54 protein-coding genes (2 of these 54 running past the window's edge) are annotated in these 57,671 nt (G+C 47.4%); 33 read left to right on the top strand and 21 right to left on the bottom strand.

Features of this window, described 5'->3' with window-relative positions:
- A protein-coding gene (locus MKY97_RS28080) for a copper amine oxidase N-terminal domain-containing protein (RefSeq protein WP_342553415.1) crosses the window boundary here: on the top strand, positions 1 to 280 show its 3' portion. Its footprint begins 1,241 nt before the window's first position; only the last 280 of its 1,521 coding nucleotides appear in the window; its start codon lies beyond the left edge, outside the window; it ends in the stop codon at positions 278 to 280.
- A 257-nt stretch (positions 281 to 537) separates the two neighbouring features.
- Entirely contained in the window at positions 538 to 1,989 is a 1,452-nt protein-coding gene (locus MKY97_RS28075; protein WP_342553414.1) for a GNAT family N-acetyltransferase, read from the top strand.
- A gap of 362 nt (positions 1,990 to 2,351) precedes the next feature.
- Here MKY97_RS28075 and MKY97_RS28070 read toward each other — a convergent pair whose 3' ends face one another.
- The 3 genes from MKY97_RS28070 to MKY97_RS28060 form a co-directional block, all read right to left on the bottom strand.
- Entirely contained in the window at positions 2,352 to 2,810 is a 459-nt protein-coding gene (locus tag MKY97_RS28070) for a GNAT family N-acetyltransferase (RefSeq protein WP_342553413.1), read from the bottom strand.
- Positions 2,807 to 3,727 (bottom strand): D-alanine--D-alanine ligase, encoded by a 921-nt coding sequence (locus MKY97_RS28065; RefSeq protein WP_342553412.1) that lies wholly within the window; start codon positions 3,725 to 3,727, stop codon positions 2,807 to 2,809. Before MKY97_RS28065 ends, MKY97_RS28070 begins: the two co-directional genes overlap by 4 nt.
- A 230-nt stretch (positions 3,728 to 3,957) precedes the next feature.
- Positions 3,958 to 5,409 carry a PLP-dependent aminotransferase family protein gene (locus MKY97_RS28060; RefSeq protein ID WP_342553411.1) on the bottom strand — a complete coding sequence of 484 codons (1,452 nt, stop codon included), beginning with the start codon at positions 5,407 to 5,409 and terminating at the stop codon, positions 3,958 to 3,960.
- Between the two features lie 688 nt (positions 5,410 to 6,097).
- On the opposite strand from MKY97_RS28060, the gene MKY97_RS28055 reads away from it, so the two are divergent.
- Positions 6,098 to 6,454: a nucleotide excision repair endonuclease gene (locus tag MKY97_RS28055; protein ID WP_342556480.1), complete on the top strand. Its 357-nt coding sequence runs from the start codon at positions 6,098 to 6,100 to the stop codon at positions 6,452 to 6,454.
- Positions 6,455 to 6,774: 320 nt separating this feature from the next.
- Positions 6,775 to 7,521 (top strand): Bax inhibitor-1/YccA family protein, encoded by a 747-nt coding sequence (locus tag MKY97_RS28050; RefSeq protein WP_342556479.1) that lies wholly within the window; start codon positions 6,775 to 6,777, stop codon positions 7,519 to 7,521.
- A 167-nt stretch (positions 7,522 to 7,688) separates the two neighbouring features.
- Here MKY97_RS28050 and MKY97_RS28045 read toward each other — a convergent pair whose 3' ends face one another.
- Together MKY97_RS28045 and MKY97_RS28040 are read right to left on the bottom strand one after the other, a co-directional pair.
- Positions 7,689 to 8,243 (bottom strand): NAD(P)H-dependent oxidoreductase, encoded by a 555-nt coding sequence (locus MKY97_RS28045; protein WP_342553410.1) that lies wholly within the window; start codon positions 8,241 to 8,243, stop codon positions 7,689 to 7,691.
- Positions 8,244 to 8,436: 193 nt separating this feature from the next.
- Entirely contained in the window at positions 8,437 to 8,823 is a 387-nt protein-coding gene (locus MKY97_RS28040) for a helix-turn-helix domain-containing protein (RefSeq protein WP_342553409.1), read from the bottom strand.
- Between the two features lie 113 nt (positions 8,824 to 8,936).
- Here MKY97_RS28040 and MKY97_RS28035 point away from each other — a divergent pair, with 113 nt between their 5' ends.
- Complete coding sequence (locus MKY97_RS28035) at positions 8,937 to 10,118, top strand: MFS transporter (RefSeq protein WP_342553408.1); 1,182 nt, start codon at positions 8,937 to 8,939, stop codon at positions 10,116 to 10,118.
- 145 nt (positions 10,119 to 10,263) lie between these two features.
- On the opposite strand, the gene MKY97_RS28030 is transcribed toward MKY97_RS28035, so the two are convergent.
- Together MKY97_RS28030 and MKY97_RS28025 are read right to left on the bottom strand one after the other, a co-directional pair.
- Positions 10,264 to 11,079 carry a 4'-phosphopantetheinyl transferase superfamily protein gene (locus MKY97_RS28030; RefSeq protein ID WP_342553407.1) on the bottom strand — a complete coding sequence of 272 codons (816 nt, stop codon included), beginning with the start codon at positions 11,077 to 11,079 and terminating at the stop codon, positions 10,264 to 10,266.
- 79 nt (positions 11,080 to 11,158) lie between these two features.
- Positions 11,159 to 12,031 (bottom strand): arylamine N-acetyltransferase, encoded by an 873-nt coding sequence (locus MKY97_RS28025; protein WP_342553406.1) that lies wholly within the window; start codon positions 12,029 to 12,031, stop codon positions 11,159 to 11,161.
- A gap of 291 nt (positions 12,032 to 12,322) precedes the next feature.
- On the opposite strand from MKY97_RS28025, the gene greA reads away from it, so the two are divergent.
- The 3 genes from greA (at position 12,323) to rlmN (ending at position 15,721) form a co-directional block, all read left to right on the top strand.
- Positions 12,323 to 12,799: a transcription elongation factor GreA gene (gene greA, locus MKY97_RS28020; RefSeq protein ID WP_342553405.1), complete on the top strand. Its 477-nt coding sequence runs from the start codon at positions 12,323 to 12,325 to the stop codon at positions 12,797 to 12,799.
- A 291-nt stretch (positions 12,800 to 13,090) separates the two neighbouring features.
- On the top strand, positions 13,091 to 14,446 hold the full coding sequence (locus MKY97_RS28015; protein ID WP_342553404.1) for a sodium-dependent transporter: 1,356 nt from the start codon (positions 13,091 to 13,093) through the stop codon (positions 14,444 to 14,446).
- A gap of 153 nt (positions 14,447 to 14,599) precedes the next feature.
- Positions 14,600 to 15,721, top strand: coding sequence for a 23S rRNA (adenine(2503)-C(2))-methyltransferase RlmN (gene rlmN, locus MKY97_RS28010; RefSeq protein ID WP_342553403.1), 1,122 nt, complete (start codon positions 14,600 to 14,602; stop codon positions 15,719 to 15,721).
- A 279-nt stretch (positions 15,722 to 16,000) separates the two neighbouring features.
- Here rlmN and MKY97_RS28005 read toward each other — a convergent pair whose 3' ends face one another.
- Positions 16,001 to 16,441, bottom strand: coding sequence for a GNAT family N-acetyltransferase (locus MKY97_RS28005; RefSeq protein ID WP_342553402.1), 441 nt, complete (start codon positions 16,439 to 16,441; stop codon positions 16,001 to 16,003).
- A 167-nt stretch (positions 16,442 to 16,608) separates the two neighbouring features.
- On the opposite strand from MKY97_RS28005, the gene MKY97_RS28000 reads away from it, so the two are divergent.
- The 5 genes from MKY97_RS28000 to MKY97_RS27980 all read left to right on the top strand — a co-directional run bounded on the left by MKY97_RS28000 (position 16,609) and on the right by MKY97_RS27980 (position 21,614).
- Entirely contained in the window at positions 16,609 to 17,049 is a 441-nt protein-coding gene (locus MKY97_RS28000) for a MarR family transcriptional regulator (protein WP_342556478.1), read from the top strand.
- An 82-nt stretch (positions 17,050 to 17,131) separates the two neighbouring features.
- The gene (locus tag MKY97_RS27995; RefSeq protein WP_342553401.1) at positions 17,132 to 18,244 is read left to right on the top strand and encodes a glycosyl hydrolase; all 1,113 of its coding nucleotides are present in this window, start codon (positions 17,132 to 17,134) and stop codon (positions 18,242 to 18,244) included.
- Positions 18,245 to 18,391: 147 nt separating this feature from the next.
- Complete coding sequence (locus MKY97_RS27990; protein WP_342553400.1) at positions 18,392 to 19,267, top strand: diguanylate cyclase; 876 nt, start codon at positions 18,392 to 18,394, stop codon at positions 19,265 to 19,267.
- A 154-nt stretch (positions 19,268 to 19,421) separates the two neighbouring features.
- Entirely contained in the window at positions 19,422 to 20,717 is a 1,296-nt protein-coding gene (locus MKY97_RS27985) for a glycosyltransferase (protein WP_342553399.1), read from the top strand.
- A gap of 162 nt (positions 20,718 to 20,879) precedes the next feature.
- The gene (locus tag MKY97_RS27980; protein WP_342556477.1) at positions 20,880 to 21,614 is read left to right on the top strand and encodes a class I SAM-dependent methyltransferase; all 735 of its coding nucleotides are present in this window, start codon (positions 20,880 to 20,882) and stop codon (positions 21,612 to 21,614) included.
- Between the two features lie 154 nt (positions 21,615 to 21,768).
- Here the strand turns inward: MKY97_RS27980 and MKY97_RS27975 are convergent, their stop codons facing one another.
- The gene (locus MKY97_RS27975; RefSeq protein ID WP_342553398.1) at positions 21,769 to 22,554 is read right to left on the bottom strand and encodes an ABC transporter ATP-binding protein; all 786 of its coding nucleotides are present in this window, start codon (positions 22,552 to 22,554) and stop codon (positions 21,769 to 21,771) included.
- A 430-nt stretch (positions 22,555 to 22,984) separates the two neighbouring features.
- Here MKY97_RS27975 and MKY97_RS27970 point away from each other — a divergent pair, with 430 nt between their 5' ends.
- The 7 genes from MKY97_RS27970 (at position 22,985) to MKY97_RS27940 (ending at position 31,848) form a co-directional block, all read left to right on the top strand.
- Positions 22,985 to 23,890, top strand: a complete 906-nt coding sequence (locus MKY97_RS27970) for an ABC transporter permease subunit (protein WP_342556476.1) — start codon at positions 22,985 to 22,987, stop codon at positions 23,888 to 23,890.
- A gap of 36 nt (positions 23,891 to 23,926) precedes the next feature.
- Positions 23,927 to 24,808, top strand: coding sequence for a carbohydrate ABC transporter permease (locus MKY97_RS27965; protein WP_342553397.1), 882 nt, complete (start codon positions 23,927 to 23,929; stop codon positions 24,806 to 24,808).
- 99 nt (positions 24,809 to 24,907) lie between these two features.
- Positions 24,908 to 26,503 (top strand): extracellular solute-binding protein, encoded by a 1,596-nt coding sequence (locus MKY97_RS27960; RefSeq protein ID WP_342553396.1) that lies wholly within the window; start codon positions 24,908 to 24,910, stop codon positions 26,501 to 26,503.
- Positions 26,504 to 26,540: 37 nt separating this feature from the next.
- Entirely contained in the window at positions 26,541 to 27,509 is a 969-nt protein-coding gene (locus MKY97_RS27955) for a LacI family DNA-binding transcriptional regulator (RefSeq protein ID WP_342553395.1), read from the top strand.
- 104 nt (positions 27,510 to 27,613) lie between these two features.
- Positions 27,614 to 28,726 (top strand): glycoside hydrolase family 88 protein, encoded by a 1,113-nt coding sequence (locus MKY97_RS27950; protein ID WP_342553394.1) that lies wholly within the window; start codon positions 27,614 to 27,616, stop codon positions 28,724 to 28,726.
- Positions 28,723 to 29,826 (top strand): pectinesterase family protein, encoded by a 1,104-nt coding sequence (locus MKY97_RS27945; RefSeq protein WP_342553393.1) that lies wholly within the window; start codon positions 28,723 to 28,725, stop codon positions 29,824 to 29,826. The genes MKY97_RS27950 and MKY97_RS27945 overlap by 4 nt, the downstream gene beginning before the upstream one ends.
- A gap of 687 nt (positions 29,827 to 30,513) precedes the next feature.
- Positions 30,514 to 31,848, top strand: coding sequence for a helix-turn-helix transcriptional regulator (locus MKY97_RS27940; RefSeq protein WP_342553392.1), 1,335 nt, complete (start codon positions 30,514 to 30,516; stop codon positions 31,846 to 31,848).
- A 248-nt stretch (positions 31,849 to 32,096) separates the two neighbouring features.
- On the opposite strand, the gene MKY97_RS27935 is transcribed toward MKY97_RS27940, so the two are convergent.
- Both MKY97_RS27935 and MKY97_RS27930 read right to left on the bottom strand, forming a co-directional pair.
- On the bottom strand, positions 32,097 to 32,945 hold the full coding sequence (locus tag MKY97_RS27935) for an aldo/keto reductase (protein ID WP_342553391.1): 849 nt from the start codon (positions 32,943 to 32,945) through the stop codon (positions 32,097 to 32,099).
- A 198-nt stretch (positions 32,946 to 33,143) separates the two neighbouring features.
- Positions 33,144 to 34,373 carry an MFS transporter gene (locus MKY97_RS27930; RefSeq protein ID WP_342553390.1) on the bottom strand — a complete coding sequence of 410 codons (1,230 nt, stop codon included), beginning with the start codon at positions 34,371 to 34,373 and terminating at the stop codon, positions 33,144 to 33,146.
- A gap of 168 nt (positions 34,374 to 34,541) precedes the next feature.
- Here MKY97_RS27930 and MKY97_RS27925 point away from each other — a divergent pair, with 168 nt between their 5' ends.
- The 3 genes from MKY97_RS27925 to MKY97_RS27915 all read left to right on the top strand — a co-directional run bounded on the left by MKY97_RS27925 (position 34,542) and on the right by MKY97_RS27915 (position 36,222).
- On the top strand, positions 34,542 to 34,940 hold the full coding sequence (locus MKY97_RS27925) for a winged helix-turn-helix transcriptional regulator (RefSeq protein ID WP_342553389.1): 399 nt from the start codon (positions 34,542 to 34,544) through the stop codon (positions 34,938 to 34,940).
- On the top strand, positions 34,937 to 35,614 hold the full coding sequence (locus tag MKY97_RS27920; protein ID WP_342553388.1) for a TIGR00266 family protein: 678 nt from the start codon (positions 34,937 to 34,939) through the stop codon (positions 35,612 to 35,614). Before MKY97_RS27925 ends, MKY97_RS27920 begins: the two co-directional genes overlap by 4 nt.
- Before the next feature lie 146 nt (positions 35,615 to 35,760).
- Positions 35,761 to 36,222, top strand: a complete 462-nt coding sequence (locus tag MKY97_RS27915; protein ID WP_342553387.1) for a MarR family transcriptional regulator — start codon at positions 35,761 to 35,763, stop codon at positions 36,220 to 36,222.
- Positions 36,223 to 36,357: 135 nt separating this feature from the next.
- Here the strand turns inward: MKY97_RS27915 and MKY97_RS27910 are convergent, their stop codons facing one another.
- Positions 36,358 to 37,332: an aldo/keto reductase gene (locus MKY97_RS27910; RefSeq protein WP_342553386.1), complete on the bottom strand. Its 975-nt coding sequence runs from the start codon at positions 37,330 to 37,332 to the stop codon at positions 36,358 to 36,360.
- Positions 37,333 to 37,443: 111 nt separating this feature from the next.
- Between MKY97_RS27910 and MKY97_RS27905 the strand changes: the two genes are divergently transcribed.
- Positions 37,444 to 38,490, top strand: a complete 1,047-nt coding sequence (locus MKY97_RS27905; protein WP_342553385.1) for an LCP family protein — start codon at positions 37,444 to 37,446, stop codon at positions 38,488 to 38,490.
- 147 nt (positions 38,491 to 38,637) lie between these two features.
- Here MKY97_RS27905 and MKY97_RS27900 read toward each other — a convergent pair whose 3' ends face one another.
- Positions 38,638 to 39,219 carry an AAA family ATPase gene (locus MKY97_RS27900; RefSeq protein WP_342553384.1) on the bottom strand — a complete coding sequence of 194 codons (582 nt, stop codon included), beginning with the start codon at positions 39,217 to 39,219 and terminating at the stop codon, positions 38,638 to 38,640.
- A 308-nt stretch (positions 39,220 to 39,527) separates the two neighbouring features.
- On the opposite strand from MKY97_RS27900, the gene MKY97_RS27895 reads away from it, so the two are divergent.
- The 4 genes from MKY97_RS27895 (at position 39,528) to MKY97_RS27880 (ending at position 45,513) form a co-directional block, all read left to right on the top strand.
- Positions 39,528 to 40,325 (top strand): IclR family transcriptional regulator, encoded by a 798-nt coding sequence (locus MKY97_RS27895; RefSeq protein ID WP_342553383.1) that lies wholly within the window; start codon positions 39,528 to 39,530, stop codon positions 40,323 to 40,325.
- Between the two features lie 66 nt (positions 40,326 to 40,391).
- Positions 40,392 to 41,036, top strand: a complete 645-nt coding sequence (locus tag MKY97_RS27890) for a bifunctional 2-keto-4-hydroxyglutarate aldolase/2-keto-3-deoxy-6-phosphogluconate aldolase (protein WP_342553382.1) — start codon at positions 40,392 to 40,394, stop codon at positions 41,034 to 41,036.
- Positions 41,037 to 41,312: 276 nt separating this feature from the next.
- Complete coding sequence (locus tag MKY97_RS27885) at positions 41,313 to 42,626, top strand: MFS transporter (RefSeq protein WP_342553381.1); 1,314 nt, start codon at positions 41,313 to 41,315, stop codon at positions 42,624 to 42,626.
- A 280-nt stretch (positions 42,627 to 42,906) separates the two neighbouring features.
- Complete coding sequence (locus MKY97_RS27880) at positions 42,907 to 45,513, top strand: DUF2339 domain-containing protein (protein WP_342553380.1); 2,607 nt, start codon at positions 42,907 to 42,909, stop codon at positions 45,511 to 45,513.
- Between the two features lie 107 nt (positions 45,514 to 45,620).
- On the opposite strand, the gene MKY97_RS27875 is transcribed toward MKY97_RS27880, so the two are convergent.
- The gene (locus MKY97_RS27875) at positions 45,621 to 45,968 is read right to left on the bottom strand and encodes a hypothetical protein (protein WP_342553379.1); all 348 of its coding nucleotides are present in this window, start codon (positions 45,966 to 45,968) and stop codon (positions 45,621 to 45,623) included.
- 256 nt (positions 45,969 to 46,224) lie between these two features.
- Positions 46,225 to 46,650 (bottom strand): hypothetical protein, encoded by a 426-nt coding sequence (locus MKY97_RS27870; RefSeq protein ID WP_342553378.1) that lies wholly within the window; start codon positions 46,648 to 46,650, stop codon positions 46,225 to 46,227.
- A gap of 512 nt (positions 46,651 to 47,162) precedes the next feature.
- Here MKY97_RS27870 and MKY97_RS27865 point away from each other — a divergent pair.
- Together MKY97_RS27865 and MKY97_RS27860 are read left to right on the top strand one after the other, a co-directional pair.
- Positions 47,163 to 47,840: an FHA domain-containing protein gene (locus tag MKY97_RS27865; RefSeq protein ID WP_342553377.1), complete on the top strand. Its 678-nt coding sequence runs from the start codon at positions 47,163 to 47,165 to the stop codon at positions 47,838 to 47,840.
- A gap of 106 nt (positions 47,841 to 47,946) precedes the next feature.
- Positions 47,947 to 48,525 carry a class I SAM-dependent methyltransferase gene (locus tag MKY97_RS27860; RefSeq protein ID WP_342553376.1) on the top strand — a complete coding sequence of 193 codons (579 nt, stop codon included), beginning with the start codon at positions 47,947 to 47,949 and terminating at the stop codon, positions 48,523 to 48,525.
- A gap of 166 nt (positions 48,526 to 48,691) precedes the next feature.
- Here MKY97_RS27860 and MKY97_RS27855 read toward each other — a convergent pair whose 3' ends face one another.
- From MKY97_RS27855 to MKY97_RS27835, 5 genes are all read right to left on the bottom strand, one after another.
- Positions 48,692 to 49,252 (bottom strand): YdcF family protein, encoded by a 561-nt coding sequence (locus MKY97_RS27855; protein ID WP_342553375.1) that lies wholly within the window; start codon positions 49,250 to 49,252, stop codon positions 48,692 to 48,694.
- Positions 49,253 to 49,401: 149 nt separating this feature from the next.
- Positions 49,402 to 49,602 (bottom strand): hypothetical protein, encoded by a 201-nt coding sequence (locus MKY97_RS27850; RefSeq protein WP_342553374.1) that lies wholly within the window; start codon positions 49,600 to 49,602, stop codon positions 49,402 to 49,404.
- Positions 49,603 to 49,875: 273 nt separating this feature from the next.
- Positions 49,876 to 52,188: a carbohydrate-binding domain-containing protein gene (locus MKY97_RS27845; RefSeq protein WP_342553373.1), complete on the bottom strand. Its 2,313-nt coding sequence runs from the start codon at positions 52,186 to 52,188 to the stop codon at positions 49,876 to 49,878.
- A 66-nt stretch (positions 52,189 to 52,254) separates the two neighbouring features.
- Complete coding sequence (locus MKY97_RS27840) at positions 52,255 to 52,935, bottom strand: DUF4956 domain-containing protein (protein WP_342553372.1); 681 nt, start codon at positions 52,933 to 52,935, stop codon at positions 52,255 to 52,257.
- The gene (locus MKY97_RS27835) at positions 52,928 to 53,761 is read right to left on the bottom strand and encodes a polyphosphate polymerase domain-containing protein (RefSeq protein WP_342553371.1); all 834 of its coding nucleotides are present in this window, start codon (positions 53,759 to 53,761) and stop codon (positions 52,928 to 52,930) included. Before MKY97_RS27835 ends, MKY97_RS27840 begins: the two co-directional genes overlap by 8 nt.
- A 311-nt stretch (positions 53,762 to 54,072) precedes the next feature.
- On the opposite strand from MKY97_RS27835, the gene MKY97_RS27830 reads away from it, so the two are divergent.
- From MKY97_RS27830 to MKY97_RS27820, 3 genes are all read left to right on the top strand, one after another.
- Positions 54,073 to 54,750 (top strand): response regulator transcription factor, encoded by a 678-nt coding sequence (locus MKY97_RS27830; protein WP_342553370.1) that lies wholly within the window; start codon positions 54,073 to 54,075, stop codon positions 54,748 to 54,750.
- On the top strand, positions 54,750 to 56,222 hold the full coding sequence (locus tag MKY97_RS27825) for a HAMP domain-containing sensor histidine kinase (RefSeq protein WP_342553369.1): 1,473 nt from the start codon (positions 54,750 to 54,752) through the stop codon (positions 56,220 to 56,222). Before MKY97_RS27830 ends, MKY97_RS27825 begins: the two co-directional genes overlap by 1 nt.
- Before the next feature lie 151 nt (positions 56,223 to 56,373).
- Positions 56,374 to 56,670 (top strand): hypothetical protein, encoded by a 297-nt coding sequence (locus MKY97_RS27820; RefSeq protein WP_342553368.1) that lies wholly within the window; start codon positions 56,374 to 56,376, stop codon positions 56,668 to 56,670.
- A gap of 499 nt (positions 56,671 to 57,169) precedes the next feature.
- On the opposite strand, the gene MKY97_RS27815 is transcribed toward MKY97_RS27820, so the two are convergent.
- Positions 57,170 to 57,671 carry the 3' portion of an SDR family oxidoreductase gene (locus tag MKY97_RS27815; RefSeq protein ID WP_342553367.1) on the bottom strand. It continues 266 nt past the right edge of the window, so the window shows 502 of its 768 coding nt (coding positions 267-768); its start codon lies off the right edge, out of view; it ends in the stop codon at positions 57,170 to 57,172.

Genomic DNA, 57,671 nt, shown 5'->3' with positions numbered 1-57,671 from the left:
GCCGCTTCGGTATCTGTCCGAGCAGCTGGATGCGGAAGTGAAGTGGAGCAAAGGTTCCAACGAGATTGTTGTAATTGACGATATTACCGGAGATGAGATTGCGCTGACTGTAGGTTCTCCGAAAGCAGTAGTCGCGGGGAAAGAAGTAACCATGGTGGAATCAGCCTTCGTCGGAAAAAACGGCAAAACCTACGTACCGCTGCGCTTCATGGCTGAATCGCTTGGAGCCGAAGTGGAAAAAGAGCCGGATACAGGCTGGATCTTTATTGATCGTCCGTAATATGTAATTTATAGCATGAAGATGATGCGTTAATGGGAAGGGGTTTTCAGAGAATGCCAGATTTCTCGTAATGATGTAGAAAAGAACACGGCGTAAAAAATTCCGTTAGACCAACACGGGATACGTCTGTCCTTTTTGACCTATTACGAGGAGCTTCGGCGTTTCTTCTGAAAGGATGAAACGATACGGGAGCACCTCTATTGGAGGTGCTCCTTTTTGTCGTGTCATCACACAATAAATCCCTAAGAGGTGTTCATATGAATCATCAGTTTAGACTTCATGCCAATGCAGTTATGCTGCGCCCCTTTACGCTTCAGGATCAGGAAGATCTGGCGGCCTTGACCCGCCAACCTGAAATTACCGACTTGTTACCGGACTGGAAGATGACAGAAGAGCAGTTAAGTGACTTTTTGCAGTTTGTCGTGAGTAGTTATGAGCAGTTTGACCCGCAGGATGTGCGGATTATGCTTGCGGTTATCCATCAGGAGAGCCGGCAGCTGATCGGTTGGTGCGGTGTATTTCCAAACGATATGCTTGATCCGTCGGACCGTGAGGTGGCTTATGCCATCTCACGTAATTATCGGAATAAAGGTTATACCACAGAGGCAGTGAGGACATTAACCGCGTATCTATTCGAGCATACGTCGCTAACTCGGATCGTAGGCATTGTGAAGACGTATAATCCTGCTTCTCGTCGAGTACTTGAGCATACAGGCTTCCAGTATGCGAATCGGAGACGGTTGTCTGATGGAGAGGTCTATGATTATTTTGAACTTTACAGCACCAATTCCGGTGGGAAAACCACTGAGCGGATTACATCCAAACCATTATCGATAAACCTGCGTAGAGCGGAACACGAAGATGCCGTTGTGCTGACAGAAATCTGCACTCGTGCTTTTGATCATGTGATCCGCGTCTGGACCAAAGGAAAGGATGACCTCGATAGTAATTTAAGCCCTCCGGGCTATAACTCCGTCCGTTTGCATGAATATGTCATTCGTGAGTGGGACTATTATGTGGTAGAAGCGGATGGCTGTGCCATTGGCGGGGTAAGCGTGAATGTGCTTGGGCAGGAAATCGCAAGGCTGGACAAAATCTATATCGACCCTGTCTGCCAGGGACGCGGAGCAGGCTCACAAGTGATCAGACAGATTGAGGCTGCGTACCCACATATTCTGCACTGGAGGCTGGAGACCTCGGGTCGGCAGACGAGTAATCATCATTTTTACGAAAAGCTCGGTTATGTTCGTACGTATGCCTCTGACGAGGAGTACAGTTATGAGAAGAAGACCGATGCCGGGAGCGGGCAGCATAACCCAGGGATAGAACATGAACATGTTCAAGCCAACTTGGACTCGATGTGGTACAGTTCCAGCACAATGAAGAACAGCCGCATTACCGATTGTAATCTGAGCGGAAGTAAATTAACGAACCTGAACATGACAGAAATGCTGCTGGCGGATTTACGTTTAACCAATACCAAGTTCGAATTCTGCGCGCTGGACGGGGTTCAATTTCAGGATACACATCTGGGAGCAGGCAAGATACCGATGCAGTGGAAACATTGTGATCTGGGGGGCAGTCGTTTTGTAGATTGTGATCTGTCCGGTGTTGAGCTGGAAGGCTGTCAGGTGGCAGGAATGAAAATCAACGGGGTTCCCATTGAGAAATACATGGAGGCCTATGAGATGTCGAAACCAAACGGCTGATTTCAGAAGAGGTTAATGGAGCGCAATTCCTGCGGATTGAAGGGCATGAGCGGGTATTGAGAGCAAGCAGAGCCTGATTGGAAATTATGAGACGGATCTGTTCAACAAAGTCATCGAAATCATCTGAAACTTGTATTCTATGTCCTGAAACATGTGCTGCCTGTGATGAAGAAGCAGTGCATGGCTTTTAACGTTAACACCTTCTTCGTCAGTGTTATTTGCAATATAACGCAAACATGCCCTCTCAAGCTGAACAAGAGCTTGGGAGGGCATGTTTTGTTGTTTTTTTCATTCGAAAGAGCCCTGAATTCATTTCTTTAATTTCTGCTTTACTCCGTTTTTCCGGCTTAATATCCCGACATTCAGTTGTGCTGCAGCAGCATTATTTTTTTGCTAAAACCGGTACTGCCGGGGGTATAGCCCATTTCCCGATAAAATTCATGCGCTGCTTCACGATTGGCACGGTTGCCGCTGTTCAGCGATATGGAGTCCACCTGATGTGCAGCTGCCCACTGCTCAGCAGCCAGAAGCAGCTGACGACCAATACCGGAGCCGCGGTGATGCTCGTGAACAACCAATGCCATAATGCGGCAGTGTCTTCCGTTCTTTTCGTACATATAAGACGTCTGCATCCCAATCAGTCCCACCACGCGCCGGCGTATCTCGGCCACCAATGTGGTAAAGTTGGCATCCGCAGCAATGTGCGTATATCTCTCCTGCATTTCTGCAAAGGTTGTAGGATATCCAAGTTGGTCCATGAGGATCACCATATCCTGCAGATCCTGATCCGTGCTGTGCCGGATATTCACATCCAGACTCATACGCGGGACACCTCCCCTGCGCGTTCCTTCAGGGACAGATCGATGATCGTATCGAGCAGTTCGGCAAAAGAAATACCGGCTGCAGCTGCACTTTTGGGCAGCAGGCTGTTCCGGGTCAGCCCCGGCAGCGTGTTGACCTCAAGCACGTATGGTACGCCTTCACGTATCAGCATATCTACCCGGGCATATACGCTGCATTTGAGCACGCGGTAACAAGTTAGCGCAGCTGCTTCAACACGCTGGTGCAGCTCAGAAGGCAGCTGCACCACCTGTTCATCTGCACCGTCATCATTATATTTGGCGGTATAGTCAAAAAAGGCAGCATTCGCACGAATGGAGATCACTGGCAGCATTTTGCCATCCACTATGGCACATGTAATTTCTTCACCCTCAATGTACTGCTCGATCATTACACTGTCATCCCAGGCTAGAGCGGCCTCCACCGCTGCAGACAGGTTAGACGGTTCATGTACAATCTGAGTTCCAATGCTGGAACCACCGGAATTTGGCTTCACTACAACAGGGTACGTCAAGTGTTGGACCGCTGCCGATGACAAATCCTGCATACGGCTGACTTGAAGCCAATCACCAGTGAGTACTCCCGCCTGCCGCATAAGCTGTTTGGACATGTCTTTATCCATGCACACGCTGCTTGCGAGTACGCCGCATCCGGTGTAGGGAATACCGAGGGATTCAAGTGTACCCTGCACGGTACCATCTTCTCCATATTTACCATGGAGAGCGAGCAGGGCAGCATCGATTCCAGCAGATTTCTCGATCAGATCCCTTTTGGAATTCAGCTCAATTGGTACAACCTCATATTTACTTCTGTCCAGATTCGCAATCATCTCCTGTCCGGTGAGCAGGGAAATATCCCGCTCTGAAGATGTACCGCCCATAATAACTCCGATTTTCATGTGAAAATCCTCCCTGTTTCTGTATAAGTAGAACCAAAGGTTTTACACTATCCACTCCGACGAGAGAATAACCTTCCAATCGCTGTTATCCCCAGATTTTTTGGGTTCCCCTTCCCAAATGGGGAAATTTGGTATTAAAGGCGACCGCTTCGCTTTTTCAGGTTTTTTCTGTCCTCTCCGTTGATGTGTAAAAAATAGTTCATCTTATATCGTACTTTTATTAAATTACCTTACATCATAGTGGCAGCAGTCTCCCCGATAATGTGAATTCCTTTGCGGATATTCTCGTCACTGACTCTGGAGAAACCGAGACGCATCGTGTGAAGGCCCTGACCTGGTTCCAGATAAAAGGTATCCCCAGGGGTAAAGGTGACTCCTTTTACCTTGCAGGCGGTAAGCAGCTCTCTCGTTCGTACCTCTGGCGGAAACTGTACGAACAGATGCAGGCCGCCTGCACCGGATATTTGACACCTCGGCAGATGCTGCTTCAGGCAGTGGACAACGAGCTCGTATTTTCGTTTGTACTCTGTACGGGCCCGTTTCAGATATTTTTCAAAATTACCGTTGCTCAAATATTGATAGAGCAGTGACTGATCCAGTGTAGACGTATGAATGCTGCGGGCCCGCTTCATGCTCTCCAGGTAATCAATCAACACTGCATCCGCAATGATCCATCCTACTCGCAGGCCAGGGAATAGTACCTTGGAGAAACTCCCCAGATAGATCAGGCTGTTGCCGCTGCCCATGCTGGCGATCAAGGGTGAGACATGGGAACCGGAGTAACGAAGCTCTTCGTTGAAGCCGTCCTCGATGATTGGAACCTGATACTCATTCATTAAACGAATAATTTCAGTCCGTTTAGCAGGAGAAGTCACGATTCCGGTAGGATTGTGGTAAGAGGGCACAAGATAGGCCAGATCATACGCACTGCCTGCCAGTTCATGCTCCAGCTGCTTCAAGTCGAGGCCGTCGGATTCCATGGAAATACCGGTGAGCTGGAACTGATGCAGTTTAAGGTTTTTGATCGCTGTATGATGCGTAGGATTCTCACAGAGGGCTCTGCCGCTTTTTTTGCGCAGTGCGCCGAGCACCAGGTCGAAGCCCTCTGTAAATCCGTTTGTAATAAGGATATCCTTACCTGCAAGGTCTACTCCTTTATTCTCCATGTAGCGCAGTAAATAGTTCATAAGCGGTTTGTATCCTTGTGCGTAGCCGTAATTGAGCAGAACCTCTCCTTCAAGCGACATCCGATCCAGGAACGCCCGCTTCACATTCTGCAGATCAAACAGCTTCTCATCCGGCGCAATGCTGGTAAATGAAATCTCCCCGCGCTCTGCTCCCGAGCCGTGTTTCATGAGATCGTACTGCTCTGCCTGAACCGCATACTCGCTGACTTCTGCTCTCCAGTCTAACTGCCAGTGTGCTTCGGCTTTCGGGGTTTGGATGAGTGTGCTGACGTAATTACCCTTACCTTTGAGCGCATAGATCAGCCCTTCGTCTTCGAGCTCCGCATAAGCGAGCAGAATCGTGCTTCGGCTTACTTTCATCAGCGTGCCAAGCTCACGGGTTGAAGGCAGCTTCTGATTAGGCTGCAGGCCGCCTTTCAACATTAATCGCTTTAAATAATCTTTGACTTGCATATATACAGGGCGGTCCTCCGTCAATTGCAGATCGGAATACATCCCATCACTCCCTCTACTGGTATCTTGCCATATTATAAACCCGGCAGAAAGAACCACGATACCTCTGTTTCGCCGCCAGGGTGGACTGTGTTGTGTGTGCAAACGGGAAAAAGCCCTGGCTCATATGCCGGGCTGAAGGTGAAATCTCTTCATTTCTAAAGTATAATGCGATTCTGTCTAACTACAGCTGTATGCTCTGACTAGTCTCTACAAATTCTCTGTCTGTATCCTTCTAAGTGGAGCTTCTTGCTATCTTTTATGATATTTAGATCATTTCTAATTGCTGGATGGTAAACTTGATGCTGTGATAAATTAAATCTGTTAATGGCTACTTTTTGCCACTAAATGCTTGCTGCAATAAGGTATGGTCGTTTAGCTGGTAAATCTATAAAGCTAAATTGAACTAACTGTACTCTTCTCGTGTGCACGTCACCGAATTCAGTATGAAAAAGATTAAAACCTTAAGGCCCTTTTAGACGAACGTGGATAAAAAGACATGTGTCTTAGTGCCCAATTTCTTCCTCATACCCTTATAGTACCACTTTGAATCAGGGAAGTTAACCTTTTTTTTGAAATATTTGTCGCAATAGCGAATATTCCGTGAATTATACTTCATTTAGATTGAAATGGTGTCGGATTATAATCTGTGTTAGGATATAAATCTATAGATCATGAGGAAGTGAAAATGATGATTCAGATTACTGTTCCAACACCGGATGTGACCATTACCAAGCAGGAGAATCCACAGTTAAGCCACATCTACGGATTTACAGATTTTCATCTGATTACGCGTGAGCTGGGCGGGATTTTTATGTTTTATAATGCCGCAGGCGAGTTGTTATTTGTCGGGAAAGCACGAAAACTAAGACCGCGAATCAAGAAGCATTTTGAAGACACCGTATCCCCTATGAAGAACCATCGTGAAGAAGTCACGACGATTGAAGTATGTCTGGTCGAAGATCCGATGGAGCGTGAAATTTACGAAACGTATATTATCAATACGATGCGGGCGAAGTATAATGTAGACAAGGTGCTGTATAAGTAATTAAGGCAGGTAAGCAGTAAAATAGCGAGATACTAGTAAGTAGGGAATGGATGAAGCAGGTGCGTAAGTGTATACGGTAGATACTTGTTTATGCGCTGTTATGCGCATATTTTTAGATGGAGTACATGGCATGCTTCATACATTGCAGTGATATGAAAAGAATTAAGAATGGTTAGGACATATGTCCTAACAGCATATACTGGCGGGCGGGGTGTGATCTGTGGATCACATCCAGTTTCGTTTCCAAAATTGTACAGCAAGAGCAGTAATCCATATGAGGTTTCACAGATTTACCAAATACATAAGAAGAGGTGATTGTGTTGATCGGTCGTAGCGGTAACCCTACACTTAAAGACAGCACGTTTGAAAACAAAGGGTATGGAGAAGAGCGATACCAGAATTACATGACCATTAATGGTACGGTGAACAAAGCATTCATCACGCTGGTTATTCTGCTGGGCAGTGCATTTGCAGCATGGATGATGTTCTTTAGAGGACAAGAAGTTATGCCGCTTGCCTATGGTGGATTAATTGTAGGATTCATTTTAGCACTGATCATTTCGTTTAAGCCGGTAGTATCTCCTTACCTCGTACCGGTCTATGCTGTTGCAGAAGGTTTGTTTCTAGGTGCACTCTCGGCAAATTATGAGTCACTGTATAACGGGATTACGCTGCAGGCTGCACTGCTGACAATGGCTGTGTTTGTGGCTCTGTTAACGGCTTATAAAACGAAATTAATCAAAGCAACAGAGAACTTCAAGCTGGGTGTGGTGGCAGCAACCGGCGGTATTATGATTATGTATCTGCTTAGCTTTGTGCTTGGACTGTTCGGTATTACGATTCCGTATCTGCATGAGAATAGTTTGATCGGTATCGGTATTTCTGTTGTCATTGTTATCATTGCTGCTCTGAATCTGGTACTGGATTTTGACTTCATCGAAGGCGGTGCAGAACAAGGTGCGCCCAAATACATGGAATGGTACGGTGCATTTGGGCTGATGGTAACACTGGTATGGCTGTACCTTGAGATTCTTCGCCTGCTCAGCAAACTGCGGAGCCGCGACTAGAAGCACAAACACAGCAGTGAGCCGAGCTATAAGATTGTATCTGTTTTGATTGTGTTGGTACTTAAAGGGCTGCGTCAGGTCGATACAATAGACCTGCGCAGCCCTCTTTGAGTTGTTCGGCTTGCTGGGTGGTTATTACTGTGGAGGAAGCCGGACTAAAAAGGACATCAAGAGCCGAATTGTTGAACTTCGGTTTGCTCCGCAGGAGCGTTTATATATAGGAGATACTGTGATCGGCTATGCTCCAACTGCTCATCGGTTACATGGGATACATCATGAAGTGAATATGGAGGCAGGTAGTCTGCGCCAACATAACGTGCCAGTGCCTCCAGAGGCCGTAACAGCTCTTCAATTGTGAAGCGGTTGGTTCCGGCTGACTGATATGATTCAGCTGTACCAAAAGTCGATACGGCTGCGCCTATCTGTTTTCCGTGCATCTTGCCTCCGTCAGGACCATAGGCAAATCCAGGTTGAAGCACGGTATCAAACCACTGCTTCAGAAGTGGCGGGCTGCTGTACCAATACATTGGGAATTGGAAGATGATGCGTTCATGCTGCTCCAGCAGCAGCTGTTCATGTCTTTCATGGATCGTTCCTGTGGGATACTGACGGTATAAGTCGTGCACGGTAATATGATCATGATGCTGTAATTCTTGTACCCAAGCCTGATTAATCCGTGATGAGGCCAGATCGGGATGAGCGACAATAATCAACGTTTTCATAGTTATCTCTCCATTCTGCGGAAGGTGTTGTTCGCCCTTACATCATAGTCAATTGACTTTATAAAAGTAAGTACGCACTTTTTAGTTCAATACTTACAAAGTAGAAAGTAAGCTGAAAAAGGCAGCCCCGCATGTTCATCATGCACAAGGCTGCCTTTTTGGATGTACGCTTGCGGGGGAGACTAGGGATGGTCTAGCTATCCACCGGTAAGGGAACGGAGATTGGAGCGGGGGACTCCTGAGGGAGCTCTGTTGCGAACTGACTGCCCCACTGCTGTAATAGACGGATGGCTGGCGTTAATTGTTCACCCAGCTCCGTTAAAGCATATTCTACTTTGGGCGGCACGACAGGATAGACCTTGCGGTTAATAATTCCTGCCTGTTCAAGCTCACGAAGTTGTTCAGCAAGCATCTTGTGGTTAATCCCGTCAATGAGCTTCTTCAATTCCCCGTATCGCTTTGTGCCACCCATTAATTTGCATATAATTGTTGTTTTCCATTTTCCAGAGAAGAGAGAGACTGAAAGCTCGATTGGACACTGGTACTGCTTGCCATTGAATTCATATTGAACAGCAGACATTCTCTAACGACACTTCCCTTCCGGTAAGTTTTGCACGAAAAAGTGTGTACTTATCTTTTGTAAGTATATTTTGTATGATTAGCGTTGTAAATAGGGATTATGGAGGTGGAAAGATGCGCAGATCGTTATTGGTTTATTTGGTTTCTCTGGCAGCGTTTTTTGGTCCATTCACACAAACCCTCTACTCGCCGTTGCTGCCAGAATTAGCGAAGAAGCTTCAAACCTCTCAAGACGCGGTTAACTTATCAATTGCTATCTATCCGATATTTTTTGCTTGTATGCAGCTCGTTTACGGTCCGTTACTGGATCGATATGGAAGGCGTAAAATGTTGTTGATCGGATTTATGTTCTATGTATGTGCCACGATTGGCGCAGCGCTGTCTGATACGGTCACGCAATTAATTATATTTCGGGCGCTGCAGGCTATGGGAGTTGCCGTTGGTTCGGTAGCAGCTATTACCATCATCGGAGATTTGTTTGAAGGGCAAAAACGGGGACGATCTATGGGGATCTATCAAATGTTGGTTGCACTTGGACCCGGTCTGGGGCCAGTCGTAGGTGGCATTGTAGGACAACATTACGGCGTGGATCATTTATTTTGGCTTCTGTTTGCAGTGAGTTTATTGTTTTGGCTCATTTTATTTTTGGGTTTGCCAGAGACGTGGACGCCCCATGTTAATGGGGGACAATTTCGGCTTCAGCAGATGACCGCGGTACTAACTCACCGCATCGGACTGGCGATTGTTGTGCTAGGTTCTGTACAGTACGCAGTCTTCTATACGTTACTTGTGCTGCTTCCGAATATTTTGATCGACGGATATGACTTGACGCCAAGCAGCATCGGGTGGCTGTTTTTGCCTATATCGGTCTGCATCGTCATCGGAAGCATGATTGGCGGACGTCTGCAGGAGTATGTCGAAGCCAAAAGGTTGCTGTTGTTGTTAGCGGTACTTAATATGATGTCCATACTGTTGTTCGTAATGACAGCGTCACTGTCGATTTCCACACTGGCAATAAGTTTGGCCATATTTGGTTTGACTCTTGGATTATCGCTCCCCGTCCAGATCACGATATTGGCTGATGAAATGCCGAATCATCGAGCAAGTGCAACGGGAGTCTATAACTTTTTCCGATATGTCTGGATGACAATTGGGCCAATAGCAGGCACGTTTTTTTATCGCTTTGGATACAAGATTGAATTTTTAGTTTTCGTTCTCATTTTTGTCGCTGTCCTTTTCTTTATGTGTTCTCGGTTCTTTGGGAGAACTAAAGGGTCGCGTTCTTTGGGAGCTTAACGGTTCCCTTTGAAACAGAAGGACGAGTAGTGAATAAGACTACACCGCCCGCGCGTCCAATACGTTATTGCAGCGTTTCTTGGGGGAGGCCCGGTACTTTGCTTCAACCCCTTCTCCCAACCGGGCTAACATAAACATAAACATATCATCTCCCAGCGTTAGCGTCTTCCACCAGCTTGGTATACATCTGATCCAACGTCACAACTTCCGGTCTCATTGGCAGTTCACCATCGGCGGTGCAGGCAGCCAGCATATGCTTTGTATCCAGAGGTTGGCTGTAGAAACGATGGGGCATGACGCTTATGTATTGATCACCTTCTGCATCGCTGCTCAGCTGCTCCCCTTTTTGCTGCAGCTTTCCTGTTAACTCTGCGTGCCCAGTTTGCGTGCAGCGCCAACAGAGATCGTCAACCTGTTGCCCTTGTACCCACTGGCTTGGGAGAATAGCAAAAGAATCCAGCGGCAGCGACAGACCTGTGCCTATAGCTTTAATGTAACTTTCTTTTAGCGTCCACAGGCGATAGAAGGTATTTAACTGTTGATCGACAGGCTGTGCTGCCAGATACGTATTCTCTTGTGGCGAGAAGAAACGCTCTGCGATCTGCAGATCGATCGGACTTATTTTTTCCACATCTACACCAAGTTCATCTGTCCCTCCGGAGATTAGAGCAACCCAGTCCCCAGAGTGAGAGACATTAAATGGCCTGTCAGGGTATTGAGCGAGGCAAGGTTTACCATAGATGCTGCGGGAAAAGGAAAGCTTGTCTGCCCCTATTCCCGTTATTTCGCTTAAAGTTACACGGGTCAGCACTTCACCCAGCACGGACCGATAGGCATCCGCTTGATGTATAAAACGAGAAGCTTGTGCACGCCGCTCCTCAGAGACGGATGACAGAAAAAGATCCCAGTATACTTCGGGTATCACAGAGGGTACTTGCAGTACTTGTATAGTTATCATCATTTATCACCTGATGCTGTATTCGGCACGGATGACAGGCTTTCCTCTATATTTATCCTTATCGCGCGTTTTCCCCAGTGGATCAGGCTGGTTGTGTTTTCTTCCATTCGTCATGCGCAATTTGTATTTGATCCCACATCTCCCTACGTTCTTTTTTTGTATAATTCACCAACGGTTCAAAGAAAAGCTTGGTTAGTATGTCTTTCCACTCATTGTAGGTTTGAATTTCCGTCTTGCTAATGCCTTCGATTCCGTGCGTGCGAAGCATGCATCCCCGCAGCTCATAGCTGTGTCCTCGATCTCTCTGACGGAGCAAAAATGTGTTATGCCAAGGAGAATCGGCAGATTGACTGTAGAATTCATGTTTGGGAATAAACTCATCCAGACTGATGAGCTCCTCGGGATCGAAGTCCACTCCCTTACTGGGTCCGTTAAGTTCGTATTCAAGCCTCCATCCACCGGAAACAACGGAAGAAGGCATTAAAGTATAAGTAAACGGCGCGGGTCCATAGGTTCCGTAAAGGAGAGGGATCGGTTCAAAAGGCATGCCGCCCAGACCGACATCTACAATCCAGCGTTCCACATTCGGTTCCGCATCTGGCAAAGAGACGGACAGACCGAGATGGAACGAGTTCACACGCGGCTGTTCTCCGTGCGGCTGAACACCTGCGCGGTGCCAATGTACTTTATATCCAAGGGAATGAAGTAAAACACTGAATGCGCCGTTCAAATGGAAACAGTAACCGCTGCGTCCTTGTAGAATAAGCTGCACGGATTCTTGCAGATCGATGCCCACAGGTCTACCTGCAAAAATATCGACCGTTTGCCAAGATAAATGGTGGATATGTGCCTGCTGCATTTCCGCAAGGAATTCTAAACTCGGTTTCTTGATCGTATCCAAGCCTATCCGTTTCAGATAAGCGTTTATTTCAGCTGGAGTCAATGTAACATTCATCTCGATCACCTCAAGTTATATGATGGGCTGCAGGTCATTGTCTTGAACGATGCTGCCCTGAATTCATTGTATAAGTGAACATCTGAAATGCACACATGTGTTTGCTCTAATTGTACCGGTACAATTCAATTGACCATAAAGTATAGGGATTACAGGGTATGCACATCATATTCCCAGTGTGGAGTTATTTCGATGTATGGGAGTTTGGTTTCTTTTTCCGGGGTATGTTAACCGTTTGGAGTGGAAATAGGTTAGAATAGAGATAGATAGCAGGATTAGGAGATGGAAAACATGGCTAATGATGAAGTGATTTTGACACAGGAAGGCTTGGAAAAGCTGGAGGAAGAACTGAAGGAACTGAAAACGGTAAAGCGCAAGGAACTGGCGGAACGACTGAAGCTTGCGATCAGTTACGGTGACCTGAAGGAGAACAGCGAGTATCATTCAGCCAAAGATGATCAGGCATTTATGGAGACCCGTATACTGATTCTGGAGAAAATGCTGACGAAAGCAAGAGTCATCAGCTCAGACAATATCGATTCTAACCAGGTAAGCATTGGCTCAACGGTACTGCTGAACGACCTTGAATTTGCTGAAAAGATTGAATATCAGCTGGTCGGTCCTGCAGAAGCGGATGTATCCAACAATAAAATTTCGTACGAGAGCCCACTGGGCAAAGAGCTTATGGGTAAAGAAGTAGGCAGTGTAATCCATGTGAATGCTCCCATGGGTGTCATCAAATATGAACTGCTTGAGATCAAAGTCTAGACAACCTGGAGACAGAGCATAACGCAGCTTCGGGTGAGTGTAAGCAAACGCTTTGACCAGTGCAGCAGAAATCTTTAGATGAAAGAGATGCACCAGAGGCCTTGGAATTGGCTGTCTGCTGTGTCTCTTTTTTGTTTTTAACGGGATGGATGGTTAAGCTCCATAGAATTGTCCCATACTGGAATCAGCCCCCAATATGGTGATTTTTCGACAAATTTTGATTTTTGAATGACCTGACAAGCGGAGTAGTATATAATTACGGGAAAACTTTAAAGTGATGGAGTAGATACAATGAATTTGAGTAAGTCTGAACTTGACCCTAACAACGGCAGCAAAGGGGAGCGCTTCTCGCGTGCCGGTTTCATTCTGGCAGCGATCGGGAGCTCCGTGGGTCTCGGTAACATGTGGAAATTCCCGTATATTACGGGTGAAAATGGAGGAGCGGCATTTTTCCTGCTCTTTATTGTCTGTTTATTGCTGATCGGTCTGCCGGTCCTCCTTGCTGAGCTGGCTATCGGACGCAGCGGACGGGGGAGTGCAGCAACTGCGTTTATCAAAGCAGGCGGGCATAAAGGCTGGCTGGCGGCGGGTCTGCTGCAGGTATTAACACCGTTTATCATTCTGTCCTTTTACGTCATCATCGCGGGTTGGACACTGCAGTATGCCGTAACTTCATTCAGCGGCACGTTGTTTAACAATTCGGATTATGCCGGACAGTTCAATACATTTGTTGGCGGTTATATGCCGATTGTATGGCAGCTGGCTGCCGTCCTGATTACAGGCTGGATTGTAGCAAAAGGTATATCCAACGGGATCGAGAAGTTTAACAAAATTCTGATTCCGGCCATGCTGGTTTTGCTGATTGTCCTGATGATTCGTGCTGTTACACTGCCGGGCTCAGGTGCCGGGGTATCCTTTTTTCTGAATCCGGACTTCTCCCAGCTTACAACGGAGTCGGCACTGGTTGCACTTGGACATGCCTTCTTCTCGTTGTCGCTTGGTATGGGTATTCTCGTGACCTACGGATCGTATGTTGATAAAAGTCAATCTCTCGGTGCAGCAACAGTAGCTGTTGGTGCGGGTGACCTGCTCTATGCCTTTATCGCAGGTCTGATCATCTTCCCGACCACCTTTTCGTTTGGCATTGCACCTGACCAGGGTCCTTCTCTGATCTTCATCGCGCTGCCTGCCGCATTCTCGGCGATGCCGCTTGGATCCCTGTTCGCCGGGTTGTTCTTTGTTTTGCTGGCCATTGCAGCGCTGACTTCAGCGGTATCACTGCTCGAGGTTCCCGTAAAATATTTCATGGAACGTCTCTCCTGGAGTCGTAACCGTGCTGTATGGGTTATTTCTCTGGCTGTATTCATCGTGGGGCTTCCTTCCGTGCTGTCGCTCGGATTGTTCCCCGAATGGAAGATTGGATCGAAGAATGTCTTCGACTGGCTGGACTTCGTGGCGTCCAATATTATGCTGCCTGTAGGCGGATTGTTAGTGACCATTTTCGCGGGATATTTCTGGAAGACAGCGGCTGAAGCATCCGGTCTGACATCTGGCTGGTTCCGCATCTGGCTGTTCATGCTGCGATATATTGCACCGATTCTGGTTCTGCTTGTGCTGCTGCATACATCAGGCATTATTCACTTCTAAGGGCTGCTGCGCAGATTTACCAAGCGTAAAACCTCTTGGAAGAAATGCAAAAGCCCTTGTGTTCCCCTGTTAATTTTGGGACAATACAGAGTAGAGGTTTTTTGGGTAAGACGACCGATGAGCCATATGCTTTTTGCGAAAAGAGGTTTATACATGATTAAATCATCCATATATGGATTAACATTAGAGCAATTACGTGACTGGCTGCCCGAGCATGGGCAGAAGAAATCCCGCGCTTCCCGCATCTGGGAATGGTTATACCAGGAGCGGACACACGATTTTGACGGTATGTCCGATGTCCGTCAGGAGTGCCTGGATGTACTCGCTGAGCATTTCACGATGAACTCACTGAGTGAACATGTGAAGCAGGAATCAGCAGACGGAACGGTGAAATTCCTGCTTCGTTTGCAGGATGGCAATCTGATCGAGACGGTGCTCATGCGGCAAAAGTACGGCTTGACCGTCTGTGTTACAACCCAGGTCGGGTGTAATATCGGCTGCAGTTTCTGCGCGAGTGGTCTGATTAAGAAAAGCCGTGATCTCTCCGCAGGAGAGATTGTGGAGCAAATTATGCACGTACAGCGTCATCTGGATGCAGCGGGACAAGGGGAGCGCGTCACCAACGTCGTTGTGATGGGGATTGGTGAACCGTTTGACAACTTCGAGCAAATGAGCAGCTTTATCGAAGTGGTTAAGGATCGCAAAGGGCTGGCTCTTGCGGCGAAACGTATCACAGTGTCCACAAGCGGTTTACCGGATAAAATTAAGGAATTTGCAGACAGCAGTCTGCAGGTGAACCTTGCGATCTCGCTGCATGCACCGAACAACGAGCTGCGTACCCAGATCATGAAGATCAACCGGGCGTTCCCAATCGAACAATTGATGGATGCGGTGGATTATTATCTGGAGAAAACAAACAAACGTATCATGTTTGAATACATTCTGCTTCGTGATGTGAACGATCAGCGGGAACACGCTGCGGAATTGGCTGCATTGTTATCAACCCGGAAGAGCATGGTGAGTGTTAATTTGATTCCATACAACCCGGTGGATGAGCACAGTCAATATCAGCGAAGTACGGAAGAGTCCATCTTGGGCTTCTACGATACGTTGAAAAAGAATAATATTAACTCCACGGTGCGTATGGAGCATGGTACAGATATTGATGCTGCTTGCGGACAGCTGCGGAGCAAGCAGATGAAAAACAATGCAGAAGCAAAGACAGATGGCAAAGCAGCTGCAAAAGCAGATACAAGCCGTCTGGCTATGGGCTAAAGCTAAGCGGGTACCAAATTACCCTTTTCATGAAACAAGAAGCAGGAAGTGCGTATCGGAGGCGAGGCACTACATATGATGCGGTGCATAAAGCCGATTGCACATGCACAGTGCTTCAACGTGAAGTAACGCTGCCCTTGTTATGTAATGTCTATGTATACAACAAACGCTTTGATCCAATCACTAATGAAGTGTGGATCAAGGCGTTTTTTTGAGACAGCAGGGTAACTTCTTCATTTCTTAAATCGTGAGCTGATTCGTAATGAGAGTATTTGCAGCCTAATTCAGCTTTTTTGTCATCAATAGATGGGGAATGCCATCTTCCAGAAATACATCAGAAGCTGGAGCGTAGCCCAGACGTTCATAGAAGCCGGAGGCCTGAACCTGTGCGTGCAGCTTGGCCTTCTCCAGCCCATCTGCTGCTGCCATCTCCTCCAGCTTGTTAATTAACTTCCGGCCCAGGCCATGTTTGCGGTAGTCCAACATTACGCAGATTCGTTCAAGCTTCGCCACCTGCTCCACAATGCGCAGTCTGGAGGAAGCGGCAGGTACTCCGTCTACATACAGCAGGATGTGGCGTGCTTCTGTTCCTAACGCATCATATGCATCAAATTCATCGGCAGCAGGCACACCCTGTTCTTCGACAAAAATGGCGGTGCGAATGGCAAAGCATGCATCAAGAAGCTCTTGGGTGTTTGCCTCAACAATCGTTATTTCCATAAATATTTCTCCTCTGCATAATCGTAATGGAATAGGGTAATAGAACTGAACGTGATAAACTAAGTGTAGTTATAACATTATTTATGTTGCGAATGCAACAATTTTATAGGGGAGTGGGCTCTGTGAATGAATCAAACGATCCGAGAGAAGTGCTGCGAGAGATTGGCATGATCGCCCGCTGTCTGGATTCCATCAGCAACGTTGAGTTTCAGCAATTCAATTTGTCTCGTGGACAGTATTTATATTTATACCGCATCTGCGAGAATCCCGGTATTATCCCTAACCAGCTGGCCGAACTGCTCAAGGTTGATCGTACAACGGCAGCCAGAGCAATCAGCAAACTGGAATCAGACGGCTTTATTGTAAAACAGTCCGCATTGGGTAATAAAAAGAATAAGGTTCTTTATCCAACCGAGGCAGGGCTTGAAGCTTGGGAATTCATTCGCAGAGAAGGAGTGCATTCAGATCAGGTTACGCTGCACGGCATGTCAGAGGAAGAGATACATACAGCGATCCGTCTGCTGCGGAAGATGAGGCATAATATTGAGGTGGATTGGAAATTTGTTAAAAAGGGCGGACGCCGCTCATACATGGATAACCTTGATTAAGCGCACACTTGGGATGAGACCTTCTGTCTTACACAGAGAGGGTCAGGCCGCTTCGTCGTATATTCCGATCAGGAGGAATGGTGTGAAGTTTATTTTTCATAACAAGCGTTCAGTGTTCGTACTGCTTCTTGCTGCCGCATCTTTGCTGATAGTACTGCTGTGGAGGGAGCGATTCGTCATGGAGAAGGTATCGCCTACGGCCGTTTTTATTGAAGAACATATGACAAATCCGAATGGTACTCTTGCCACCTATCTGCAGGATGCAGCATCCGAAAGGGCAGAAATCGCGGCAGGCCGAGAAGCGTTGTCGGAATCGCTTGGACTGTGGATGCAGTATGCTTTGGCGAGTGATAACGAGCCTTTGTTCGAGCAGGCATTCAAGCAGCTCCAGGCATATTACGTGATCCGGCCGGATTTATATATTGCTTGGAAACTTGATCCTCAGGGAGATGCTCATGTCACGACGAATGCGCTGGGGGACGACCTGCGAATTGTGGGAGCGCTGCTGCAGGCAGCTGACAAGTGGGAGCAGGGCAGAGCAGACAGACTGGCGGCAGCATCGGCGCTTTCTCGTACGTTGACGAAGAGAACCGAGCAGCAGGGGTATATGGTCGATTTTTATGATTTTAAAATAGGTCATGCTGCGGATACACTCAGTTTGGTCTATGTAGACATAGCTGCACTGCAGGCGATGAGAGATCATCAGATGCTGGAGCCGGATGCCTATATGCGCTATGAAAGTGTACTGCATAAAATGCCTGACGATGGATTATTCTATCCGAAGAGCATCAACGTGAGCACCCTGTCTTACGCTTATGATGACAAGGTAAATTTGATTGATCAGCTTATTGTAGCGAATCATGTGATGGAGACGGGAAACAAACCCGACAAGCTTATCGCTTTTCTAAAAAAAGAGTATGACACCCGGGGCAGGCTCCCCGGACAGTATGATCGAAAAGCACGCACACCTGCCGTTAATTACGAATCGGCGTCAGTGTATGGCTTGGCCATCCTGCTCGCTGTTCGCACAGATGATCCGGCTTGGGCCAAACAATTGTACAAACATATGCTTACCTTCCGGGGGCAGGATGCACGGTACCCGGGCGGTTATGTGTTCGATGGAAACACTCATCTGTTCGACAATCTGTTTCCGCTGCTTGGAGAAACAAAATTGTATAATTTTCTCAAAAAGTAAATTTATAATTATATAATCACGGATAATATGGTTATATATTAGTAGATGATATTGCCACTTTTTGTAGAAGTTTCTGAGTTTATCGTTTTAATTAAAAGATATATGGGCACCGAGTGAACTTGATATTCGATGCAGCGAAGGAGGCCTATGAAAAATAAAGCACCTACTCATCGTCTTGCCTGGGGATATGCCGTCTTGATCAGCCTTGCCATTGTGCAGCAGCTCCTCGTGTATCTTCACTTGTACATGAACCAGAGTTATACCAGCCTTGATGCCGCGCTCAGCATTGCATCGCTTGGGGCACTCGCTTTAGGCCTTTTGCTTCCTGTTGGTGTATCCGTCGTGCTGGTATTTGTATACCTAGTCATCTATTTTGTTTGGCTGGTGACATTCGCGGATCCCAATGTGCTTGTGTTTTCCTGGTGGCTGCTGATTCCAGCGAATGTCATCGTCGCTGCATTCATCAAGAGAAGACTTGTGCGAAGTGCAAGGGTAATTGAACGTCTTGAGCAGATGAAAAATCAAAATCCTGAGATTGATCTGGATACCACCCTGGGCAATAAGGATGCATTGCACGATACATTAATCAAGCAGAGCAATCTCGCCCGTCGATATTCAGATTGTTACGGTTTCAGTATCGCGATGTTCAAGATCGAGTTTCTACCACTTGTGCAGGAGTCCCTTGGTTCGGTGCGGTATGCACAATTCCTGCTTGAGATCTCACAGACCATTCAGAAGCAGATTCGATACGAGGATCACAAATTTTTCGTAGATCGTGGTCGCTTCGTTATTTTATGTCCGATGGTGAATGTGGAATACCTGCCGATGCTTACCCGCCGGATCAAACAAAGTGTAATGGATCTCGAGGTGCTGGACAAACGGGGAAATGAACTGCAGACCGTTATTAAATCCGGTGCACTGGTATTCCATAAGGAGCAGTTCAGCAAGTATGAAAATCTGGATGCTGTGCTGGCTGCGCTTGAGCGAAATACAGAGACGGACCTCATTGGGGAATATATCTAACAGGAAGGAGCGATGCGAATGGATTACATGTCCTGGTTTATCCCGATTTGTATTGCTGTCAGCTGTATTTTTGCGGTATTTACAATCGGGTTAACGATTGCAACGCTTCGTTTTCGTTCCAGGGTGATCCGGAGATATGATCGGAGGAAAACGGGTGGCTGATATCATTCTGATCTTATCGATATTTAGTATCTGGATTGCGGTATTTGAATCCATCGTCATTATGGCTGGAGCCATTCGATTTATTCGCAAGCAGGAAAAGAGAGGCATTCAGATCCCGGACAATATGGATCATTACCCAACCGTAACTGTCATGGTACCCGCTCATAACGAAGGTCTGGTTATTGTGGCAACGGTAGAGCATATTTTGCGTCTCAACTATCCGGAGGATAAGGTGCAGGTAATTGTCATTGCTGATAATTGTACGGATGATACTGCAGATCGGCTGCAGTCGTTCCTAAGTCAGACCAGTTATATGCATCGCAATGTCACGGTTCTCGAGCGTAAAGGCACCGGCGGCAAATCCGGTGCACTGAACGATGGGCTGGAACTGGCAGCGGGCGAATGGATCTGCATATTCGATGCAGACGCTGCACCGGAGCGGAATTCATTGATGTTTCTCGCGCAAAAATCGCTGGAAAACCCGGAGCAGTATGGTGTCGTGTTTGGTCGTAACAAAGCACGTAACCGGGGGCAGAACTTTCTCTCCAAATGTATTAATCTCGAAATTATTACATCGCAGCGTGTTTACCACACGGGGCTGTGGGAGCTGTTCAAGCTGGGAACGATTCCAGGTACCAATTATATCATCAAGACAAGTCTCATTCGTGAGATCGGCGGCTGGGATGTCACTGCCATTACGGAAGATACCGCCCTCTCATTTGAGATCATGAACCGGGGACAGCTGGTTGCACTTGCGCCGCAGGCAGAAGCATATCAGCAGGAGCCGGAGCAGCTGCGCGTCTACATGAAGCAGCGTGAACGCTGGGCTAAAGGGAATTACCAGGTTGTTCTGCATAACATTCATAACCTGTTTAATCGTTCCAGTTGGCGCAACAAACTGCTCGTTCTCTACTATGCTGTGAGCTACTTCTGGTTTATGCTGGCCATTATCGTGTCAGACATTATCTTTGTCGTGAACCTCGTATATCAGATCATCGCTATATTCAAACCGGAAGTAAGTTCTCCGTTCCAGTTTGCAGGAGATGCTTATGTTTATCTGGTGATTGGATGGGCGCTGATGTATTTCATCTATGTGCTGCAGATTAATCTGGCACTAGCTGCCGATATCGGGCAGAGCAACACCCGCAATTTTATCTATTCATGCGTATCGTATTTCACGTATGCACAGCTCTTCATTCTGATCTCGATTCGGGCATTCTACAATCTGCTGATGGACAAGATCCGCAAACGGGAGAGCAAATGGTACAAGACCGAACGCTTTGGATAGACGATGAGAGACTGTTCACAGACGGAATCTGTGAGCAGTCTTTTTGTTATGGCAGGAGTCGTTTATGTCTGGTATACTTTCACAGATTCCAGACAGGAGAGAATCCCTACATGGTTAAATGATGGATGTGCAGCTCATGATCGAATGGAGGACGATACAGATATGGGTGAAAGAGGTTCGGATTTCTATGACAATGATGCTGTATTTCAGACGTATATGGAACGCAGGCAGGGGCAGGACAATGCCAATGATACACTGGAGAAGCCGGTTATGCTGGAGTTGATTGGCAATGCTGCGGGTAAGAATATTCTGGATCTTGGCTGTGGGGACGCAGGGTTTGCAGCTGAACTGTTGGGGAAACAGCATAAAGGTTTATCCTACACAGGAATTGAAGGATCGACCAATATGGTTCAGGCTGCCCGCAAATCAGTTCAGGGATTAAATGCCCGGATTGAGCAGTCTTATCTGGAGGAGTGGACGTATCCTGCGGACACATACGACTTGGCCATCTCAAGATTAGCAATTCATTATGTTGAGGATGTGGATCACCTGTTTCGCAGTGTATACGGTGCTTTGAAAACGAACGGTTCCTTTATATTCTCGATAGAACACCCGGTCATTACATCCACGCTGCAGCCTTCTGGAATACGGACGAACTGGATTGTGGATCAGTATTTCGTCGAAGGTTTCCGCGAGCAGGAGTGGCTTGGGGGTTCGGTCAAAAAAATGCACCGATCCATTGAATCCTATTACACAGCACTGCAGCAGGCCGGGTTTCGTGTGGAGCAGCTGCGTGAGTCGGCACCGCAGCGTGCTTTTTTCACAGATGAAGAGACGTATCTGCGAAGACAGCGTATTCCGCTCTTTCTGTTTCTGTCCGCACGTAAACTGAAGTGAGTAAGTTATACTCAATTTAGGGAAAGTTCTGCACAGAAAACAGTGGATAACACAACATATAGGAGTGAAAAGCCCAAAAACTATCCACATGTGGATAAGATTTTGGGCTTTGCTTATGATTTATCCCTGATGCTGTGAATCTATTCTGATGCATCTAACCTTCAGCTGCAGCTGCTCGAACATAGACTCGCTCACCATGCTGCTCCACCTCTACCGGGGCTTCAAAGAAATCACTTAATACACTCTGAGTCATCAGATCAGAGGTTAATCCGCTGCCGAACACTTCACCCCGGCGGAGCAGCAAGCTGTGCCGGAAGACAGGCAGTATTTCCTCTGTATGGTGTGTGACATAGATAAGAGAAGGCGTATCAGCTTGAGCTGTGAGTTCACTTATGCTGTCCAGCAGACGTTCTCTGGAGAATAGATCAAGCCCATTACAGGGCTCGTCGAGAATGAGCAGCTGCGGATTTGCCATCAAGGCGCGGGCAATAAGAAGTTTTTGCTTCTCTCCTTGGGAGCAGGTGCGGTATTCGCGATCCCACAGATGCTGGCAGCCCAGTGTGTGCATCCAGTGCCTGGCCTGCTCCAGATCTTCATCTGCCAACTTGTCATACAGGCCAATGGTGGCATGTTTGCCGCTGATTACGACATACTGCGTGCGGTCGGAAGCATGCAGTTTCTCCTGCAGAGAGGAGCTCACCCAGCCGATCGACTTTCGAAGCTCGCGCAGGTCCACACTGCCATATTCATGACCAAGTACCGAGATGCTGCCTTCGGTTGGCCACAGGTAACCTGTAATCATATTGAGAAGCGTTGTTTTGCCGGAGCCGTTCAGGCCAAGCAGCGCCCAGTGTTCGCCTTTGTTTACACGCCAGCTGACATCATGCAGCAGCGTGAGCGGCCCTCTTTTCCAAGTAACATGCTGTACATCAATGATCATTCCAAACGTCCTCTCTTCCATATCGCTGTTTGAGTTACACGTGAGCCTGCTTCAATATCTTTATTGTAGGCACAGATTCCGAGCAGATTCAATGTTGAATTGGGACGTAAGGGCAGGCCTCTAATATTTGTTGTTGCCAAACAGTGAAGACTTTGCTAAGATGGGAAAAAGTTTATGTAAGCGTATACATTTAAATTAAAATTACAACGTTGTAATTACGATGTAAACACGGACTGAGAAGGTGTGATTGAAACTCAAAAGATACTTTGCTCAACAATTCTCGCATATATATACTTGTATAATAGAGGTTAATACAGAGTTGTATGTGCATCAATATTAGACCATGTCGGCAGAACAGAAATCTATTTTATCAAAAAATTCAAACGTTGTAATTATGAAGCGAAGGGGAGTGGTTACGTTGAAAAAACGCATGTCTACGCTGCTGGGTCTCATCCGGCGGGATAAGTATCTGCTGCTGATGTTCTCACCAATCTTTCTGTATTATCTCATCTTCATGTATCTGCCCATGCCGGGTGTACTTCTTGCCTTTCGTAACTTTATACCAGGTCAAGGCATGTTCAGTGGCGAATGGGTGGGGCTGCGCTGGTTTGAGCAGTTTGTGAACTCGATCTACTTCTGGCGGCTGCTGCGCAACACCTTTTTACTGGCTTTTCTTCCGCTTTTGTTCGGTTTCTCCATCCCCATCCTATTTGCAGTCTGCATCGTAGAGATTAAGAACCGAACCTTTAAACGCTTCGCGCAAACGGTTACGTACCTTCCTCACTTTATCTCCACCGTTGTGGTGGCCGGCATCATTATCAACTTCCTGTCACCAACAGACGGTATTGTAAACACCCTGATCGCAAGTCTCGGTATGGAAAAAGTAAACTTCATGATGGATGCCAGCTGGTTCCGCACCATCTTCACCAGTTCTGACATCTGGCAGAGCTTTGGCTTCAGCTCCATCATCTATATCGCAGCCATTATGGGGATTGACCCCGAGATGTATGACTCCGGCAAAATCGACGGCGTGAACAAATTTCAGGAGCTGTGGCATCTTACACTACCCAGTATCAAACCAACCATTGTCATTCTGCTGCTGCTGTCGCTTGGCGGCATTATGAGCGTAGGCTTCGAGAAAGTATACCTGCTCTACAACGGGGCCACCTATGAAACGGCAGATGTGCTGTCTACCTATGTATACCGGATGGGGATCGAGGGTCAGAATTATGGCTTCGCCACAGCAATCGGACTATTTAACTCCATTATTACCTTTGTGCTTGTTTTTGCAGCCAATACGATGACTCGCCGCCTTACCAAAATGTCACTCTGGTAAGACGCCTAATGAACCAAGAGAGAAAGGAGAACCTGTATGCAAAAATCGAGAAGTGACCGATTATTCTATGTCTTCGTCTATCTACTGACGATTCTGGCGGTTGTAGTCACCTTGTATCCGTTCCTGTACGTTGTCAGCATTTCCTTCAGTTCGGTGGATGCCATCGATAAACAGAAAGTGGTGCTCTGGCCTGTAGGATTCACCTTGTCAGGGTACCAGATGGTCCTGCAGTACAAGGAGTTGTGGGTTTCCTTTTATAACACCATCTGGTATACCGTTGTGGGTACGCTGCTGAACATTGTGGCCACCTGCCTTGCCGCGTTCCCCTTGTCGAGACAGCAGTTTTTCCTGCGGCGCAAACTGAACTTTTTCATCGCTTTCACCATGTATTTCTCAGGTGGCCTCATTCCGGTCTACATGCTGATTACATCACTGGGGCTGTACAATACCCGCTGGGTGATGGTGCTGCCAGTGCTGGTGATTACGTTTAACGTGATGATCTGCCGCTCGGCTTTTGAAGGCATTCCGAATGAAATTTTTGAAAGCGCCAGCATTGATGGAGCCAATGAGATGACGATGCTGTATCGTCTCGCTGTTCCGATTATCAAGCCAACACTGGCGGTGCTGACGCTGTACTATGCCGTATTCCACTGGAACAACTTCTTCTCGGCCCTGCTGTATTTGGGCAAACAGGATATGCAGCCCCTCCAGATGTTCCTGCGAAGGGTACTGATCATGGCTTCGCCGGAGGTTATGCAGAAGATGGGTGGTACGATGACATCCGGCGCACTGGCGGTTTCAACGCTGCAGGTTCGTTATGTATCTATTGTGGTCAGCATTCTGCCAATTGTGATGATCTACCCGTTTATCCAGCGGTACTTCGTTAAGGGCATTACCCTCGGAGCCGTGAAAGGATAGATTTTGCTGCTGGGCTTTTCTGTCAGAATGAAGTGGAAAACAGGGTTGTTCAAGGATCAAGGGAGTTCAAAAAGGATTCATACCAAGGAGGAATGATGGATGAGATTCAAAGGGGCAGGAAGAAAAAGTGTCATTGCAGCGATACTTGCGATCAGTTTGGCGGGCTGCAGCGGGGGGACAGGGGCAGGAACCGATGCGGGGAAAACACCTGAGAGTACAGAAAAAGCCTTCAATTATACCGGCGCCGGGCCGGTAACAGATCAACCGGATGCGAAGCTGTCTATCCTGGCAACGAACGCATGGACAACCAACGTAGACTTGTCTACCGCAGCCATCGTCAAGAAAATCGAGAGCAATGCAGGTGTGAAGGTAGATTGGGATCTGATCCCTCCTCAGAACTACGCAGATGCTGTGAACCCAAGACTGGCAGCGGGTACGGGGCTTCCGGATATCGTGTACCTGCCGGATCAGGACCAATTAATGAAATACATTAACAGCGGTCTGTTCATGCCGATTAATGATCTGGTAGACAAATACGGAGTCAATCTCAAAAAAATATATGAAAAGTCTCCATCGGTTAAAGCCAGTTTAACGACGCCAGATGGTAAAATGTATTATATTCCGCAGCAGACGCTGACCCGAAACTACATGCCCGTATTCATGGTTAATGAGCGCTGGCTGAAAAAACTGGGATTAAGCGAACCGACCACACTGGATGAGTTCACAGCGATGCTGCGCAAATTCAAAACAGACGACCCGAACGGCAACGGCAAAGCAGATGAAATTCCATTGTCTATGGAATCCAAGTTTGTACCGATGGCCTTTGGCCCAGCCTTTGGACTTGATCTGTCTAACAATTTCTATGCCGATGATCAAGGCAAAGTGCACTTCAGTTATTATGAGCCAGCCTACAAGGAATATCTGACATACTTGAATGGTCTGTATAAGGAAGGTCTGCTTGGAGTGGACTATGCGAGCACGACGAGTGACCAGGTTACCTCACGGATCTCCCAGGATGTAACTGGAGCAACGTTTAACTTCAGCTGGTATATGTCGATGGTGTACAGCCCGCTGTTCAAGGATTACAAGCCGGAAGAGTCTATTATCAAAGGCATTCTGCCATTAAAAGGACCGCACGGAGACCAGTTCTACATCGGACGTACACCGGTTAGCGGCATCTTCGGCATCAGTAAGGACAGCAAAAATCCGGAACTTGCTTTCCGCTTCCTGGATTATGCCGTCAGTGATGAAGCACAGACGTATTACACTTGGGGGATCAAGGATGATACCTATACAGAAGAGAACGGTGTAAAGAAATTCACGGATAAAGGTAAAGACAATGAATATATCCAGAAGCTCGGAATTGGTCCGGTCAATCTGCCCAATATCCAATCCACAGATTCGGCAGATTCAATCGTTGCACCATGGCATGCGAAGCTGGACAAAGAGTTAGAAAAATATGTGCGTGAGCCGTTCCCGTTTGTGTACGCGCTTCCGGATGAAGCAAGCGTTGAAAGCATGTCGATGCCTGACATCACCACCTATGTGGAAGAGATGAACTTCAAGTTTATTAGCGGTGACGCAAGTCTGGATCAGTTCGACAGTTATATCGAGACTCTGAAGAGCATGAATGTTGAACAAGTGATTGCAGGCAGACAGGCTCAATATGATCGCTATAAAGCTGCACAGAAATAGAAACAGGTTTCAGGCATATGAGAGGTGTTGATTCCATTTGATTACCATTAAAGATATAGCCAAACTGGCGGGGGTGAGCTACAGCACAGTATCGAAGGCACTGAATGACGATCCCCGAATTAAACCGGCAACCAAGCAGAAGGTGCTTGCGGTAGCGGAAAAACACCAATACCGGAAAAACATGCTGGCCCGGCAGCTCTCTACCGGCAGGAGCAATATCATTGGTTTTGTGCTGGATGAGCTGAGCAATCCATTGTTCTCCAACATATCAGGCAGCCTGCATACCGAGCTGAAGAAGCGAGGATATCAGATGATTCTGGTTGCAGCCGATGACGGGGTGGATGTGTTCAGCCAGCTGCGGGTGGATGGTTGTATTCTGTGGGACTATGCACTCGACAACCGGGATGCATTTTGGAAAAAATTCGCAACGCTGAACATGCCATGTTTCGTACTCGGTACAGATGAAGCCCCGAATTCGCCTTACATCAAGATTGATCGTAAGGAGGGCCTGTTCAAAGCAGTGGAGCATCTGAAATCATTCGGTCACAGCCGCATCGGATTCATCGGCAACTCACAGCATGTCAAGCTGGAAGGGTATAGGGAAGCGCTGCAGCGCACGGGTCTGACTTTTAATGAGGACGATGTGCTGCCAGCTTACTCTTCATGGGAAGATGGCTATTTTGCCATCCGAAATTATACGTTTGGCCCTGAGTCTCCAACGGCATTTATCGGCCTGAACAACCTCGTGACACGGGGGGCGCTTCGGGCGCTTCTCGAAGCAGGTTACAGCGTGCCGCGTGACATCTCGATCATTGGCTATGACGATCTGCCTGATATGCAGTATGCCGAAGTCGCGCTGACCACCATCGGTCCGCCGCTGGATGAACTCGCTGTTCAGGCGGCCGAGCTGATTGTATCCCTGATCCGTGACGAGCAGGTGGATGTACCGGTTGTCATCCAGCCGAAGCTGAATTTGCGTAATTCAACAGCAGTGTGCCGGCAGTAATGCCGGATTTCGTAGAAAGAATGAGCAGAATGAGAGCAGTGATTAGTAACAGATCCGATGTACGTCATTATTCGAACCAATACAAAATACTAGGAGGTACCGCGATGCAGGTACAGACACAGTTATCCTGGTCCGAGCGAATTGCAGCTTCGATTATGCAGCAGTGTAACGAGGAAGGCTTTCATGCATTTCCTTCAGGACGATGGGCATATGTGGAGGGCATGACGTTAATGGCTGTGGCACGAACAGGGGAAGAGTATAACAGGCAGGAATATATCGATTTTATGAAAAAACATATGGACCTGTATGTGCAGCCAGATGGCTCCATCGGTACTTACTCCTTGGAAGAATATAATCTGGATCAGATTAATCAAGGGAAAAACCTGTTTGCGTTACTGGAAGGTGCTGAGGATGGGCGCTACGCGGAGGCAGCTCATCTGCTTGCCGCACAGCTTGCGGGCCAGCCCCGAACGTCCGAGGGAGGATTCTGGCACAAAAAAATCTATCCATTCCAGATGTGGCTGGATGGGCTGTACATGTCTTCCCCTTTTCTCTCCCAGTATGCAAAGACGTTCCAGCGTCCGGATTTATGGGATGAGGTGGCCCATCAGATTTTGCTGATTGAACGAAAGACACGCGATCCACGTACCGGACTGCTGTATCACGGGTGGGATGAGTCGAAGGAGCAGATCTGGGCAGATTCCCAGACGGGATGTTCTCCGCACTTCTGGAGCCGAGCGATGGGCTGGTATGCGATGGCAATTGTGGACAGTGTGGAGCATTTTCCACTGAATCATCCCAAACGGGGTACGATTATTGGCATCTTTGAGCGGATGTGTAATGCATTGGTACGTATACAGGAGCAGGAGAGCGGACTCTGGTTCCAGGTGCTGGATCAAGGATTCCGCAAAGGAAACTATTTGGAAGCTTCAGGTTCAAGTATGTTTGTATATGCACTTGCAAAAGGAGTCCGCCTGCGATATCTGGAACCTCACTTTAGAGCAGCTGCAGAGAAAGGCTGGCAGGGGCTTACCTCCAGATTGGTCGAGGAGACGGCTGAAGGTGTGCGGTTAAACGGCATATGTCATGGGGCGGGACTGAGTCTGGATCGTGATGGATCATATGGTTATTATGTCAGCGAGGCAGTTGTAAGCGATTCCTTTATGGGCGTTGCCCCGCTGCTGCTGGCCGCACTGGAAATGGAGCGTTTGCCATGACGGAGCATCGCTTGCCGGAAGTACAGCTGGCAGCGGAGTTGGAAGCGGAGTCAGCGCCCTCTTATATCACTGTTGCTTCTGATGGATCGGGAGATTATTCGAGCATTCAGGCTGCAATCGATGCGCTGCCGGACAATAGTAATGGGTGTGTTGGAGTCAGTGATATGGGCAGTGGTAGCGACCGCGGCAGTCTTCCAATTCGAGTGAAGGCAGGCGTATATTATGAAAAGCTGCACATGGAGAAGCCGGGCATTCATCTGATTGGTGAAGGGGCCGAGCAGACGATCATCACCTACGATGATCATGCGCTCAAGAGATTTGCGGACGGCTCGCAGTACCATACGTTCCATTCCTACACAGCATTTATCGGAGCAGATGATTTTACAGCGGAAGGAATCTCCTTTGTGAACTCGGCCGGACCGGGCAAAGAGGTAGGGCAGGCGCTGGCCGTTTATGTGGATGGGGACCGTGCGGTGTTTCACAGCTGCCGTTTTATCGGTTATCAGGATACAATCTTTACGGGACCGCTGCCCGAGCAGCCTTTGGACCGCAGTTATTTCGGCGGGCCGCGGGACGGTGCGGAGCGGCGTAAGTTAAGACAGTATTTCGAGAATTGTTATATCGAAGGGGATATCGATTTTATTTTTGGCTCGGCTACGGTTGTGTTTAAGGGCTGCGAGATTTTTACGAAGAGCCGTCTGACGGAAGCGGAGGCCGCGGAAGGGCAGGTGAATGGCTGGATTACGGCAGCTTCTACACCAGAGGATGTTCCTTACGGGTATATATTTGTAGACTGTGATCTGACCAGCAATGCTCCTCCACAATCGGTCTATCTGGGCAGGCCATGGCGTAATCATGCCAAAGTCTGTTTCTTGAACTGCTGGCTTGGCGCGCATGTGAAACAAGAGGGCTGGCACAACTGGGACAAGTCTGAAGCGGAAGCGACGGTCCATTATGCAGAATATAAAAGTGCCGGACCCGGAGCAAAAGGTGCGGACGATCGTGTGTCATGGTCCAGAATACTGACGGACGAAGATGCAGCCGAGTATGAGTTATCCCGCGTTCTATCAGGGGATGACGGCTGGAAGCCTTTCATATAAACTGGGACTGGAAATTCACTCAGACCTGGAGCTGAACCGAAGTGTACGTAGAAGGAAGAGCCGGTGTAGAGCTTGAGTTCGAAGCCAGCATCAAGGTAGAGCTGGAGTCAGAGCAGTGCTGGAAGTAGAGGCTGGAATGAAATCTAGGGTGCTGGATTTCTTGGCGAGATCAGGCAGTGATATATTTCGGTGGGTATTGTTTACAAGGCGAGCAGAGGCTGTATCTAAATTTCGGATCGAATTTAGAGCAGCCTCTTTGGTGCTTTACTTTTTAAGAAGATTTGTGATTTGTTTCTCCAATGCTCTGTGCTCTGCCTGAAGTGTTTCAATTTCTTTTTTACCCGGACAGAATAAACATTGAACCGATGGAGATCGAAACAAGTTAGAACCGCTTCATTTTAGCTGAACCCATGCACCTCACCTCTCATTTAGAAGATATATGGAATAGAAGCGCTGGTTTAACACCAAGTTTTGCTCTCGGCTGCAGCTTGGATAAATGCCAGAGGAGCAGAATATAGCGTAGAGTACAGCTTAACAGGTAAGGTCTATTCAATTTGTTTGTTAACTTTCACTTTTGAAGATCAAATGTTAGATGATACTTTTATTATGGTCCCATGATGGATCTTAGCTGATATAGTTATAATAGGTTATTAACCTATTACTTGTATATTTGTGGAGGTGAGCATAATGGAGCGGGCAAATTCAATTCGAGAACAATTGATGCAATACATACAGGATAATCAGATAAAACATTCCCATTTCGCTCATCGCTCTGGCATCAACTCAGGAACCCTCAGTCGTATATTACAAGGTAATAAACCTATATCAATGAATCAACTCGCAGCGATTACTGCCGGAATGGGCTTACCCGAAGACTACTTTTTTAGTGATTATATCGATGAGTGCTTCTCTACTCTAATCACCATCAGGCGTATAAGACCCTTTATATTCCGCTGCGCTGATATAGATCGGATTGATTGTATCCAGCAGGTAACTAACCGTATATTAGAAGACCTTTCTTATGTTCCCGTATTATTTGATATGGCTGAAGAGTTATTTGAGGATAACAAACATGCGGCTGCTGGAATTCTCTATAGAGGTGTGAGTGAAGCAGAGAAATATCAGCATTCTGAGCGTCTTGCGCTCAGCCAATATCGGTTGTTTTTAATTAGTCTCGGAGAAGATATGGAGGAAAATGTACGTGCAGCCGCTCAGTTTGAAATATACGTGAATCGACTGGATGAAGCTGATCAGCTTGATGCGTTAAAACAACTAATGCATGTTTTTGGAATGGCTCATAAATGGGAAAAGGTTGATATATTAGCTAAAGAAATGCAGCGTATCGCAGTAATACAATATGAGATGCAGCATCGTTCTCTACGCCCCACAGAAGAAAGGAAGCGTGCTGAAAGACCGTTTTATTACTATATTTTATATGCCTATCTGTCTCAAGCTACAGCAAGTGAACATTGCGGTGATTACCAGAGAGCATTGGAATTTGTTGCATTGTATAACAGCGGGGAATGCTGGATTCGAGAGCAGGATGAGGAAGCCCGGCAGATTATTGGGCAGTTTTCGGAATGGGCGGTCGCTAATACATATCTGTATCGTTTGATGTCGGGAGAGGTAGGTGTCATCAATGAATATGCGGATTATATAGCAGGCCGTGAAGGAGAGATATTCCTTGCTTTGTGGCACATGATTCAGGCGGCGAATCAGTACCATTTCAACATAGATAAAATCTTGGAGCGGTTCGCAGAGTATATCCCTTATCAATCGGGAAAAGCTGCGTTTGGCGAGTATAAATCGACGATAGTTAAAGAGAGATATGTTCAGTTTTTAGGTGATTTGGCAGTTTACCGATTCAATGAGAATAAGGATATTCATGCTTCCACGGAGCTTATGTTAGAAGGGTTGAATTTATCCATAGCTATGGGGAGTAGTAAAATTATACATTCATGCTTGGCGTTTTTTGAGAAGATCAAAGCTCATTCAGAACTCTTTGAAGCTAAGTTGAAGTGAATCATTCTTTGGCTTTTACGGAAAGAAGAGCATTTTATATTTTCAATGATCTCATTTTGTGCCTTTAAAATTATTTTCTATAACTTGACATCAAATTCTAAAATGATTCAAGAAGGGTCATCGAACAGTCGGAGATTCTGGACAAACTCATTAACCAGTTTAATATGTAAAACGAAATTAAAAACAAAGCCGATTGATGAACAATCGACTTTGTTGACAGCGTATTATTTTGTACAGACGAATGAGAATTAGAAATCAAAGTTGTCCGGGTCTGGACCTACACGCACGTTCTCGTTCAGTGCATTGATGCGCTGCATTTCTTCCGCGGACAGCTCGAAGTCATAAATGGCCGCATTCTCAATAATCCGATGTTCCTTCGTTGATTTCGGGATGGTTACAACACCATTTTGCAGATCCCAGCGCAGGATGACTTGAGCGACAGACTTGCCTTTGGCTGCAGCGATCTCTGTGAGTACAGGATTGTCCAACAGTTCACCCTGCATGAGCGGTGACCAGGCCTCAAGCTGAATGCCATGCTGCTCACAAAAATCCTTTAACTCAACCTGTGTCAGACGTGGGTGGTATTCGACCTGGTTGACCATAGGTTTCACCTGCGCATCCTGTATCAGATCCTGCAGATGGTGGATCTGGAAGTTGCTTACGCCAATTGCGCGGATTCGGCCTGCTGCGTACAATTCCTCCATGGCTTTCCATGCCCCTTTGTATTTGCCGGCTTTGGGCCAGTGAATCAGGTACAGGTCCAGAACATCCAGTCCAAGCTTGTTCATCGTTGTATCAAATGCGGCAAGTGTCTCGGCATATCCGAGGTCCGCATTCCATACTTTGGAGGTAATAAAAAGGTCTTCGCGCTTTAATCCGTTCTCCTGCAGTGCTTCGGCAATCGCCTGGCCTACACCGGACTCGTTACCATAGATGGCAGCTGTATCAATACTGCGATAGCCGTGTTTAACCGCGCTTTTTACCGCTTCAATCAGTTCGGAACCTTCTTCAACCTTGAATACGCCCAGACCAAACCAAGGCATATGAACGCCGTTATGCAGTGTTGTAGTGGATTGCAGATGTTGTGCTGTTGTCATGAGAAATCCTCCTTAAGGTGAGTGAATATTTCCATTTAAAGTGAGATTGCCAAAATTTCATGATACAAAATCAAATCATAGTAGATCAAATTGCATCCAGCGTATATAGTTACGTATATAGTCTGTCGAAATTGGATATGAAACCGGTTCCCGTTTCAGACTTTTTCTCTTCAACCAGAAGATAGCTGACTTAACGGGTTAAACTTTAATGAAGTTAGGCTCCCTTTTATCCAACTTGTCTGAATGCGCTGTGACCTGCTGTTCCAGATGTTTGGCCCATATCGTCAGCATTGCCGCAATGAGCACCATTAATGCACCAACCCAGGTGGTATGAATCAAACCGATGGAGTCATTAACTACGCCGCCCAGATAGGCACCTATAGCAATACCTGCATTAAAAGAGGCAATGTTAAAAGCAGAGGCGACATCCTTAGCCTGCGGTGCAAACCGTTCAGCGAGTGAAACAACAACCATCTGAAGACCAGGCACGTTCATAAAAGCCAGCAGCCCCATGCCCATAATGGTCAGCAGTGCGGTCCATTTGAAGGGGAGGGTAAAGTATAACACACTCAGTATGATGGTCTGTACTATGAACATGTAGAGAAGGGACTTCAGCGGATTACGGTTGGCAGCCCTCCCTCCAATCATATTGCCAATGGCAATAGCGACACCGTACAGCAGCAGAATGAAAGCCGTCGTTTTGTCTGAGTACCCGCTGATGTCATGCAGCAGCGGAGACAGATACGTGAATACAACAAACGTTCCTCCATAACCTACCGCTGTGATGGTAAAGGCAAGCAGGAGCCGTCCGTTCGTTACCAGCCTCACCTGATTTCGAAATGCAGTACGAGTTCCGCGCTGTAACGCAGAAGGGACCAGCAGCAGGTTGGCTGTCCACGCAAGGACCCCGACAGCTGCGATCAGGATAAAGGCAGCACGCCAGCCCAAGTGCTGGCCTATGAACGTACCGAAAGGCACACCGGTTACCGTTGCAATGGTTAGTCCCGAGAACATGGTGGCAATTGCACTTGCTCTGCGGTCAGCAGGCACCAGGTCGGCGGCTATGGTGGAGCCAATCGACATGAATAAGCCATGTGCCAGAGCCGATATTACCCGTGCGATGAGCAGCATGGTAATCCCGGTGGATAGTGAAGCCAGCGTACTGCCTGCTGTGAAAACCAGCATGATGACCAGCAGCAGCGTTTTGCGTGATATGGCTGCTGTCAATGAAGTAAGGATTGGCGCACCGAACATGACGCCCAAAGCATATATGGTAACGGTCAGACCCGCTGAAGTTACGGAAATATGAAGATCGTCTGCGATCAACGGTAGGAGTCCTACACTGATGAATTCGGCTGTACCGATCGCAAACGCGCTGATTGCCAGTGCCAGCAGCGCCCAAGTGCTGTGTTTTGCCTCATGATGCATGTTCTGTTCAACTCCTAGAATGTAGATTTGCTTACCGGCAAATGCTATTATGAATTATTCGGTATAACATGGCTAGTACGTACTTTTTAGTACCCTACGTACTTTTTGGTGCCCATACATTAGCATAAACGGAACGAGCGAACTTGATTAAGGAGGAAGAAGGTCATCATGGAGCGTAAAAAATACAATATTTCGGTGGAAGCTACGCTGGAAGTCATTGGCGGCAAATGGAAATGTGTCATTCTCTGTCATCTGACTCATGGCAAAAAACGGACAAGTGATCTAAAGCGGATTATGCCGGCCATCACCCAGAAGATGCTGACACAGCAGCTGCGTGAACTGGAGAATGACGGCATTGTAAAACGAATAGTATACAATCAGGTCCCACCCAAGGTAGAGTATGAATTAAGTGAATACGGATGGAGCCTGGAGCCGATTCTGAACGCACTTTGTCATTGGGGAGACCAGCATATTATTAAAGAATACGGCGACAAAGCAGCCGTGCTGGAAGATAACGGCCTCAACGATTTTAATACTGATCATCACAGGGAGCTGATGAAACCGTGAGATACGAAATTCTATACGATGGTGCATTTGCTATGCTCAAGGTAGAATTGCAGCGTGGCGAGCGTTTCAAGGCTGAAAGTGGAGCCATGGTATCCATGTCACCAACAGTTGAACTTAAAGGATCAGCAGAAGGCGGTATGTTTGCCGGATTTGGACGTATGCTGAGCGGGGAGAAATTTTTCTTTCAGGAATTGGCGGCAGCTGGAGGAAGTTCAGAAGTTTTGTTATCTCCATCAACCATGGGCGGCATAGAGGCCATAGAACTGGATGGGTCATACTCTTTGTATGTACAGAAAGACGGGTTTTTGGCGGGAACGGAAGGCATTCAGGTTAACACCAAAATGCAAAATTTGAAAAAAGGTCTTTTTTCCGGAGAAGGCTTCTTTATTATAGAAATCAGTGGGCGAGGCACTGTGTTCCTATCTTCTTATGGTGCGATCCACCCCATACATCTGGCTGAAGGCGAAGAGGTCATTGTGGACAATGCACATCTGGTGGCATGGCCCCATTATGTCAATTATCGGATCGAAAAAGCATCACAAGGCTGGTTGTCCAGTGTGACGAGTGGTGAAGGTTTGGTCTGCCGTTTCCGCGGAGAAGGCACCATCCTGATCCAGAGCCGAAATCCGCAGGGATTTGGTCAATGGGTGAAGCAGTTTATTCCTACACGATAAATAAAATATAACATTTTTTTTTCATAGATCAGTATCTAAAGCTGCAGCGGATGCGTGTTGTGAAGCGTTAGTATAACAGATTCGTTATACAATGGATGATACACACATCTCTGCAGCACAAGATCGTACATCACGGAGGTATAAGAATGAAAAGTTCACGATACACCAATCCGCAAGATAGTCCAGGGTACCTGTTATGGCAGGTGACGACGATGTGGCAGAAGGAAGTACGCAGGGTGCTGGAACCACTCAATCTGACACAACCTCAATTTATTTTACTGCATACTTGTTTATGGCTTAATGAACGTGACGTGGAAGGTAAGGGAGTTACCCAGGTCCAGATTGCCCAATTTGCCAATGTAGACGTTAATGTTACCTCTCAGGTTCTTCGCGCTCTTGAGAAGAGAGGATACATTACGCGTGCTCGTCATCAGACAGATACACGGGCCAATATTATTACGACGACGCCTGAAGGCACAAAGCTGGCGATTGAAGGGATGAACCTCGTGGAAGAGTCCGACAAAAACTTCTTCGAGCTTCTTGCTGATCGCAGAGAGGGTTACATGGAAATTATGCAGGAATTTATCCGGCATAAAACAGACCATTAATGCTCCATTGTTATTCATCAACAAGTTACGTTTGATTAGGGCGATTCATCATATAGGTTGTGCGAAAAATGACGAAAAATGAAATAAACCTCCCTGACCCTATATGGTCGGAAGGTTTATTTGTCATTAGGCGATCTATTCCAGCCTGTAGGAAGCAAACGGCTTGCCGTGGCGGAATTGCTGGCTAATCTGATCCAGTTCATCCAGCAGTTCAGGTGGAAGCTTTAGATCAAGGCTGGCGAGATTATGCTCCAGCTGTTCAGTCCGGGTAGCTCCTACAATCACGGTCGATACTGCCGGACGCGTCAGCAGCCAAGCGATCGACAGTACACTTGGAGAGCAGCCATAGGCATCTGCCTTGGCGCTTACCTGCTCGCTCAGCTGCATGTTGTGCTCGAGCAGGAAGCGGCTGAAGGTTGGGTCCGTGTCCGCTCTCGAACCAGAAGGTACGCTGGCCTGTCCGCTGTATTTCCCGGTCAGGATACCGCCAGCCAGCGGGAAATAAGGGATAATGCCTACGCCCTGATCAAGACAAAGCGGAACAAGTTCGTTCTCGGGTGTTCGATCGGCAAGCGAGTAGCTGGTTTGCGTGGAAATATACCGCGCGTATCCTCGCATTTCGCTGATGCCGAGGGCCTTCATCAGCTCCCAGGCGGCGTAGTTGGAGGCGCCAATGTAGCGCACTTTGCCGGACGTAATCATGTCATCCAGCGTGCGCAGTGTTTCATCCAGCGGGGTATGCGGGTCAAAGGTATGGATCTGGTACAGATCGACATAATCCGTCTGCAGACGCCGCAGGCTGTGTTCCAGCTCTTGCTGCAGATGGCAGCGCGAGGAACCGCGTCCATGAGGACCATCATGCCGGGGCAGGCCGGCTTTGGTTGCAAGCACAGCGTTTTCCCGTCGACCGACCAGTGCCTGTCCAATGATTCGTTCCGATTCCGTGCCAGCATAGATGTTGGCCGTGTCAATAAAGTTAATGCCTCGGTCCATTGCAGCATGAAGAATGCGGGTCGAAGCGGACTGATCTGCTCTTTTGCCAAATGCATTCGTGCCCAGCCCAAGTGCCGATACCCGCAGACCGCTGCTGCCTAAATGCCGATACTCCATCTCTCATTGCTCCTTCTATGTCCCTTGTTGTACAGCCGATTATAACGTAATCTATTGAAAACGTGTACTTAATATAGTTAAATGGATGAAGAAACCGCAACTAAAGGAGATATGATGGAAAACAGTGCTGCAAACTTAACTAGACGGAAGCCGAAAAAGTCGAAAAAAAATTGGAAGAAGCCGCTCATCATAACCCTCAGTATACTAATTGTGCTGGGAGGCCTCGGGTTTATTTTTCAAAAGGAACTTGTGAGGTTGGCCTTTAATATGTTCGCCTCAGGTACGGTGAAGGAAGCGCTGGACAAATCGTATAAAGCCGTTGGTAACGAAGAGGCTCCGGTCGTGGAGCATACCGATCCGTTCTCAATACTGCTGCTGGGTATCGATCAGCGCGATAATGAACCAAGCCGTTCAGACACCATTATTTATTCCGTCGTGCGTCCAGAGGACAATAAGGTGCTGCTGCTGTCCATTCCTCGTGACTCCTACACCGAAATTGTCGGTCGTGATGTGAAATCCAAAATCAACTCGGCCTATGCTCACGGCGAAGCCAAGATGGCCATTGACACGGTGGAGAAGCTGCTGGAGAACAAAGTAGATTTCTATGCGGCGATTAACTTTCACGGGTTGAAGGACATCGTAGATGCGGTTGGAGGCGTTGAGCTGCCGATCAAGAAAAACATAGAGAACAAACTTAAGATCCATGAGAAGTTATTCGTAGAGGCTAACAAACCGATCTATAACGGCGAAGAGGCCTTGGCTTATGTGCGCTACCGGGAGGATTCTGATTTTAACCGCACGATGCGTCATCGGATATTCCTGAGTGCATTCATGAATCGTGCGCTGGAGGTCAAAAATCTGAACAAAATCCCAGACGTCATCAAGATTGCCGGATCGAATTTTACAACAAATATGAAATCGGATTTTATCGTAGATTTTGCCGAGGCTTTATATATGAAAGACAGCATTCCAACCATCAGCAACTATATGCTGAAAGGGGACGGGAAGATGCGCAGTGGTACTTGGTATTATGATCTGTCCGAAGATGATCTGACCTATGTACGCGGCATGATTGCCAGCTGGCTGGACCCGAACACAACGCAGTTGATCGAGCCGGACACAAAGGATGAGGCGGACACGGCCGCTGAAACCAACTAGAACAGAAGAATGGTAAGGCAATTAATAGTAGAAGAACAGGAAAGTACACGGAGGTTCACACGCTCCGTGTACTTTTTTTATGGCATAATACGGTCACTTTACAGGCTGTGCCCTGCTGTCTTTCGTTCTCTTTGTAAATGTATGACATCATGTCAGCGATGCAGATAAGGGCAGCCGTGAAGTCAGTTGTCCAAGATCAAACTCCTCCGAGCTGTTATCTACGGTAATGAATTCGATATTTTCCCACACACAGCGATTGGCCTGCATTCCCTGGACAAAGGTATCCCAGTGATCCAGCTTCCATTGGTCTCGCTCCAAGCCCCGACTTTTGAGCCGCTGATGCAGAACCTCCACCTCCACATCAACTCGTATCACAACAGGAACAACCTCTGCCCATGCATATCTAGAGAGCAGCTGATGAATGTAATCGCTTTTATGAAAATAGCCAACAAAAGGCGCATCCAGAATGACCGATCTGCCTAATTGCAGATTGTCATTTGCTACGTTTAACAATGTTTCATACTCCAAATCCATGACGGTGTCGCGATAATAGGTGCCATCGCGGTCATGAGGGGAGAAGCCGTGTGCTTCCAGAAGCTTTCCCGTAAAGGTGTTGCACACCACATCTTTGTCCAGATAACAAAAGTGGTGCTCGGCAGCCAGTTTTTTGCCAATCGTTGATTTGCCCGAACCGGCAGAGCCAATCAGAAAAATCAGGATAGGTTTCATGAGAATTTCCCCCTATAAGTGATCCAGTTCCAGAGATCGTGGATAAGTTTTGTGCATGCGTAGTGAGTTCGAACATTCATCGGTTCGCATATACGAACGAAATTCGTGCTGGTGAACAGTCGCTTCTAGAGTATACTCTTTTTCGTGGAAATACAATCCCTTTTGAGGAAAAAGCATAAACAAAAAAAGTTTTAAGAAAGCGGTTGAAATTTCCCGAGGGGCTGATCTATAATGAGGGCATCGTTCGGTGATGTGAAATAAGTTCACATATACGAACTTCGACGTCGAAGCAGCGAAAAGGAGATAACATGGACAATATTCGCATGAATAAGTCTGCGGAGCGAGTTGCGGATTTACTCGTTTTATTTGCGAGGAGTGGTACTCCGTTAACACTGAATGAGATTTGCAAACATATGAACATGCCAAAGAGCAGTGGTTTCGAACTGGTACAAACCTTGCTGCATAAGGGTTTTATTGAAATGGATGATGCGCGCCTCAAGACGTATCGTCTAGGCATCGCCGTGTTTGAGACGGGTATGGCTTATTTGTCCAACATGGGCGTTCCTCATATGGCCCGGCCTCTGCTTCAAGCTCTGAATCGTCAGACGGGAAGCACGGCTTTTCTTGGGATCGAGGATAAAGGTCGAATTGTATATCTGGATAAAGCAGAGAGTTATTCGGTCATGCGTCCAACAGCCAAGCTGGGCTCCCGCCGATATATGCATACGACGGGTTTGGGCAAAGCACTGCTTGCAGCCCTTCCGACCAGCAGGGTGATGGAGATTCTGGGAGAAGGCGAGATTCCGTCACGCACTTCCTACTCGAAAGTAACCATTCCTGATATTTTGCAGGATATGCAGGAGATTCGCGAGCGTGGTTACTCCATCGACGACCGGGAAGACCATCTGGAGATGTACTGTATTGGATCTGCTGTCTATGATCAGTGGAACGAGCCTGCAGCTGCAATCAGCGTGGCCAGCATGTACTCCACGATGACTCCGGAACGTGAGGCGAGCATTGTCAAACTGGTTAAGGAAGCGGCATGGAAGCTTTCAAGTCAGCTGGGTTACAGTGGTGATCGGTTATACCCTGGAATACAGGAGTAAACCGAAGCGAACATACCGAATATACAAGGTTTAACAATAGACAGATGGGCTGAGGAGGACATAGATATGTGGCGTAAGCTGGAGAATATGAACATCATTGCGGATACCGGTATTGTACTGATTATTCGATCAGAGAGTGAAGAAGAGGCGTTAGCTGTTGCCGAGGCGGCGATCGCAGGGGGCATTCGGGCGCTCGAGATTACGATGAGTGTGCCGGGTGCACTGGATGTTATTAAAGTTTTGTCCCGAAAATATTCATCCAAAGGGATTCTGATTGGTGCGGGTACCATTCTGGATGGAGAGACGGCGCGAGCTGCCATTTTGGCCGGTGCTGAAATGCTGGTAAGTCCGCAGCTTAATCCTGACATGATCAAAGTGGCCAATCGCTATCAGGCGGTTACGGTCAGTGGTGCATTCACGGCCAAGGAGATCGTGGAGACGCTTGAAGCGGGTGCAGATATTGTGAAGCTGTTCCCGGCAGAATCTGTGGGGCCGCAATATGTCAAAGCGATGTCTGCCCCTCTGCCTCAAGCAGCGATTGCACCTACGGGCGGAGTAACACCGCAAAATGTGCATGAATGGCTGGCAGCAGGTTGTGTTGGAGTTGGTGTGGGCAGCTACATTACCAAAGCCGCGAAGGATTCCGGTGATTATGGGAAAGTAACCAAGGCAGCTGAAGAGTTTCTGCAGGCCGTAAAGGCCGCACGCTGAGCTGCTTCAAATAGACCTATGAAATGAACGTACCGTGAGGTTCACAGCGATCAGGCATATAACCATCATGCCGGGCGTTGTGAACGCACAGGTCCGGAATAGATTTAGCTAATGAATGAAGAGATTCATTATTCAGTTATGAAAGCGTGTACTTCAATGGATTAATGCTTTTTAAAGGAGCAGAAGAGGCTTTCTGTAGTCTTTTATTTCCATATTTATTCATTATATATAATATGAGTAATTTAATATTTATATCTATGGAGGAGAGTGATTTTCATGGCAGTGTTAAAACCATCGCCATCCCCTGCCTCAGTCCCTCAAACCCCAAAAGTGGGTCTGAGATGGGGAATTATTCTGTTATTGCTGCTGGGTGCAGTCGTTAACTATTTGGATCGATCCAATCTAAGTATTGCCAATACAACCATTGCCGCAGAATTCGGGCTGTCTTCAACTCAGATGGGTTTGCTGTTATCAGCCTTTCTATGGCCGTATGCCTTAGCAAACCTGCCTGCCGGGTGGCTGGTAGATAAATTCGGTCCGAAAAAGATGTTTGCATGGGCATCAGGACTTTGGTCCATTGCGACCATACTGAGTGCGTTTACCAATACGTATTCGTTGTTATATGCAATGCGAATGCTTCTGGGTGTCTCCGAGTCCCCTTTTTTCACTTCAGGGCTGAAGGTAACAGAGCGCTGGTTTGCCAAAAGTGAGCGGGGCTTGCCGACCTCCATTATTAACACAGGCTCGCAGATTGCCAACGCAATCGCACCGCCGCTGCTGACCGTTCTGATGTTAACGATGACATGGAGAGGTATGTTCATCTTTGTGGGTGTTATTGGTCTGATTATCATGTTGATCTGGATCAAGGTATATCGTGATCCAACTTTTGCCGAGAAGCGGATGATCAAAGGGCCGGAAGCCGCCCCAGATCAAAGTGCCGACACGGACGAAACATCAGCCGTTGCAGCGCCCAAAGCAAACTGGGGTTCGTTATTCAAACATAAAAGCACCTGGTTTATGATTATCGGAAACTTCGGAATTATGTTTACCATCTGGGTATACCTGACTTGGCTTCCGAGCTACCTGGAGAAGGAGCAGGGCTTTACGCTGAAAGAGACAGGCTGGATTGCATCTATCCCGTTCGTAGCCGGAATTATCGGCGTGCTGCTTGGTGGATTTATTTCGGACTTTTTCATTCGAAAAGGGGTTAACGCGGTTACCTCACGAAAAGTTCCCATTGTCGGCGGAGCTATTCTGGCCGCGGCTTCAGTCGCCCCCATACCATTCATTGACAGTACAGTAGTAAGCATCATCCTGCTATCTGTAGGTTACTTTGCTTCTCAGCTGCCATCGGGTGTGATCTGGACACTGGCTGCAGATATTGCTCCGGGTGAACAAGTCGCTTCCTTGGGAGCCATTCAGAACTTCGGCGGATTTCTGGGAGCAGCACTTGCTCCGATTGTAACCGGATACATTTTGGATACGACAGGCAGTTTTAATAATGTATTTTTACTGGGGGCAGGACTGCTGCTCTTGGGGGCTGTTTCTTATGGTGTATTTTTGAAAAAGCCAATCGCTAAAGCTGCCTAATTAGGGATGTGGGATGATCTGTTCCCTTCGGTTATGCTGCCTTCTATTACAATAGAGATAATTAGATCGTATGATTAAAAAAGACATCAGCATTCTGTAGTATTTGTCAGTGTTATGGCAAATCGAGGCATGCTGATGCTTTTTTATTTGGAATCCACTGTTCATCATCCTGCATGATCTCCATGTCACCGTTTGAAAATCTATAATTATAGTCTCATTTTTTGGCATATCTATAGTAAAATATTGAAAAACATCATATGACAACCAATGGAGGATGTCCATGAACGAATTTAAGGATCGACTTAGGCAGGTTCAGGAGCAGCAGAAGCAGCTCGCCAAGGACTATCAGGCCTTGCTGCAGGAGTATCAATCCGATGACTTGACGGTTCGCAATGAACAGCTGCTGGAGCAGACCGAAGCGCAGCAGCTCAAGCTGCATCAGTTGGAACAGCGTGCACGCCAGATGGAAGAGGAAAATGCGCGTCTGCGTATCGCATTGTCCGAACAGATGCTGGATGAAAAGCTGAATCTGATCCGGGTATCAAGGGAGAAGATGGAGACGTATTTTCAAGGCAAAACAGCCGAGCATAATGATCATATCAGCTATTTTGAACATCGAACAAAATCGAATCTGAACGCTCTTTTCAACAAGGCTTCCCAGCATCTGCAGGAGGATGCGGCCGAGATGAAGGAGCGGATTGCCTATCTGGCATCCGAGGTGAATGCAAGGATTGAACTGCACAGGCAGACCGTATGGGAGCGAGCCGAGGCTGTGCGCGGGCAGATGCAGCATGGTTATGAGCAGATGGCCGAGGAAGAGCTGAGCGAGGAAACGATGCAGCGCCGGATTAAGCAGAACCGAATGGAGATGCGCATTGGACTCAGCTGGATTAACAAAGTGGCCATCCTGCTCCTTATACTGGGAGTCGGTGCAGCTTTTCAATATTCATATTCCACATGGTTTAGCGATGAGATGAAGGGTTTAGGCTTCTTCCTGCTCGGCATATTGATGCTTGCAGGCGGTGAGTGGCTGTTTCGCCGTAAGCAGAAAACATTTGCGATGGGACTGCTCGGCGGAGGCATCTCTGTGCTGTTCGGTTCTATTTTCTACAGTTACTTCCTGCTGCATATCATCGGGCTGTATACGGGATTGGGCTTATCTGTACTGATATCGGCCGTCTCCGTATTGTTGTCCTTGAGGTATCAGTCTAAAACGATCTGCTCCTTTGGTCTTGTGGGCGGATATCTGCCTTTCTTTTCTTACATGTTCACCTTTGGATTGGAAGGGACAGCAGTCTATACCGCGATGATCTATCTGCTGCTTCTGAACGGTATTATTGTATTCATATCCTTTGGCCAGCGTTGGCCGGTGGTGCATTACATCAGCTTCCTGCTGCACACGCCGTCCATGCTGATTCTGTTATGGCTGTCACCAAATGAACAGGTGGGGATGCTCTATTCTGTGGTAACGTTTGCATTGTATCTTGGTATTACGCTCGCATATCCGTTTAAGCACCGGGTGAAGTTAACCTGGTGGGATTTTGCTTTGTTAGCGATGAATACGAGCTTAAGCTGTCTCGTCTTATATGTGCTGTTTGATGCAGCGGGCTGGAATAATGCGCAGGGCTTACTCGCCGTTATTTTTGCACTCGTATATGTAGGACTCGCCCGCTTCGTTCAGCGCTTTATGGCGCAGGAGAAACAGACGATCCTGCTTTTTTATCTCACGTCACTTACCTTCACCATCCTGCTCATTCCATTCCAGTTTGGTTCCAGATGGCTGTCGATGGGCTGGTTGATTGAAGGCGTGCTGCTCGTTACATTTGGACATTTCAGAAAATTTAAGGCAGTCGAACGTGCAGGCTGGGGCATTGTGCTCCTGTGTATCATGATCTTTGTACAATATGATCTGCTGTCCTTATTCTTTGTAGGGGAACAGTCGTACTTCATGTTAAAATACTCCAGTCTTACGCTCGGCACCCTGCTTATCACCCTCTATTATGTCTGGGCGCTGCGCGGCAGCTCCTCCGCAGGAACTGGAGCAAAGTTCAGTTATGCCTCGTGGGAGCGTGGTTTTCTGGATGGGTTCAGATATGTGACCCTTGTGAACGTGTGGTTATACGTGCTCTATGAATCGAATGAACTGTATGTAAGGGCAGTTGATGAAACGTTCCTGCTGTACATGTTCTACAAGCTGCTTCTGTTTGCGGCACTGACAATTGCACTGGGGTATGGACTAGGTAAAGTGAAGCTGCTCCGTGATCCGTTCCTACGAGGGTACATACTCTTTTTACATGCAGTCGGATGCTGCATCGCGCTGGCAGTGACCTTGACGATGCCTGCACTGCAGCCGGGGGTAGAGCAGCATACGGCGGCCGAAATTGTCGGGCTGCTGGTGTTAATTATTTTCAATGCAGGTGTGTTCTTCGCGGGAAGGGATCTGCTCATAGCGGGTATCCGTGGTCAGTTCAAAAGTGTCGAGTGGTATCCGGTCATTGCGGGAATCTATCTGCTTGGTATCATCACCGTGTTCCTGACGATCCAGTTCCAGTGGGGTGATGTGGGACTTATGTTCAGTCTGATCTATCTGGTGCTGGCGATTCTTTATATTGCCTACGGGTTCCGCCGAAAATATGTCATGATTCGGCGCCTCGGCTTGGGGTTGACGCTGTTCGCCACAGGTAAGATGGTGTTCTACGACGTGAGTCTGCTGACCGCAGGCAGCAAAATCTTCGCCTATTTCAGCTTTGGTGTGCTGCTGCTGGGCATCTCTTACCTGTATCAGAAGGTATCCAGCCGGATGGAGGAGATCCAGTCGAAGGAACGCGCGGCAGCTGCATCATCAGATACATCCCTCGACTCGGATGATGGACAGAATCAGAATTGATGTAAGCATACAGCAAGTATCGAAGTAAATCATTTGGAAAAACGCTGTGCTTATTACGCTGTATACTTCGTTGAACGTTGTAGAAGGACTCTGGAATTGAGAGGATTTCAGAGTCCTTTTTTATTAAAATCATCGTTGTAGATGATTTCCTCCACAACCTGGAACCCTTTCGCGTCCCCATTCAGATAGCCCCGCTCATAAAAGTCGATTCCGTCCAGTGTGATGCTTACGGCGACCATCTCAGGATTGCTCTCTAAGGGCTGTGCATGGAGGTATCCTTTATCCAGCAGATAGGATATCGCTCTGTGCTTTTCAATATGTTCTGTTTGATAAAATTGCTCCTTGGGAGCAAGAAGAGATGGATTCGTAGTAAACCATGCGCTATAAAATTCACCCGTAATATCATATCTCTCCTGAATTCGCTCTTTGATCTGTATCTCAAGTTCATCTAACATGGTATTCACCTCTTATAAAGGATAGGACATTTTCTTAATGATCATCACTATGAGTCGATCCTGTATGTATAACTTACCACAATAAAGAAGGGGAGTGACATTTGAAGGAGTTGGATGTGGATCGTGAACATACCTGAGGACAAACGAGAACCGGAAGCTTTAACCTGCATCACATTGCTCATCAGTGCAGGGTTTATTAGCATTGGTAGATACCTGCAGATGCTGTTTTTATATTTTTTGAGACTGCGCAGTCGAGCTATTCGATTCTATTGTACAGTTCAGTCATCAGATCTGCTAATTCATCCTGCGGCTCGATTCGCTGCTGATTGATATTGGTGGGTGTCATCCAAAAGACAACCTCTTCCTGCCTAAACATCCTCACATGGAACAAAACTCCTGATGTATCTTCCTGGTCTGGATTCGGGATGATGTTTAAGTACCGTACCTTTTCAATCCAGTCATGCATCAGCTTTGGATCGGCAGTCCGTTTGGCAGTACCATCACTGCCGCTCCTGATTTCAATGGAATCCACCTCGGTGATGCTGGCGGGATAGAATGTTTCCAGTTTTTTTGGTGTTTTATTTAACTTCGCTGAATTGGGCAGATCAGAGCTTTGGCAGCTGCTGAGAAGCAAAGCAGCAAAGAGTGCACATGTAATGACGTTAAGCCGGTTTCTTTTCACCGTAATCCCTCCCCATTCGTCTGTAAAACGAAGGATGTTTAGAAATGTTCTGCACTGCATAGATGACATTCGTGAAACGTTTTGCTTCAGAGTCGCGTTTATAATAAAGAAGCTGCTGTTTTTAAGGGTGGTTGTTCGTTTGAAGCCATGAAACCTCGGAGGCAGCTGTACCTTGTGGTACTTCACCGCCATTATCACTTCACACGAGACAGTATGGTCAGGGTGATGGATAGAGCAAAAGCGAGCAGCATATATATCAACATGTTTTTTTTCTTCATGGGAAATACCTCTCTTGTTGAATAAGCTAAAGCGTTCTTACGTACGGCTGTTATGAGAAAAAAAGCACAACGTCTGGTATAGTAATAGGGTAAGTCATGTATGTTTAAATCTGTGGTGGTCCTGTATATCACTATATGAAATGTCAAACATGCAAACAATGGAACAAATCTGATGAATTTATCAGTATCGAATGAAAAGATAGAGATTGAGTGACATCAAAGGTGGGGAATAACATGCGGGAGACGGCAAAAATCGTCATTCGTACGCCGGGACAGGAGAGCGATGGTTCATTCGCTTTTGTGAGCCAAGGCCGCTCGATTACGGTGGGGCGCTACACAGGTGTTAGTGAACTGGACTTGTCCATCTATAATCAGATGATATCGAAGCAGCACTGCCGCATTCATTATGACACGAAAGAACAGCTCTGGGTCGAGGATCTGGATAGCAAAAATGGAACCGAACTCAACGGGCAGCGTCTCGTTCCATATGAGAAATACCCGTTTGGCGAAGGGGACAGCCTGACACTGGTTAACGGTCTGATCCACCTTCGGGTGGAAGGCGATCTGGGAGAAACGAGAGAATATCGTTTATCCGATCTGCTTGGCGAGGGTGTACGTCTGCAGGACCACCTGCAGACAGTGCAGGTGAACGAGGACGAAATTCCGCTATCCAAAAAAGAGTACCAACTGTTCAAGCTGCTGTACAGTGAACTGGACCATTTTGTAACGAGGGAGCAGATCATTGCTCAGGTGTGGCCGGAACGCAGCATGCTGGAGAGTGAGCCGGTAGGTATCGACGAAATCAACTCGCTGATTTATCGCACGAATCGCAAGCTTGGTATTCATTTTACGATTAAATCCGTGTACAAAAAGGGTGTATACATGAAGTCTCATGTTAGCGAGACGGATTAAAGGGATGATCAGGACGATCACGGTGATTAGAATTAAAAAAAACAGACAAAGGGAAGCTATCGCGCGATCATAGACCGCCGAAGCTTCCCTTTGTTATGATGAGGGCATGATGATTATTCAATATATTCCGTGGCTCATCGCTGTATTGACGCTAATCGCAGTTGTGTGGATTGTCGTGGTAAGCTGGCAGAATGGAATCTCACCCATGCCTACCTCTCGCCCGGTCAGGCAGGTGGTGATTCAGGAGGTCAACCGCATATCAGGTTATGCTGATATTATCGAAGCCGGCTCGGGGTGGGGGACACTTGGTATGGATGTGGTGAAGCATTGTCCGGGCAAAAGATTGACCGGCATCGAAAATTCACTCATTCCCTTGTGGACTTCTCAAGGGCTGACATGGCTCAGTATATGGCTCCGCCGTGCCGGAGGGAGACAGCATTCGTTGAAAGGGCGTCTGCGCTTCATTCGCGGCAGCATCTACACCTGCTCCTATGCGCATGCTGACTGTGTGATTTGTTATCTGTTTCCGGGTGCGATGACTCGGATCGAGGACAAGTTCCAACGTGAGCTGCCGCCGGGTGCGAAGGTGATCAGCGTCTGTTTTGCACTGCCAGGCAAAGAACCGCTGCGTGTAATCACCTGCCGTGATGCCCTGCGAACCAAGGTGTATGTGTATGCCTTTTGAGATGTTTCGTGTAGAGCAGGATTAGAAAACAGAAAACATCCGCACAGCTCAGGTGTTAGTGTAAAAGGGTGTTTTCGGAGAAAATCCTGCTGCGCTGACGGTTGGTTTCCCCAGAAAGCGAGCATATAGCTGTGCGCTGGCGGCATGGTTAGACGAATATGTACCATTAGCTTGGAGGGTTCACCCAATTCGGTATATGATGAGCAAAATATTGGCCTATCTTGGTCAGCTCTTTCATCACGGGAGCAATTTTCTTATCATCAAAGAACCAATTGTCTTTGGTAATCCCGCTCTTATCTGTTACAGGTTTCACATAGAAAGAAGTCTCGTTAAAAACAGTCTGATACGTCAGTAAGGCACGGCGTGCATGGTGTGATTTGCAAACTAATATCGCTTTAGCATGTTTAATCCCCATTTGTTGAAGGACATTCTTCGAGAATCTTGAATTTTCAAAGGTGTTTGCAGCCTGATCTTCACGTAAAATGGCTGTTTCGGGTACACCTAATTCTATTCCGGTGTCGCGAAGAAATTCCCATTCTGTTGCTGGAACATTTGGTGTTGAGCCGCCTGAGGGCAGGATGTAAGGTGCAAAACCTGAATGATACAGCTCAGCCGCACTTTCCATCAACTGCGGATGGCTCCCCCCAGGAATCAGGATCACATCAGCGGTTTCTATGTTGGTTTCGAAGAACATAAACTCGGTAATGCAGTCGAATGGATATGACATTTTTATGATCCTCCTATTATAAGTATGACTCTTCCAAACCGGAGAGGAAGCGAACCCCTAGAGAGAATTGACCGTCCTTATATTTGGGGAAAACAGTAGATGATCATGCCTCACGTTCTAATTGTCAGCGATTTTGAATCAATCTCCTGTTAACGATCTCCAGAGAGGTTATCCAGCTGGATATGTCCTTTATTGTTAGGCCACCATTTTTTCGCTACAAAAGCTGTGACTTTCTCGTTTTGATAGATAATATCCTCTCGCTTGGTTCCCTGATTCGGCTGCTCGATTCCCCAAATACTGCAGAATGGACATTCATACCCTTCAGGTTGATGTGTAACAGGGGCTATCATATCTCAATCGAACTCCTTTCATATCTTGAATAAATAAGGTATGCTCACCTGTGCTGCAGCCGCAGTTAACCGAAAACCAGCCAAAGCTCAATTTATATTATATATCCATATTCGTGTTAGGTTGACAGGTTCCTGTTGTGTGGTCTACTTTCCCCATAAGAAAAACAAGCAAAGTCCGGCTCCAGTTTCACCTTGATTGTGAAGTCAGAGCCGGACTTTTTAAATTTGCGCAGGTCAGGGCAGGTTTGCCCTTGACTCAATCTGCATATTCAGTTACTTTGTCGAATCCGTAGTTCCTGTTGTGCTTGTCGAACCCGTTGTGTCTGTAGATGTACCGGATTGCGAACGATTTCTTCCACCGCCGAATCCGCCTTGTCCACCTCCATTGCCGCCGCCAAAACCACCCATTCCTGAGCGGGCTGTTGTCACGCCCGATTCATTCACCCAAGTTACATTGCTTGTGGACTGGAATGCAGCAAGTTGAGTTCCTCCGCTATAGGTACCGCCAGTATAGAGTCCATCTACTGCTTTGCCTGTCGATGTTCCGCCAGAGAAGATGACGTAAGATCCATCTTTTGCGAGATCAGGCGAGCTGACCACTACAGTTTGATAATCTTTTGCAGGTGCAAATGTCAGAATGTTATTGCTTTTGCTGTCTTGAACATGAACCAGCGTTCCAGCCTTTTTTGTCTCAGGGAAGGTCATCACAATTGTATTTTGCGTTGAAGCATCGGAAGAACCTTGCGCCATGCCAGAACTTCCCGCAGCCACCAGATATCCGCCGCTGATTACAAATGTGCCGTCATAATCCAGCGCACCGTTACCGTTATTCGTTGGTCCATTCACGATAACCGTTCCGCCCGTCATTGTGATGGAGCCATTGGCGTCCAGGCCGTCACCGCCAGCATTTACGGTTAGGGAGCCGCCGTTGATGTGAAGCTCGTTATTGCTGGATGATTCGCCTGCCATACCGCCAGGGCCACGGTTTTGCTGGCTTGCATCTGTTCCTTGTGTCGCCGTGCCGGTTGTTGAAGTGGATTCTGTTGTTCCAGTAGTTGCTTTGCTCGTTGTTGAGGCTTCGGCTGTTGTATTAGCCGTTTCTGTCTCACCGCCAGCGGCGTTCACACCGTCATCTGATGCCGTTACGTCTACATCCCCATCATTCAGGGTAATAATTGCCCCTTCGAGTCCTTCGTAACTCTTCGAAATGGTGATGGTCCCACCGTTAACGGTCAGCAACCGATCGGCATGAATGCCGTCATCTCCGGACTGTATTTTGAAGGTTCCGTTGTTTACTGTCACATTGCTGTTGCTGTGCAGGGAATCATCCATAGAGTCAATCGTGTATGTTCCGCCATTTACCCTGAGATCGGTTCCTGCTTTAAGTGCTTTGGCACTTATGGACGCTTCCTCTGCTTCAGTGCTGGATGCATTCGTACTCGTACCTGCATCTGCTTGTGTACCTGTGTTCGAGCCATTGCTATCTGTCATCGCTGGCATATCAGCAGGCGGTTCACCGTCTGGCGTTGTACCTATATCGGTCGGAGGCGTACCGCCATTCATTGCATCATCACCACCGAAGCCGCCACGGCTTCTGCCAAAGCCAATGCCTCCTCCGGGACCCTGCTCAACCTTGGCTGGTGCATTCGCACTGCCGCCGGCTGTCACGATGTTATACGTACCGCCATCGGTGACCAGTGCGGTTTCTGCCTGAATGCCGTCGCTGCCGCTCTGGATGTTGAAGGTACCGTCTGCGATTGCGACAAATCCTTTGCTGGCATCGGTATCATTGGTTGATTTAATACCGTCTCCTGCTGCCTCGACAGTAATGGTGCCTGCTTGAATGGCAACCATGTCTTTTCCTTTGATGCCGTCATCGGCAGCTTTGACGTTGATTGTACCGCTGATGATTTTTAGATCATCTTTGCTTGTGATTCCTTCATTATAGCTGCCTGTAATGGTCAATTGACCTGCACCGTTAAACGTAAGATCAGCTTTGCTAAAGATGGCCGCATCTGGCTCATCGGTGCTGCTGTCGGTATATACATATGTTTTACCGTCGGAAACGGCGTTTTTGGTTCCTTTTTCAAGCGTGATTACCGCTTTGCCCGCTTTTTGAATGTAGATTGCCGCACTGTCATGATCATGAATGGATGCGCCGTTCAATACGAGGTGTACCACACCCTTATCGGCGACATTGACCACGATTTGGCCGTTGGTTAGCTCACCGCTCAACACATAAGTGCCTGCTTCGGAGATCGTAACTGATCCGTTTGCTGCCTTTGCACCCGAACCGGTTACAGTTGCCATAGTCCCACTCAGCTTGATCATGGTCGAATCCGCTTCAGTCCAGCTGACATTCGTATCATCGGCATCGAGTGATACCAGATCGGCATACTTCACGGACGTAGACTCGCTGACGGATACGATTTTAGTAGTTCCTGTTGTGGAGACGGCTGCATTTGCTGTGCTGCTTGTCGTTGTCGGAGCACTGCATGCTGCGAGCAGACTGGTAATCATGGCGATGGACCACAGTTTGCTGCCTGTCATCATGTTTTTACGTTTCTGAGCATTTTTTTTCATCATATATATCGTTCCTCTCCAAATCAAAATGGGGTCTATCGAACAAGTGAGTAAACCAACGTTCCAAGTTTAATATTCTGTCGTTGGACTCATCGTCAACGAGATGTCCAGATTACCGTTCCGTGTACGAATCGCATCAAGAAATTGCTTCTGATTCACGCTCTCGTGAATCGTGACATTATAGACCAGTTCATAGAGGCTGCCGAGTTCGGTCGTTCTGATTTTTTTCAGATCAAATGGGACATTGAAATGATGGAATACTTCGTTCAGAGCTTCTTCATAGCTCAAATTCTCGGGAATGGTAACCTTGAGCGTCTTCTGCTGACTCTTTTTCCCGCCAAAGTTGAATCGGTTCAGTACAAACATCAGCACACACAGGATAACGGTGAACAGAATGGCGTAACCAAAGGCACCTACACCGCAGGCCAGACCGGCTGCCATCGTGAACAAAACGTAAGCAATGTCTTTCGGATCACCAGGTGCGCTGCGGAAACGGATGATGGAGAAGGCTCCCGCCAAGCTGAATGCTCGGGCAATGTTGCTGCCGATCAGCAGAATGATGATGGCAACGATCACGGGAAGCACAACCATAGTCAGCGTAAAACTCTGTGAATAGGTGGCCTGGTTGGTTTTCATATAGGTAAGGCTGATGATAAGTCCCAGGAGAATGGCAAGTCCGATCGTGATGACAGCACTGCTGAAACTCAAGGTTGAATCGTCTAGGGCGGAGCTGAAAAGGGCATCAAGCATAGAGTGCACGCTCTCTTTCTCTAATTAATTTCTCTTGTGAAGTAACCGGGGCCGCATCGTTAGGATTGAAATCGGTACCCGGCATAAGCTCACGTTCCGTCTGATAATTCAGATTGGTGGTTCTCACCAGATGTCTGTACTCATTGCCGTATTTGGAAAATCCGGTTCGGTACAGCCTGTGCTCCGACAGTAATTGGGACAGCCAGATCGGAACGGTTTTCTCGGCTTTGACTTCCATCAGCCACCGTCCGTCCTTCACCAGCGGTTCACCGTAATCTCCTTGTTCCAACTTCAGATCGTATCTACGGCTGCGAATGTTGGTGTCAAAGGTAATGCGAAGATCGCGGCTGTTCTTGTCAAACAATGCTTTTCGTTCGTAGGCCAGATACACTTTGGGCTCAAGGTCATAGAGCCGGAGAAAATATTTGATCTCTTCCAACACCTGCGGATTCATGTAGTCGGCCAGCTCGGGCGCTTGTCCCGAGCGAACAAAATCATAGGCTTCATCCAGCTTCAGCGCCGTTCTGCGTTTGTTGACGAGGCCGAACACTTTCTTTTTGATCTCCAGATACACTTTCGCATTCTCTTCAGGTACGCCGTAGGCTCGCAAGCGCAGCTTTTCCTTGTATTTCGGTTTGGATAGACTCGCTCGAATCAGTGAATCCTGCGGTGTATCGAAGTACAGATTGCTGATGGAGTAAAACTCATGTTTTTTGTTGTAGGCATCCAGTTCCATGTAGTGGAGCAGATCGTTGTAGAAATGCTGGTATTGCTCATCGGTCAGCAGGTACTTGCTCTCATATCGGTTGAATACTTCAATTGCCATGATGGTTCAGTCCTTTCGGGTATGGATAAGTTGGTGTATGTTTTGATGATGTTTGGTATGTTGTGTGCTGCTGTCATGTCTGTATCTTAGCGAAGCAACCTTGAATGAATCTTAAATCGTTTTACATGGCGTTAACATTTCTTTCCCTTCATCTATATAGTTGTTAAATGGAGGATTCACACACGGATTCCGACGACGGATTAATCTTCCTGATTGCTGCTGCTCTTAATGAGTTCCAATTAAGGTTGATTCAAGGTTTAGTTGATAGAATAAGAACATACCAACCATCGGGAGCAGAGGATGAATAGATCATGAGAATTTTGATAGCGGAAGATGAAGTTCATTTGGCAGAAGCCGTATCGCAGATTTTGAAAAAAAACAATTATTCCGTGGACATGGTCCACGACGGAAGATCAGGACTGGATTATGCGCAGAGCGGCATCTACGACCTGTTACTGCTGGACATTATGATGCCGGAAATGGATGGCATAACGGTGCTGCAAACGCTGCGCGGTGAAGGGAACCATACGCCAGTTATTCTGCTCACAGCAAAAGGGGAATTGTCGGACAAAGTATCCGGCCTCGATTATGGTGCGGATGATTATATTGCGAAGCCTTTTGCCGCGGAAGAACTGCTCGCCCGGATTAGAGCGGCCTTAAGACGTAAAGGGGAAGTGATCCCCGAGGATGGGTTGAAGTTTGGCGATATCGAGCTGAATACCACGCAGTTAAAGCTGAGTGCACAGGGCAAGGAGATCAAATTAAATCTAAAGGAGAACGAGCTGCTGGAACTGCTGATTACCCGCAAACAGGCGATCACCTCCAAAGAGCAGATTATTGAGAAGTTATGGGGATTCGACTCGGATGTGGAGTATAACAACGTGGAGGTCTATATTTCTTTTTTACGCAAAAAACTAATCTTCCTGAATTCGGCTGTTCGCATTAATACGATTCGGGGTGTAGGATACGTACTTGAGGTGACGAGCTGATGTTCAAGAAACTCCGCAATCGGTTCCTGATTGTCAATCTGGTGTCGATCTCGATTATGATGCTGGTGGCTTTTGTAACGATCTACACGATTACGTACCAGAATGTGCGACGCGAAACGGATATGGAGCTGTACAAGGTATCCGATTTCTACCACAGCCCGTTTGGTTTGGGTGCTCAGCAGTCACGAGGCGAAGGGAAGAGTGGAGGAGACGGGGCAGGAACGGGAACGAATTCGGGGTCGGGAGCAACAACGGGTGCAGGTTCTAATTCAAGTTCCAGTTCAGGTTCTGGCTCCGATGCTGACGTAGGAGCGAATTCAGGATCGGCGGCTGTACCCTCTTCTCCGGGTAAGGGCGGGGGCAGCAGCGGCATGAACGGTGGGAATTTTGGTGGATACCGAGGGCCGGGTGGAGATCCGAGTGCACCTCCAGCCCGGTCGGTTTCTTTTATGGTCCAAACCGATAACCGGTGGAAGATAACCGATACACATTCGCGGTTTGATATGGAGGAGTCTTTTTACACGCAAGCGCTGCAGAAAGTAGACCAAGAGAAAGCCGGCCAAGGTGACATTAATCGGTGGACTGGACAATTTGCACTGAATGGTACGGACTGGGCCTATGTGGTTGATCCTAGCGGGGATGGGCACATGATTGTATTCATGGATGTAACGGCGCAGCAGGGCATCCTGACCAATTTGATTTACACGTTCACGGTGGTGGGGCTGATTATGTTTGTGGTGATTTATTTCCTAAGTCGTTATTTTGCCAATCGCTCGATTGCGCCTGTGCGTGAAGCGTTTGAGAAACAGAAACAATTTATTGCCGATGCTTCTCATGAGCTGAAAACGCCGCTAGCGATCATTAATACGAATACCGATGTCCTGCTGGCGAATCAGGAGGACACGATTGAAAATCAGGCCAAATGGCTGCACTATATCAAGTCGGAAACCGAACGCATGTCTGGACTAACGAATGATCTGCTGTATCTGACTCAGATGGACGACTCACGTTCCACTCTCATGCATACCAAATTTAATATGAGTGATGCAGTAGAAAGTATTATTTTACCGATGGAAGCTGTGATTTTTGAAAAAAATATCGCCCTTGATTACAGCATTGATCCCAATCTGATGGTTCATGGGAATCCGGAGCAGATCAAACAAGTCATTTTAATCCTGCTCGATAACGCCGTGAAATATTCCGGGCCAAAGGGGGCCGTGAACATTACGCTCCAGAAGCAGAACCACGATATCATGCTGACCATCTCCAATACGGGGGAAGGGATCGCACCAGAGTATCTGGAACGGATCTTTGATCGCTTCTATCGCACGGATTCATCCAGAGCGCGTAAACACGGCGGGCATGGTCTGGGTCTGGCGATTGCCAAGTCTATTGTAGAGCAGCATAAGGGAGAGATTTACGCCAAAAGTGTCGTGGGCGAGGGGGCAGCGTTTTACGTACGGTTATCGTAAAAGAGCCAAGGGGGCTCTGTTAAGAAGGCTAAGTCTATGAGGATGTCCGGTGGGAGTATCGGCTAAGCTCATTTTCAGAGGCTTGGGCATAAGTTCTGCCTGCTGTGGGTTAACCTATGCTACAATGACAGCAAGATGGATAACCAAGGAGATGACTAACGTGGCAGACAACAATGCAGTTAATGAGCAGGAAATGATGGAATATATCTCAGGCAAAACCAGGGCAAGTAAAGCAAACATTGAACTTGTATTGAAGCATGAGCAGGCTTACATCAACAAGGCGCATGAGAATGCAAAAGGTAAAGATGTGGATATTGACGGAGACGATCTTGCCGATTACATTTTGAGCCGCAAAGACGTGAAGCTTGACGAACTGACGGTAGAAAGCATTCTGGATGCTGAAATGGATTACTTGATGGACAAGGGTCATGCAGGTTATGTGGATTAGGTAAAGTTTTGGGGTTAGGCAACGAACGTTTTGGATTAAGTAACGAACGATGGAGTAAACTAGAAATAATAGGTCTTTAACCGTGCACCAAAATTCTAACGATCACCAGCGACGCTATTTCGGTGTTTTTCGGATCTCTTTAAACCTAACGATCAGGAGAGACGTTATTTTCGGAGTAGAGGGTCATTTTTGATGAAAATAGGGTGTTTTTTACTGAAATAAGGTTCCTGGTGATCGTTAGATTAGGAAATGTGCTGAAATGGCCGAAATAAGGCCCGTGGTGATCGTTAGCGTATTGAGTCAGCTCCGGATGAGAGTGCAGCTGTTGCATATAAGAAAAAAGACCTCAACTTCACATAAGGGAATTCCTTATCGATATTGTTGAGGTCTTTTAGCTTTATGCATGTAACAGAAGCATGTTTCTGTTACTAATATGCTGTTTACCATTATAATTTTATTATATGCCTGTCCTTATGCTGGCACGGTCGGTAGTATCCTATTACTGACCCATCATGCCGCCGTCTACAGTGTAGAGGGACGCGGTCACGTAAGATGCATCTTCGGATAGCAGGAAGTTCATCACGGCTGCGACTTCTTCCGGTTCACCGTACCGGCCCATTGGAATGGCGGATACCGTAGCGGATTGGTAGTCTTCTACGTTGCCGGAGTTGGCTTCGATCTGACGCATCATACGAGTATTGATGGTGCCTGGCAGTACAGCATTTACCCGAATGTTGAACGGTGCCAGTTCATTGGCAGCGGTACGTGTGAGACCAACAACGGCATGTTTGGACATAATATATGGAGATACAGCCGGGGCACCCATCAGACCCGCAAGGGATGAGGTATTCAGGATTGCACCGGATTTTTGTTTTTTCATGACAGGAATGACGTTTTGCAGCCCGAGGAATACCCCGCGAATGTTGACGTTATATACTGTATCGAGTGCTTCTACAGTCAGGTCTTCAATCAGACCGGTTGGGCCTTCAATACCGGCATTA

It is taken from the genome of Paenibacillus sp. FSL R7-0652, assembly GCF_038595045.1.
Taxonomy (GTDB): domain Bacteria; phylum Bacillota; class Bacilli; order Paenibacillales; family Paenibacillaceae; genus Paenibacillus.
Note: the sequence above shows the minus strand (reverse complement) of the source record. Positions and strands in the feature narration are given on the sequence as shown.

Coding starts and splice junctions, on each gene's coding strand:
- MKY97_RS28075 (WP_342553414.1), top strand. CDS start 538: ATGAATCATCAGTTTAGACTTCATGCCAATGCAGTTATGCTGCGCCCC.
- MKY97_RS28070 (WP_342553413.1), bottom strand. CDS start 2,810: ATGAGTCTGGATGTGAATATCCGGCACAGCACGGATCAGGATCTGCAG.
- MKY97_RS28065 (WP_342553412.1), bottom strand. CDS start 3,727: ATGAAAATCGGAGTTATTATGGGCGGTACATCTTCAGAGCGGGATATT.
- MKY97_RS28060 (WP_342553411.1), bottom strand. CDS start 5,409: ATGTATTCCGATCTGCAATTGACGGAGGACCGCCCTGTATATATGCAA.
- MKY97_RS28055 (WP_342556480.1), top strand. CDS start 6,098: ATGATTCAGATTACTGTTCCAACACCGGATGTGACCATTACCAAGCAG.
- MKY97_RS28045 (WP_342553410.1), bottom strand. CDS start 8,243: ATGAAAACGTTGATTATTGTCGCTCATCCCGATCTGGCCTCATCACGG.
- MKY97_RS28040 (WP_342553409.1), bottom strand. CDS start 8,823: ATGTCTGCTGTTCAATATGAATTCAATGGCAAGCAGTACCAGTGTCCA.
- MKY97_RS28035 (WP_342553408.1), top strand. CDS start 8,937: ATGCGCAGATCGTTATTGGTTTATTTGGTTTCTCTGGCAGCGTTTTTT.
- MKY97_RS28030 (WP_342553407.1), bottom strand. CDS start 11,079: ATGATGATAACTATACAAGTACTGCAAGTACCCTCTGTGATACCCGAA.
- MKY97_RS28025 (WP_342553406.1), bottom strand. CDS start 12,031: ATGAATGTTACATTGACTCCAGCTGAAATAAACGCTTATCTGAAACGG.
- greA (WP_342553405.1), top strand. CDS start 12,323: ATGGCTAATGATGAAGTGATTTTGACACAGGAAGGCTTGGAAAAGCTG.
- MKY97_RS28015 (WP_342553404.1), top strand. CDS start 13,091: ATGAATTTGAGTAAGTCTGAACTTGACCCTAACAACGGCAGCAAAGGG.
- rlmN (WP_342553403.1), top strand. CDS start 14,600: ATGATTAAATCATCCATATATGGATTAACATTAGAGCAATTACGTGAC.
- MKY97_RS28005 (WP_342553402.1), bottom strand. CDS start 16,441: ATGGAAATAACGATTGTTGAGGCAAACACCCAAGAGCTTCTTGATGCA.
- MKY97_RS28000 (WP_342556478.1), top strand. CDS start 16,609: ATGATCGCCCGCTGTCTGGATTCCATCAGCAACGTTGAGTTTCAGCAA.
- MKY97_RS27990 (WP_342553400.1), top strand. CDS start 18,392: ATGAAAAATAAAGCACCTACTCATCGTCTTGCCTGGGGATATGCCGTC.
- MKY97_RS27980 (WP_342556477.1), top strand. CDS start 20,880: ATGGGTGAAAGAGGTTCGGATTTCTATGACAATGATGCTGTATTTCAG.
- MKY97_RS27975 (WP_342553398.1), bottom strand. CDS start 22,554: ATGATCATTGATGTACAGCATGTTACTTGGAAAAGAGGGCCGCTCACG.
- MKY97_RS27970 (WP_342556476.1), top strand. CDS start 22,985: ATGTCTACGCTGCTGGGTCTCATCCGGCGGGATAAGTATCTGCTGCTG.
- MKY97_RS27965 (WP_342553397.1), top strand. CDS start 23,927: ATGCAAAAATCGAGAAGTGACCGATTATTCTATGTCTTCGTCTATCTA.
- MKY97_RS27960 (WP_342553396.1), top strand. CDS start 24,908: ATGAGATTCAAAGGGGCAGGAAGAAAAAGTGTCATTGCAGCGATACTT.
- MKY97_RS27950 (WP_342553394.1), top strand. CDS start 27,614: ATGCAGGTACAGACACAGTTATCCTGGTCCGAGCGAATTGCAGCTTCG.
- MKY97_RS27945 (WP_342553393.1), top strand. CDS start 28,723: ATGACGGAGCATCGCTTGCCGGAAGTACAGCTGGCAGCGGAGTTGGAA.
- MKY97_RS27940 (WP_342553392.1), top strand. CDS start 30,514: ATGGAGCGGGCAAATTCAATTCGAGAACAATTGATGCAATACATACAG.
- MKY97_RS27935 (WP_342553391.1), bottom strand. CDS start 32,945: ATGACAACAGCACAACATCTGCAATCCACTACAACACTGCATAACGGC.
- MKY97_RS27930 (WP_342553390.1), bottom strand. CDS start 34,373: ATGCATCATGAGGCAAAACACAGCACTTGGGCGCTGCTGGCACTGGCA.
- MKY97_RS27925 (WP_342553389.1), top strand. CDS start 34,542: ATGGAGCGTAAAAAATACAATATTTCGGTGGAAGCTACGCTGGAAGTC.
- MKY97_RS27915 (WP_342553387.1), top strand. CDS start 35,761: ATGAAAAGTTCACGATACACCAATCCGCAAGATAGTCCAGGGTACCTG.
- MKY97_RS27910 (WP_342553386.1), bottom strand. CDS start 37,332: ATGGAGTATCGGCATTTAGGCAGCAGCGGTCTGCGGGTATCGGCACTT.
- MKY97_RS27905 (WP_342553385.1), top strand. CDS start 37,444: ATGATGGAAAACAGTGCTGCAAACTTAACTAGACGGAAGCCGAAAAAG.
- MKY97_RS27900 (WP_342553384.1), bottom strand. CDS start 39,219: ATGAAACCTATCCTGATTTTTCTGATTGGCTCTGCCGGTTCGGGCAAA.
- MKY97_RS27895 (WP_342553383.1), top strand. CDS start 39,528: ATGGACAATATTCGCATGAATAAGTCTGCGGAGCGAGTTGCGGATTTA.
- MKY97_RS27890 (WP_342553382.1), top strand. CDS start 40,392: ATGTGGCGTAAGCTGGAGAATATGAACATCATTGCGGATACCGGTATT.
- MKY97_RS27885 (WP_342553381.1), top strand. CDS start 41,313: ATGGCAGTGTTAAAACCATCGCCATCCCCTGCCTCAGTCCCTCAAACC.
- MKY97_RS27880 (WP_342553380.1), top strand. CDS start 42,907: ATGAACGAATTTAAGGATCGACTTAGGCAGGTTCAGGAGCAGCAGAAG.
- MKY97_RS27875 (WP_342553379.1), bottom strand. CDS start 45,968: ATGTTAGATGAACTTGAGATACAGATCAAAGAGCGAATTCAGGAGAGA.
- MKY97_RS27865 (WP_342553377.1), top strand. CDS start 47,163: ATGCGGGAGACGGCAAAAATCGTCATTCGTACGCCGGGACAGGAGAGC.
- MKY97_RS27860 (WP_342553376.1), top strand. CDS start 47,947: ATGATGATTATTCAATATATTCCGTGGCTCATCGCTGTATTGACGCTA.
- MKY97_RS27855 (WP_342553375.1), bottom strand. CDS start 49,252: ATGTCATATCCATTCGACTGCATTACCGAGTTTATGTTCTTCGAAACC.
- MKY97_RS27850 (WP_342553374.1), bottom strand. CDS start 49,602: ATGATAGCCCCTGTTACACATCAACCTGAAGGGTATGAATGTCCATTC.
- MKY97_RS27845 (WP_342553373.1), bottom strand. CDS start 52,188: ATGATGAAAAAAAATGCTCAGAAACGTAAAAACATGATGACAGGCAGC.
- MKY97_RS27840 (WP_342553372.1), bottom strand. CDS start 52,935: ATGCTTGATGCCCTTTTCAGCTCCGCCCTAGACGATTCAACCTTGAGT.
- MKY97_RS27835 (WP_342553371.1), bottom strand. CDS start 53,761: ATGGCAATTGAAGTATTCAACCGATATGAGAGCAAGTACCTGCTGACC.
- MKY97_RS27830 (WP_342553370.1), top strand. CDS start 54,073: ATGAGAATTTTGATAGCGGAAGATGAAGTTCATTTGGCAGAAGCCGTA.
- MKY97_RS27825 (WP_342553369.1), top strand. CDS start 54,750: ATGTTCAAGAAACTCCGCAATCGGTTCCTGATTGTCAATCTGGTGTCG.
- MKY97_RS27820 (WP_342553368.1), top strand. CDS start 56,374: ATGACTAACGTGGCAGACAACAATGCAGTTAATGAGCAGGAAATGATG.